Below are 57,004 nucleotides of genomic sequence, written 5' to 3'. Positions count from 1 at the left end.
ACACGTGTTCGATACTAAGCCCATTCGTCCCCCTCTGTCACCCCCCGAATCGAGGCGATTTGGTCGCCGACATACCGTTGGTGTAACTTCATTCAAGCGCGGCCGGGAAGCCGGAGCGCAACCAACCAGGGGCTATGGCGCAGCTGGTAGCGCACCACACTGGCAGTGTGGGGGTCAGGGGTTCGAGTCCCCTTAGCTCCACAGAAATAGCAGGTCAGGCTCGGTTTTATACCGGGCCTGACCTTTTCTATTGAACCTGGCCCCCGTTTACCCCCCGGTTTGGCCCAGAAATCTTGGATGATGCCTCTGCCGTTGTGCTACCAGCGGAACGGTGGGACCTGATCCGGGTGCATGGCCGGGACCGGGAGTCATTGTGGCAGGTCGGACTGAGCTGTGGTCGTGATTCGGGCGCGCACTTTTGGGTCCATCGCGCTACATCGCAGTGGTTGCAATTGCTGCTCGTGTTCAATTGGGCCGGCGTAACTGGGAACTCGACTCGAAACGGGCGAAACCGCGCCCGTACGCGCTTTCATCAGCCGGGATTTCTGACGGCAGCCGCGCCGCCACCTCACAGATGTTGGTCACTCCGGCCGTGCGCTCGCCCCGTGCGAGAATCGCCCGATGGATGACTACACCACTCACAAGCAGCGCGCCGAGGCACTGCTCAGTGGCCTCACCGCCGGGGAGGCGGTCAGCGGAGCGGAGCGGCGGAACGTGATCGCTCAGGCGCAGGCACATGCTGCCCTCGCGCAGGCGGAAGCCCAGCGGGAGACCGCGGAGGCCATACGTGCACTTGGGGCGTTGCCGGCACGAAGCGCAGTCTGAACGAAGCAGACCAGCTCGCGACGGGATCGCGACTCCAGCAGATCTCGCGGACCGCATGCTGACCTCGCGGGACGAGTGCTCACTCCGGTCCTCATGTGCCCGCCGGATAGGCCGTCGATTTCGTTCGGCTGCGGGGATCAGGTTGTCGGCCAGGCGACTTCGTCGATCGCTAGCCACGGTGCCCTCGCGACGACGGTGGGGGTCATATCGGTAATCGCCTTGGTTCGACGGTGAAGATGGGATTGGTCGGCGTAGCCGGCCTCGACGGCGGTATCCGCAGGCGAGCGTCCTGTCGCCAGGAGGTGTGCGGCATGGTCGAAGCGGACGAGTTCGGATGCATACTTGGGCGAGACCCCGATATGGGTCCGGAAGCGAGACCAGAGTCGCTGGCGGGTCCAGCCGGTCTCTGCGGCAAGGGTCTCGATGCGGAGCAGGCCTCTGGTGCGGACGGTCTGGTCCCAGGCGTACGAGATCTCGGGTGCTACTCCGAATCCGCGAGGTACCCGGCTTCGGAGGAACGCGGCTGCGATTGCGAACCGGTCGTCCCACGACGGCGTCGAACGGAGTCGCTCGGTCAAGATGGCAGCGCAGCTGCCCCACAGCTCCGGCAGCGGTGTCACGGCGCCGCCGATGATGTCGGTGTCTCGGAGAATCGCTGCGGCGATGACGGGGGACACGCGGATCTGCAGGACGTCGCCGGCCCCTGCGCTGGTGATGCGTAAGGCGCCGGCATGGAGGCCGACGATCGCGTTCCCCGTGGCCGGGCGCCCGAGAACGTCGTAGACGACTCCGTGCTCGCTGAGATCGAGCAGGAGCGTGACCATGGGATGCGGGATCATCGTGATGTCAACGGGGGCAACGTCCTGGTACCGGAAACCCGCCATCTGGACTCCCGGAGTCGGTAGTCCGACCGGGACGGCGACGTCGACCCGACTCCAGTCCAATCCGCCCGTTGCGGTCATGCATCCCAGGCTAGCCGAGCGGGGTGACGTGACATTCGTCCAATACGGCGTGACGAGCCGCGACGAAGCTGTCGGTATGAGCGAATCGAGTCCCACCCAGACACGCGATGACACGACAGTCCGCGGATTACACGTCGTCATCGACGGGAACCCGGCGGCACCGCCCTTGTTACTCATCCACGGCTCGGGCGCAACCGGTTCGATGTGGGCGCCAGTGGTGCCGTCGCTCGCCACGAAGTACCGGGTGATCACGATCGACCTTCCGGGATGCGGCCGGTCCACGCCGGCGTCGACGTACGCCGTTCCGCAGCAGGCGGATCGGACTGCGACGGTGTTGGACGAGCTCGGCGTCCGAAATCTGAAGGTGGTCGGCCACTCCAGCGGAGGGTACGTCGCTACCGCCCTCGTGGAGCGTCGTCCAGACCTGGTCGGCGAGCTGGTCCTGGTCAGCACGGGGCCGAGTCACGCAGCGCTTCTCCCCGAGCCGGCGATCATCCGGGTACTCGCCTCGCCGCCCTTCGGTCCGCTCCTGTGGGCGATCCGTACCGACTCGATGATCCGCCGCGGACTGGCAGCGACAGCGGCGGCTCCGATCACCGTGCCCGACGGGGCTTTGGCCGACTTGCGAAGGACGTCCTATCGAGCTTTCCGCGCGATTCTCGCCGCCAACGGCGACTATATCGCCGAGCGGGCCGTGCCCCAGCGCCTCATCGACGCCGGAAAGCCCCTCCTCGTGATCTTCGGGGATTCCGACCCTCGTTGGGACCCTGCATCGGCGCATCAGTATGAGGTGGTGCCGGGCGCCAAGCTGGAATACCTTCGCGGAGTAGGGCATATCGCGATGCTCGAGGACCGCGACGCCCTCGCCCGCTTGATTCTCGACCGCGCACTCTAGGTCCTCCCGAACGTCCTGGCCAGCGGGGTATCCCCGCTCGGCGATCTAGCGAGTGAATCGGGCGCCGGGCGGCTTCGGCCGGGTGCCATTGCGCACGCTCGAGTGTCGTCATCACGGCGTCCTCCCGCTGACCATCCGGTGCACACCGGTAACCCCGCGCTTTCGTCGTCGAGGTGGCATCGGTGTCAGTCGCCGCGCCAGGCCGATCGTTGGTGTTGGGCTTGGCATACCTGTCAGCGCTCTTCGAAAATCGGATCTGGCACGCTTTCCGTGATTTCGCTGCTCTGGATGGTTCAGTCGCTGAGCAGGATGCGCTTGCGGAGCAGGTCGAGGTTGGCGCGACCAAACATCTGGCGTTTGATCATTTTGATGCGGTTGACGTGGCCTTCGACCGCGCCGCTGTTCCATTCCATGGTCAGCCCTGCAGTCGCGGCGTCTTGGTCGCGGCGTAGACCGCGAACGAGTGCAGGGCGGGGTGATCATCGGCGTCGACGGCTTTCATCCAGGCTTCCAGCTCGCTGCCGCGTCGGTGACGCATCATGTCGGCGAAGCCGCGGACATGGTCGGCCAGTGTCGCCAATTCAGGGCTGGCGGTGAGGATCGCGTCGAGTTGCCGCTGCTGGTCGGGTGTGAGGCCAGCGGGATCGGTCATGAGCCAGGACGTGACTCTCGCACTGTGGGCGGTTTGGGCGGTGTCCGCGCGACCTGGTCGCCGGTGCGGAACTGGTGCAGGTATTTCCGCAGGATCTTGTCGCTGCCGCGGTAGCCACGAGCCTTGATCTCGACGAACAGTTGAGTGGCGTTGGTGCAGCCCTCGTTCCACCGTTGGTGCAGATAGCGGTCGAGAGCGTAGGGGCAATAGAGACCGGGACCGGCTGAATATGTTGTTTTGCAACAAGTTCAGTGAAGCGGGGCGTCATTGATCGAAGGGGGATGACGGCTCGTGTCTCGGTCGGCTGGGTTGTTCGGCGCGGGCGGTCGCATTGCTCGGTGTGTGCTGCTCGAACGAGACAGCCCCCGATTTCCTGACAGCATTCATCAGTGACATGGATCAGTCTGGGTGGTTCGCCAGCGCTTGCCGACGGTGCGTTTAGTGCTACCTCCCGCGAGCGGATCGAGTCCCGCTCAACACCATGTGCCGAATCATGCGAACGGAACCACGGCCGGAGTGATCTGCCTCACAGACTGTCAGGAATCCGGTCGGTCCGGTGTCTTGTATTCGACCCGCTCGGAACGAAGGAGACACCATGGACAAGAACATCGATGTGGTCGTGATCGGCGGCGGATACGCCGGGGTGATGGCGGCCAATCGCTTGACGCAGCGCGACGGTGTGACGGTGACGGTGATCAATCCGCGGTCTGTCTTCGTCCCGCGGTTGCGTCTGCACCAACTGGTGGGCGGCACTCACGACGCGGTCGTCGACTACACCGAAATCCTGGCCGACGGTGTCCGGCTGGTCGTCGACAGCGTGACGCGGATCGACGCGACCGAGCGCAGCGTGACACTGGCCGAGGGCGGCACGATCGGCTACGACTACCTGATCTACGCGGTCGGCAGCGGCAATGCCGAGCCGCGAGTGCCGGGTGCGGCCGAGTTCGCGTACCCCATCGCGACTCTGGAGGCGGCGCAGCGGCTGCGGTCGGTGCTCTTCGATACGCCCATGACGGCGGCGGTGACGGTGATCGGGGGCGGACCGACCGGGATCGAGACCGCTGCGGAGCTGGCCGAGCAGGGCCGCAGCGTCACCCTGGTCTGTGGCGGGGTGCTCGGTCCGTACCTGCATCCGAAGGCTCGCCGCACGGCCCGCAAGTACTTCGCCAAGCTGGGCGTGAACGTTGTCGAAGGCCCCGATGCGGCGGTCACCGCGGTGACACGGGAGGCCGTGGAACTCGGCGACGGCCGGACGCTGGCGAGTGAAGTCACGATCTGGACGGCTGGGTTCGGGGTGCCCGACCTGGCCAGCCGCAGCGGATTGCGCGCTGATGTCGCCGGGCGACTGCTCACTGACGAGACGCTGACCAGCGTCGACGATGAGCGCATTGTTGCGGCGGGCGACTCGTCGGCACCGTCTGCCTTGCCGTTCCGGATGAGCGCCTATACCGCGTACTGCCTGGGAGCGCACGCCGCCGACACAGTGCTGCACCGGATCGCGGGTGAACAGGCCTCGCCGATCGATCTGTCGTTCCCCGCCATGTGCCTGAGCTTCGGGCGCGATGCTGGGATCTACCAGCTCGGCCACAAGGACGACACCGCGATGCGGCTGTACTTCAGCGGCTTCGCAGGCAGGAAGCTCAAGGAGTTCGCCTGCTCGGCAGGCATCAAGCACCTGGCGACCGAAGCGTACAAGCCCGGCTCACACCGCTGGTTCAAGGACGGTAAGCACCGGCCGATGCTGCTGCAGGCCCAGCGCGACAACGCAGCGGCGCCGATCGCGTAGGGATACCGAAATCACCGATCGCCGTCCGGTTGCCGGGGCCCGACGACCGACCTGGGAGAACTCCATGAACATCAAATACGAACCAGAGGGACGGCGGACGGGCCGCATTGGCGACCACGCCACTGTCGAGGCGACCGAAGCGTTTCTCGCGCACCGCAAACTGCTGTTCACCGTCGCCTACGAAATGCTCGGTTCGGTGGCCGACACCGACGACGTCCTGCAGGAAACGTGGCTGCGCTGGGTCGGCATCGATGCGGCGCATGCCGATGATCTACGCGCCTACCTGGTTCGGATCACCACCAGGCAGGCTCTCGACCGGCTGCGCTCGATGAAGCGCCGCCGGGAGTCCTACGTGGGCTCGTGGCTGCCGGAACCGCTGCTCACTACGCCGGATGTGGCCGCCGATGTCGAACTCTCCGAAAGCGTCTCGATGACGCTGATGCTCGTCCTCGAGACGCTGACCCCGACCGAACGAGCGGTCTTCGTGCTGCGTGAAGCGTTCGGGATCGGCTACGACGAGATCGCGGCGGCGGTCGACAAGACCCCCTCCGCCGTGCGCCAGATCGCCCACCGCGCCCGCCGCCACGTAGAGGCGCGCCGCCCGCGTCGCACTGTGTCCGCGCGACAGGCCGAAGTGACTCTCACGGCCTTCCAGCAGGCTCTCGAAAACCGGGATCTGCAGGGTCTAATCGACGTGCTCGCCTCCGACGTGGTGGCGATCAGCGATGGCGGCGGCATCAAACAGGCCACGCCCGGCCCGTTGTCGGCACCGACAAGGTGGCCCGATTCATCGTCGGCGGCCTCACTGAACGGGGCGTCACGCTCACTGTCGAGCCGACCGCGGTCAACGGTGGCCCGGCCCTGGCTCTGCACGTCGACGGGGAACTCGACGGCGTCATCGCACTGCGCGTCGAGTACGCCTTCATCACCGGCCTCTACTACGTCCGCAACCCGCAGAAGCTGACCCACATCGACACCGAGACCCCGCTCACGCTGCGATGAGCACCGGTCGCGGCCCCATCTTTCGAGGAGTAGACATGAACACCCCGGCGCCCTCCGCCACCGCCGTACCTGCGTCCCGATGGGCACTGGTGGCGGGAACCGTCGTCGTCCTCACCGCGATCGTCGGCGTCCTGCTCGTCGCCTTCGCCTGGCCATCGGCGCGCTCGTCGGTTCACGATGTCCCGATCGCCGTCGCCGGGCCGCCCACCGCCGTCGCGCAGATCCGCACCGCACTGGAACAACGGCTGCCGGGCGGTTTCGAGATCACCACGGTCCACGACACAGCGGCTGCTGAACGACTCATCAGAGACCGGCAGGTATACGGGGCGATCGACCTCAGTTCCGGCACGCCACAGGTCATCGTCGCTTCCGCCGCGAGCACCTCGGTCGCCCAAACGCTGCAGGCCATGGCGACCGGCCTCAGCCAGGCGGGCGGGACCAGCATCCCGATCGCTGTCCGCGATCTCGCCGCCCTGCCCGCCGACGATCCACGCGGCGCCGGGCTTGCAGCGGGTGCGCTGCCACTTGTCATGGGCGGTCTACTGGCCGCCGTGCTGCTGACCAGACTCGTGCACGGCACCATCCGGCGGGTCACTGGCGCACTGTCCTTCGCGGTCACCGGCGGCATGGCGGTGGCGGCGATTCTGCAGTACTGGCTCGGCTCACTGAGCGGGTCCTTTCCGGCCAATGCCGGTGCCATCGGCCTGGCCATCGCGGCCACCTCGCTGACCGTTCTCGGGCTCGAATCACTACTCGGATACGCCGGAATCGGGATCGGCGCGGTGGTCATGATGCTCGTCGGCAACCCCCTCTCGGGGACGGCGACCGCACCCGAGATGCTGCCCGGATGGTCGGGTGCGTTCGGCCAATTGCTGCCGCCCGGCGCCGGTGGCCGGTTGCTGCGGTCGACCGCCTTCTTCGACGGCCGCGGCGCCACCCACGCCGTGATCGTGCTGGCGGCTTGGGTCGCTCTCGGTGCAGTGCTGTGCCTGGTCGGCACCCTGCGCTCTGCCGGTGGAGGTCACTACTCGAATGCCGGGGTTGATCGGCAACCGGTGATGAATCGCTGACGGATCATGGAGCGACGGCACATCGGGCGGTGGCGGTCGCTCCCTCGACGGGCGTGGGCTTTCCTCTGGCATGAGACTCCGGCGGCGAGGTGCGAAACCCTCAGTACGCCAACGGCACTGGGGGTACGGTGAGTTACTGCATTCGAACTCGCCGTCGTTCGCGCCCGCGTGGAAGGCGGTCCGCCGCCGCCCGAGTACACGCCGATCGTGCGCTCGGCGTTCTGCCGGTCCGGGTTTCCGGGTCTTGTGCTTGCTGGAGGTTCGTACCAGCACAACCGCTTGATTGTGCGTTTCGGTGGGCACAAATCGTAGGTGAACGGTGAAATGGTGCCTTCGAGGAATCGACCCTGCGACGCCAAAAAACCGCCCTGGCCTGCGGAGACGCGGTCGAAATTCGGTGCCCTCGGCAGGACACGCAAAACATGGGCAACCGGAAAACGCCTGTTCATCGCGGATTACTATTCGATCTAACGATGGTGGCCAGCTGGTTCTGGAGGCGGATTTCGCCCTAGGTTGAGGAGTGAGGCGGTGGTCATCCTCGGGGTTGCGGCCCGTAGTGCTGGTCCGGCCCGATAGGCATCGGGGCGGACCAGCAGGCGCCACGGCTGGGTATCGGCCTGGACAGGCTTGCGATACATCTCGCGGATTGCGAGTGCCCACAGTGTGTCGGCGGCCTGTAGCACCGGTCGCCACGCTAAGCCCCGGCGGTGTTCGAACCGGTCGGATCCGATATCGCCGATGTGCCTATCGTGTCCCTGCCGGCGGTGACCGGTCGGTGCCGCGCTCTGCGCCGAGCGGTGCCGATCTCGTACTCGGCTGCCCGTCGCCGGTCGAGGGAAGACCTGCGCGACATTCCGCTCGTTCTCGGTGAATCGGACGGTCGGCCCAGGCAGTTGGTCAGTCAGCACCGCTACGCCGCGGATGTGGACGCGGCGCTCGCCTTCGCCCGTGCGCGGCCCGAGATCGATGCCGCCCGAATAGCGTTGTGGGGGACATCATTCGGCGCCAGTCACGTTCTGGCCGCGGCAACTCGCCATGACGATCTCGCGGCCGCGGTCGTGCAATGCCCCGTATTCAGCGGACGCGCGGTCGTCTCGCGCGCTGGTCTGCGGCATCTGCTCCGGTTCACCGCGCCGACCGCCTCCGATCTGATGCGCGCGGCGCTGGGCCTGCCCCGGCGGTACCTACCGATCGTCGGACGGCCGGGCGAACGCGCCTTCGTCAACCAGCCCGGCGCGCTCGAGGGATGGGAGTCGGTGACCCCATCTGGTTATCAGTTCGACAACCGCATCACCGCCGCGTCCGGGCTCGGCATGTTGTTCTACAACGCTGCGGCCAAGGCTTATCGTGTCCGATGCCCGCTCCTGGTGTGTGCCTGCGACCAGGAAAACCTCATCGATCCCGCCATCGCTGAACAAGTAGCCCGTGCTGTGCCGCAGTCGGTGCTCGAGCACTATGACGCCGACCATTTCACGGTGTATCACCCACCGGCCGTCGACCAGATCGTTCCTGACCAGATCGACTTCCTCCGCACGCATCTGACCCCGGGAAGGTAGGGGCTGGACGTCATGGGCGGATACCCGACCTGCTCGACCACGTCGCGGTGACCAGCGCAGACCGTGTTGGCAAGCAGGCGATCGCGAGTTCAGAGGTGGAGAGGTGCTTTCTCCGAAGACTTGGGTATCCGCTCGATGTCCTGCGGGCTTCGCGCCGTGGTACCTGGATGGAGGAGCAATATGACCCACACCGGTCTTTCCGACACCGCCGGTCGGATCGCCCAGAATGACACGTTCGCGCGGTTCGCCCGCGCGGGCTACGTCATGTCGGGCCTTGTTCATCTGCTGATCGGCTACATCGCCATCAGGCTCGCGCTCGGGGGCGGGGGGAGTGCCGATCAGTCGGGGGCGATGGCCGAACTGGCCGATAAACCGGGTGGGGTGGTCACGCTGTGGATCGGCGTGGTCGCGTTCGGGCTGATGGCGCTGTGGCGGCAGGCGGAGGCGGTGTTCGGGAAAGCGTCCGAGCCGGGCTCCGGCAGTTTGAAGTCCGAGGCGTTCGACCGGGTCAAGGCGCTCTCGCTGTCGGTGGTCTACCTCGCGTTCGCGATCACCGCTTTCCGCTTCGCGCGGGGCAGCGGACAGTCCAGCAGCAGTCAGAGCGTCGGGCTCACCGCGCGTCTGATGCAGCACACGGCGGGCGCGGTCGCTCTGGTCGTGGGCGGGCTGATCATCATCGGCGTGGGCGGCTACCACGTGTACAAGGGAGCGAGCCGGAACTTCCTCGATGACCTCCGAGGGACCCAGGGCGCCTTCGTGCGGCGGCTCGGCACCGTGGGATACATCGCGAAGGGACTCGCCGTCGCTGCGGTCGGGTTGCTGGTCATCCTCGCCGCGACGAAAGACGATCCGAACAAGTCCGCCGGGCTGGACGGAGCCTTGAAGACGCTCGGCGCGCAACCCTTCGGCGTGGCCCTGCTCCTCATCGCCGGATTGGGCATCATCACCTACGGGCTCTACAGCTTCGTCATGGCCCGCAGCGCCAAGATGTAGGGCCGGTCAACGCACCGCGGTCAGCAGCCGGGGCTGCCGCCACAGGTCGTCGAGTTCCTCGGGGAGGTCCGGGACCGATCGCCCGTAGGACGCGGCCAGCTCGCTCGGACTGAAGCAGCGCACCGACCAGCCGTGGCCGGACAACCATTGCGCGGGATCGGCCCGTTCGTCGTCGTAGAACAGTTCGGCCGGGTCGATGTCCCCGAACGGGTTGTAGCGGTCGAAGTACTTCGTCTCGATGCTCGCGAAGCGTTTGACGTCGACACCCGTCACGAAGCTCTCCACGGCGAGGTGGCTGCCGGGTGCGGAGAGCTGATCAATGTGCTCGAACAATCTGTCCTGCGCCGCGCCGGGCAAATAGGGCAGCAGCCCCTCGGCCGACCATGCGGTGGGCTCATCGGGGTGGAAGCCCGCGTCGCGCAGGGCGGCCGGCCAGTCCTCGCGCAGGTCCACCGGCACCGTGCGTCGGCGGGCCTTCGGTCGTGCGCCGTTCTCGGTGAGAACCTTCTCCTTGAACTCCAGGACTTTGGGCTGATCGATCTCGAACACCGTGGTCGCCGGGGGCCAGTCGAGACGATGCGCTCGCGCGTCCAATCCCGCCGCGACGATCACGGCTTGCCGAACGCCGTCCGCGACGGCCGACAGGAAGAACTCGTCGAAGAACTTGGTGCGCAAGCCCATGAACCCGGGAACCAGCGGCGTGTCCGCGAGCGGGGAGGGATCGGCCAGCAGACCGGTGAAATGCGGATGACCCGCGGCCGCCACGAACAGCGGCGCGTAATCGTCCTGGATCAAGGGATCGGGAGAGGCCGCCTCCAGCGCACGGAACGTCGCCACCCCCAGCGCGGTGAGCCCGACGCTACTGACGATGTCCCAGACGTCTCCATCGGTTCGCATACCGCACCCACTTCCCGTCAGCCCACTACGGCGGTCTCGTGTTCCAAGACTTCGCTGGCCGCGCGTTCGCCGGAGCGGATGGCCCCGTCGATCCAGCCGCACATCACCGCGGAACTCTCCGTGCCCGCCCAGTGGATGCGCCCGCACGGCTCGCGCAGCGCATGGCCGAATTGCGTGAGCACGCCGGTCGGCGCGTGGCTGAGCATCCCGCCGCCGGAGTACCGCTCGACGCTCCAGTTCTGCTCGATGTAGTCGACGGGTGCGCCCGCCTTGCGGCCGAACCGCTCGACGAGTGCGCCGAGTACCGCGCTTCTTCGTTCGGTTTCGTCGAGTCGGCCCACCTGTCGTGCGATGGGCCCCTCGATGATCACGCACAGCACCCCGGGGCGTCCGGTGTCCGTGCACGCGTCGATGGTGACCGTGGCGGGCGAGCCCGGGGCGACCGACTGTCCCGACAGGCCGTCGTCGCGCCAGAACGGTTCGTCGTACACCGCGGAGACCTTGATGATCGAGCCGCTCGGCATGCGCTGATGCAGGAACGATCGGTCTACCGGCAACATCGGCCGGTAGGAGATCTGGCCCGCGATCGCGAGGGGGACGGCCACGATCGCCCGGCGCGCGCGCACCGTCAGATCGGTCGCGCGGACCATGACTCCCTCGTCGTCCTGATGGATGCAGCGCACCGGCTGCGACAGGTGGATCGAATCGCCGAGTTCGGCCGTCATCGGCCGGTAGATCGCGCCCATGCCACCGACCGGCCGCGCGTCCTGCGCCGCGTCTTTGACGCCGAGGACGAAGCTCGGCCCGCCGCCCGACGCCATCTGGTACAGCACGAAAAGCAACGACACCTCCGAGGCCGCCGACGTGTAGCAGCCGGCTATGGCCGTCTCGAGCAGGTCGTGCGCGGGCTTGGACAGCACATTGCCTTCCAGCCAGTGCGCCAAGCTGACCTGATCCCACTTGTCGGCCTTCTTCGCCGACCACGGCGCTTCCAGGGGAACCGACTTGCACATATGCCCCAGTTCGAGGAATACCGCGCCGAGGTTCATCGCCGCCCACGGGCTCATGGTCCACGGGATGGTGCCGGTGTACCGGTGCTGCTTGCCGTCGACGACCATCATGGCCTCGCCGTCGGTGTACTGCTTGTAGCTCGGTACCCCGTACTCGGTCATCAGCGCCCGGACGCGGTCTTGGCCCGGCCCGATCCAGGCGCCGCCGAGATCGATCCACGACCCGTCGTCGCGCACTCGGGTGAACGCGCGCCCCCCGAGCCGGTCGCGCGCTTCCAGCAGCGCTACCGATCGTCCCGTTTGTTTCAGCCGCAGCGCGGCCGTCAGTCCCGCGAATCCCCCGCCGATTACGCAAAAGTCGACGTCTGTCATGGCGTGCCGTCCTCGTGTCGCAGTAGCGCGCACGGCCGCCGTGTCATCTGCGCTCGACCGGAGCACTCAGCACAGCGGGTGCATTCGCCTTCGATCAGGTCTACGCGTCGAATCTTGGGCAATTCTATAGCAAATTGCACCGGCCGGTCATCTCTCGCCATTTGCCGTACGGACGCTCGGCAAGCTGCCTACGCTTCGGATCTTGTTGTCCGACCGCCTGGAGCTCTTTCGATGACGATGTCCCCGTCCTCCGCGCACAGCCACGCGCCGCATGGTTCGCCGATCGATACCGACGGCCCGCGGATCCCTTTGTACTCCGCCGAATTCGCCGCGGACCCACACGCTGCCTATCGCGAGATGCGGGCGCGGTACGGCTCGCTGGCGCCGGTGGAACTGGCGCCGGATGTACCGGCGACCTTGGTGATCGGCTATCACGCCGCCGTGCGGATCGTGAACGACCCGGAGCACTTTCCGGCCGACCCCCGCGCGTGGCAGCAGGACATCGCCGCCGACTGCCCGGTGCTGCCGATGATGCAGTGGCGGCCCAACGCGTTGCGGAATGCCGGGGCCGAGCACGCCCGCTACCGGCAGGCCAACGTCGCGGGGCTGGAGAAGATCGACATGTACGGCTTGCGCGACACGGTCGCGCAGCTGGCGACGCCGCTGATCAACTCGTTCTGCGCGGACGGGTCCGCGGATGTGGTGCGCCAGTACGCGTTTCCGCTTTCCTTCGCGGTGCTGAACGCCATGCTGGGTTGCCCAGACGAGATCGCCCAGCGCGCCGCCACCGGCCTGGCCGCGATCTTCGAGGGTGTCGAGGCCGAGCGCGGGAACAAGATGCTCATCGATTCGCTGGGGGAGCTGACCGTGCTGAAACGGGCCGAACCCGGGGACGACATCGCCACGCGCATGCTCCGGCACCCGGCCGGGCTGAGCGACACCGAAATGGTGCACCAGCTGGGCACGCTGTACGGCGCAGGCATCGAGCCCCAGCAGAATCTGATCGTCAACACGCTGCTGCTGATCCTCACCGACGAGCGGTTCGGCGGCAGCGTGCTCGGCGGCAGCCTGTCCACCCGGGACGCTCTGGACGAGGTGCTGTTCAACGATCCGCCGATGGCGAACTTCTGCTTCAGCTTCCCGAAGCAGCCGATCCTCATCGACGACGTCTGGTTGCCCGCTCATCAACCGGTCGTGATCAGCATCGCCGCCTGCAACACCGATCCCGCGATCCGCGCCGGACAGTTCGCGGGCAATCGTGCCCATCTCGCGTTCGGCGGGGGTCCGCACGCGTGTCCGGCGAATTCGCTGGCCTATCTGATCGCCCAGGACGCGATCGATCAATTGCTCGACGCCTTGCCGGAGATCCGCCTCGCGGTAGAGCCCGGTGAACTGACCTGGCGGCCGGGCCCGTTCCATCGAGCGCTGACCGCTCTGCCGATCGTCTTCCCGGAGTCTTCGCCGTTGCCGCTGCTGTGAGCCGTGGGCAACCACTGGACGACGAGCGCGAGGGGTTTCATCAGCTCGAACTTGTAAGTTCGGCTTGCCGAACTTATTATCTCTGTGCATGAAGGTTCGGCTCCGCCGCGTGCTCGCTCGGTCTCCGCGTCGATGGGTGGCGGCAATGGCGGTGGGCGCCATGGCATGCGCCCTCACCGCCTGTGCTGCCACGGAGGCGGGCGCCGGCGACCGGCCGGTGGTGCTCACCACGTTCACGGTGCTCGCGGACATCGCCCGGAACGTGGCGGGCGAGCATTTGACGGTGGAGTCGATCACCAAGGCGGGTGCCGAGATCCACGGCTACGAGCCGACACCGGGCGACATCAAGAAGGCGTCCAAAGCGGATCTCATCTTGGACAACGGACTGAATCTGGAGGCGTGGTTCGCCCAGTTCGTCTCCGACCTGCGGGTGAAGCACGTCGTGGTGAGCGAGGGCGTCGCCGCGCTGCCGATCCGCGAGGACGCCTACCAGGGCAAACCGAACCCGCACGCGTGGATGTCGCCGCACAACGCCCAGATCTACGTCGACAACATGGTGCGCGCGTTCGGTGAACTCGCACCTGCCCATGCGGCCGATTTCCGCGCCAACGCGGAGCGGTACAAGTCCGAGCTGCGCAAGGTGCACGACGAATTGACCGGCACCTTGAACGCCCTAGCGCCGAACGAGCGCGCTCTGGTCACGTGCGAGGGCGCCTTCTCCTACCTGGCCCGCGACGCCGGACTCACCGAGAAGTACATCTGGGCGGTCAATGCCGAGCAGCAGGCCACGCCCCAGCAGATCGCGTCGGCCATCGACTTCGTCCGAGGTCAGCGGGTGCCTGCGGTGTTCTGTGAGTCCACGGTGTCGGACGCGCCGATGCGCCGGGTGGTCGAAGCCACCGGCGCGGCGTTCGGTGGCGTGCTGTACGTCGATTCGCTGTCGGAGGCAGACGGGCCCGTACCGACCTACCTGGCGCTGCTCAGGCACGACGCGCAAACGATCGGTTCCGCGCTGACGGGTCACCGCCCATGAGCACGCCCGCGATCGAGGTGCGCGGCGTCACCGTCCGCTACGGCGAGGTCCCCGCGCTCGAGAATGTCGACCTGACCGTCGACGCGGGGCGGGTGTGCGGTCTCATCGGGATGAACGGTTCCGGCAAATCCACCTTGTTCAAGACGATCATGGGTCTGGCCCGGCCCGACCGCGGGACGGTGCGGATCGACGGCGGCGCCCCCGTGACGGCGCGCCGGGCGGGGATTCTCGGTTACGTCCCGCAGAGCGAGGACGTCGACTGGACTTTCCCGCTTTCGGTGCGGGATGTGGTGATGACCGGGCGGTACGGGCGGCTCGGTATCACCCGTCGGGCGCGCAAGGCAGATCGGGAAGCCGTCGCGCAGGCGCTGGAGCGGGTGGAACTGACCGATCTCGCCGACCGGCAGATCGGCCGGTTGTCCGGCGGGCAGCGCAAGCGCGCCTTCGTCGCGCGCGGGCTGGCGCAGGGCGCGACCGTTCTGCTGCTCGACGAGCCGTTCGCGGGGGTCGACAAGCGTTCGGAGGCCACGATCACCGCGCTGCTGCGCGAGCTCGCCGCCGACGGCGCCACCATCCTGGTGTCGACGCACGATCTGCACGCCCTGCCCGGCCTCGCCGACGAGGCGGTGCTGCTGATGCGGACGGTGCTCGCCCAGGGCAGCCCCGATGCGGTGCTGCGCCCGGAGAACCTGGCCAGGGCGTTCGGCCTGGATGTGATGAACCGGGTGTGAGCCCGGCCGAGTGTGGGACGGACGCATGAGCTGGACCGAAATATTCACCGACCCCTTGCGTTACGAGTTCATGGTGCGCGCGCTGGCCACCACCGTGACCGCTGCGCTGGTGTGCGCGGTGCTGTCCTGCTGGCTGGTGCTGATCGGGTGGTCGCTGATGGGGGATGCCGTCTCGCACGCCGTGCTTCCCGGCGTGGTGCTGGCCTACATCCTCGGGCTGCCGTTCGCGGTGGGCGCGATCGTGTTCGGGTTCCTGGCGGTGGCGTTGATCGGCGTGGTGCGCGACACCAGCCGGATCAAGGAGGACGCCGCCATCGGCATCGTCTTCACGACGCTGTTCGCGTTCGGCCTGGTGCTCGTCTCGGTGACGCCGAGCCAGACCGACCTGAACCACATCGTGTTCGGCAATCTGCTGGGTGTGAGCCGCGCCGAGTTGATCCAGGTGGTGATCCTGGCCGCGATCACCCTCGCCGCGCTCGTCCTCAAACGTCGTGACTTCACCCTGTACGCCTTCGACCCCACGCACGCGCACGCCATCGGCCTCAGCCCCCGGTTGCTCGGCACGGCGCTGCTCGGCCTGCTCGCCCTCACCGCCGTGGTCGCCCTGCAAGCGGTCGGCGTCGTCCTCGTGGTCGCCATGCTCATCATCCCGGGTGCGACGGCCTACCTGCTCACCGACCGCTTCGGCCGGATGCTGATCATCGCCCCCACCGTCTCGGTGACCTGTGCGGTGGCGGGTCTGTACCTGAGCTACCACCTGGATACGGCTCCCGGCGGCATGGTCGTGGTGGTCCAGGGACTGTTCTTCACGGCCGTGTACCTGTTCGCACCCAGGCAAGGCGTGCTCGGACGGCGGATCTTCGCGGCACGTCGCGCGGATTCGATGAGCGCTCCAGAATAAAGCCGTGCCGCTGCTACCCGCTCGGAGCCGGGATCGACTCTCCAGCCCGTCCGCGCCTTTGCCCGGCGCCGATCCGGCACCGGACTGATATGGGGTCCGCACCGTGGTGGTGGACCGTGCTCCGCATGGGCGAAGATGATGTCTCGTGGTGGATTACACGACGATCTTCGATCGGGTCCGCGGTTCTCTGCTGGGCGGAGCGGTGGGGGACGCGCTGGGGTGGCCCATCGAATTCCTGCGGCTGGAGCAGATTCGGCAGCGCTACGGCGACGACGGAGTGACGGGCTTCCTGCCGCAGCACGCTGTGGACGCACCGCAGCAGATCACCGACGACACCCAGATGACGCTGTTCACCGCGGAGGGATTGCTGCGGTCGCAGCCGGGCGCCGATCCGGTGCCCGCGCTGCGCCGAGCGTATCTGCGCTGGTTGCAGACTCAGCGTCAAGAGGAGCCCGCGCCGCACGTCGACGGGTGGCTGGCGAGTCTGCCCTTCCTGTACGCGACGCGCGCACCGGGGAACGCGTGTATGTCCGGCCTGAACCAGCAAGCGCGGGGATACCTCGCGCCGGCGCCGCTGGGCGAACCCGGTCCGGTGAACGCGCATTCGAAAGGCTGCGGCACGGTGATGCGGTCCGCGCCGTTCGGGCTGGCCGGTGTGGGGCCGGACCAGGCGTTCACCACAGCGGCACGGGCCGCGCAGCTGACCCACGGACATCCCACCGGATATCTGGCCGCGGGCGCGTTCGCCGCACTGATAGATCGCGTGGTGACCGGTATCGAGCTGCCGATCGCGGTGCGCGAGACGGTCGACCAGCTTCGGGCCCATCCCGCGAGCGTGGAAACCGTGGAAGCGCTGACCCGCGCGGTCGAGTTGTCCGAGGGGGTGGTCTCCGCCGAACAGGTGGAGCAGGTCGGCGAGGGGTGGGTCGCGGAGGAGTGCCTGGCCATCGCGGTGTATTGCGCTCTGCACGCGGCCAGGACCGGCGATGTGCGCGCGGCGCTGCTGCTGTCGGTGAACCACTCCGGCGACTCCGATTCCACCGGTGCCGTGGCGGGCAATCTGATCGGCGCGGTGCACGGCGTCTCGGGACTGCCGATGGAGTGGGCGGCCGCGGTCGAGGGGCGCGATGTACTGGTCCGGGTCGCCGACGATCTCGTCATGAACTTCGGTCTCGGCGACCGGGCCGCGCTCGCCCCGCGATACCCCCGCGACGAAGGTCTGTGACGTCGATCAGGACGAGGATTCCTCGCGCACCGCTCCCGTGCCGTCCGGTCAGCGGCACACCTCGAGCACACGGCCGCGCAGCCAGCGGTGCGCCGCGTCCGCCTCGAACCGGACGTGCCACAGCAACGACACCGTCACCTCGGGAGCGCGAAAGGGCAGGGCGAACGAGTGCATCCCGCGCCGCAGCACCGTGGTGTGGCGTTCCGGAACCGTCGCGACCAGATCCGAGGATCTCGCCAGCGCCAAGGCGGCGCCGAAACCGTCCACGACCGTCACGACCTCCCGCCGGTGCCCGGTGGGGTGCAGAGCCTCGTCGACCAAGCCCTCGTCCAGGCCGCGCCGTGAGACGTGCACGTGCCGCGCGGAGGCATAGCGGGCCGTCGTGATCATCCCGGTGCGCAGCGGATGCTCGCTGCGCACCACACCGACGAACCGGTCGGCGAACAGGGACGTGCTCGCGATATCCGGGGGCAGCGCGCGCTCGATCACTCCGACCTCCAGGTCGACGTTGCCATCGCGCAAGGGACCGGTGTCCTTCTTCGTCTTCTGCACGAAGCGCAGCCGAACGCCCGGGGCGGCGCGGCCGATCTCGGCCACCAATTCGGGGCCGAACCGCTCCACGAAGCCGTCGCTGCTCCGCACCGTGAAGGTCCTGGCCAGCCCGGCCAGGACCAGCGCGCCGGCCGGTCGCAGCACCTCTTCGGCCTCCCGGACCAGGTCGCGCACGCGGTCGCGCAGTTCCACCGCGCGCGGTGTGGGCGTGAGCCCGCGGCCCGACCGCACGAGCAGCGTCTGGTGACGAGCGCCTTGGTCTCGACCGTCGTCATGACCACCCTTGTCGTCGGCCCCTTCCATCTCGCCCGTGCCCTGCATCTCGCTCCCGCCGTTGTCGGGTTGGTGATGTCGGCCGGTCCGGCGGTGTCCGCCCTCACCGGTGTGCCCGCCGGGCGCGCCGCCGATCGCTTCGGCGCCGGACCGATGGTGGTGCTCGGGCTCGGCGCCGTGATCGGCGGCACGGCCTCGCTCGCGATGCTGCCCACCACCGCCGGGGTCATCGGATACGTCCTGCCGCTGATGATCACCACCTGCGGCTACGCGCTGTTCCAGGCGGCCAACAACACGATGGTCATGAACGACGTCGCACCGCACCAGCGCGGCCTGGTGTCGGGCATGCTCAACCTTTCCCGCAACCTGGGCCTCATCACCGGAGCCTCGGTCATGGGAGCGGTCTTCGCCTTCGCGGTCGGCGCGAGCGACGTCACCGTCGCCGCGCCGGAGCAGGTGGCACGTGGTACGCGGTGGACCTTCGCCGTCGCAGCGCTGCTGGTCACCTGCGGTCTGGCGATGGTTCTTGCGGTCCGGATGCGCAGCCCTCGTCGGCCCTCGGACGCCGGAAAGCTCGACGGCGGGCATCGAGACCGCCGCGAATAACGCTGTCGAACAACGTTGCCCGGCCTCGGATCTGGGGCGTGACGGGGTTCGGCCTCGCGTGCTGTCCGGCAAGACGGGGGTCGTCGGGGCTCCGCCCTGTGAGTAGCAGGGGGAGCGCTCGACGGCTTGAAAGAACCCCTATGCGCCCAGGGCGGGGGCCAGGTGCGGCCAGGAGTCGTGCAGGTCGGTCTCGAATTGCCCCCAAGTGTGCGAGCCCTCCGAGCGGTTGACGTGAATCGCCGGTAGCCCGAGTTCCTCGAGACGATCGGCGAAGGCCGCCGTGCAGGAACTCGCGATCGCCTCGATCGGCGGGAAGGGCAGGCCGCGATCTATCACGCCCGGAGTGCCCGAAGCGGCGGACAAGAAGATGGTTTTCCCGGCCAGCGCACTCGCATTGGCGAAAGCGTCGTGTGCCCGCCAGAGCGCGTCGCCCGGCGATCCCCACATGTTGCCCGGGTTGCCCCCGCCACGGATGACCTGCGCGGTGACCATCGCCGCGCCCGCGGCGTCCGCGGCCCACGGGCACCCGCTGTAGGCCGCCACGGCGTCGTACACCGCGGGCGCCTGGATCGCGAGGTCGATCGCGGAGCCTGCGCTCATCGACACCCCGGCGATCGCGTTGCGTCCGGTCGTCCCGAGTTCGGCGTCGAGGGTCGGCGGAAGTTCCCGGGTCAGATAGGTCTGCCACCGGTTTCGTCCGACCGCCGGATCGTCGGCGCGCCAGTCGGTGTACATGCTGAACGCGCCACCGACCGGCATCACCACATTGACTCGCTTGTCGGCGAAGAACTCGCGCACATCCGTGTCGTCCCACCACGAGATCCCGTCCACCCCACCGCCGATTCCGGTGAGCAGATACAGCGTGGGAGCCGGACCGCCCCCCGCCGCACGGATCACCCGATTGGTGACCACCCGATCCATGGACGGCGAATAGACGTCGATCTGAGATACCGAGCCGCCGAGCGGAACCTGCCCGACCACGTGTGCGCGCGCCGCCTCGGCTGCGGCGGGGTGTACGGCGAAGGCGGACACTGCGACAGCGGTCGCCAGCGCGCTGACGAGCACGCCCAAATACTTAGAAGCACTCACTGTTCCGGTGTACCCATCCGCCGCCACGGCACTCCTTGCGCCGTAACGTCTCTCGGCGATCCGCGAGTCGAAATACTACGAAAGCAACACTTTTCGATGACCCGTCAATCTAAGGCGGATTCGGTATGGCGTTGTGCCGTCAGGCCACTGTGTTCTCCGGAGCGCTCTGCTGCAAGGCCGTGGTCGCGGTCATCTCGCCGGGTGGAGCGCAGGACACCGGCCGCCCACAGCGCCGCGCCGATGTACAGCGCCTGCTCCGGAATACGTGCCCACAGCGGTGTCGCGGGTGCGCCGTTGAACGGGATGTCGGAGACGGCTGCGTAGATGTTGGCGGGCAGCATCACGACGAACAGGGCGGTGAGCCCGAGCCCCGCGGCCCGGCGGGTGCGGGTGCGGAACAGGCCCGCCGCGCCGAGCAATTCCAGGACACCGGTCAGGTAGACCATCGCGCCGGGGAACGGGACGACCGGCGGCACCATCGGGAGCAGATCGCCGTGGGTGGGAACGGGGGAGTCGGCGAACGCCTCCGGCAGGAAATGCGTTGTGCCGGTCATGATCAGCATCACGCCGAGGGCGTAGGCGGCGCAGGTGGGCCAGGCGGCGAACCGGCGCGCGCCGAGGGCCCCCGCCGTGCGCAGCGCGAGCAGGGTGGTCAGCAGAACGATGAGGGTTTCCATCATGCCTCCGTGGGGACGGTCCGGCCGGGCGCCGGGGTCGTGGTGAATCGGATGAGCAGGTAGAGCAGGACGCCGAGCGGCGCGAAGAGGATGGTGAGCGCGAGCAGCGGGCTGATCAGCAGCGATGGCAGGCCGCGGGTGCGGCTGTCGGAGAAGATCCAGCGCCCGAGGAACAGGTCGAAGGCCACGAAGTGCGCCCATGCCGCCGCGGCCCCGGAACTTTCCCCGAGTACCGCCCGCAGACCGGACAGCTCCGGACGGATCAGCGCCGCGGCGAACGCGCCGAACTCGGGCACGACCAGGGCCGCGTAGATGATCAGGGGCGGGAGGCAGATGAGCGGCGAGGCGACGAGCGCGGCGGTCCTCCGCCATGTCGGCGCGAGGATCATCAGTGCCCAGAACGGCGCCGCGAACCAGAAGGTGAGGTCGAAGAGCAGTTCCGTCATCGGTTCGCACCTGCCGGGAAGCGCTGCGCCGCGATGTGTTTCGGTCGCAGCGCGGTGGCCGTGAACGCCGTCGCACCGAGAGCGGTCGCAGCGAAAGCCGCCAGGGTGGCCGCGTCGGGATGGACCACCGACTGCCCGCGCAGTGCCTGCCAGGTCAGCACCGTGAGCAGCGCCGCGTAGGTCGCCGCGGCGGTCACGACGAGCGTTCGCCTGGTCTGCGCCGAGCGTAAGGCCGGGATCCGCCGCGAACCGTACTCGAGGGCGAGTAGCACCAGCGGAATCACTTGCAGGGCGTGCATTCCGAGAAAATGGGGGACACGCAGATCACCGCCCGCCGTGCTCCAGCCGAGCAGGGGCAGTCCGGGGCCGCCGTCGGCAAGTCCGACGGTGTGGGCGCCGCTGATCGAACCGCCCGCCGCTCGCTGCTCGGGCGTTGCCCGCACCATCAGCATCCCCAGTGCGGCGCCCGCGAGCGAGAGGGCGGCGCCGTACCGGATCGCCGCGTTGCGGGCCGGGTCGGCCGCCGGGTCGGCGAACAACGCCGCCGACGCGATGAGGGTGGCGATCCAGACCGCCACGATGGACGAACCCATGACGTTCCACAGCGCCGCGTTCAACGGCGTCGTGAAATTGAAGTGGCTGGTCGTCCCCCGCACGATCTGGGTGGTGATGACGATCAGTTCCACCGCCAGGCCGAGCGCCGCCACCGTCCCCGCCCACCAGGCGATGCGCCGCCATCGAGTGAGCTGGGCGAGCAACCACGCCCAGGTCACGGCGTAGATCAGCACCGAAAGAGCGAACTTGGCGGATTTGGCCCAGATCGGCAGCCCGGTCAGGGTGCGGTCGTCGACGATCATCCCCCCGATCGACCAGACGACCAGCAGCGCCATCGCCACGGCGAGCAGCATCAGCGGCCGATGCCAGGAGAGTGCGGGGAAACGCTGGAAAAGGGCGGTCACGACACGTAGACCTTTCAGGAACTCAAACTATCGATAGTTTTACTATCAGTAGCGATTATGGATAGCTGTACTATCTGCTGTCAAGAAGCCGACCCAGCCCGAGGAGTCCGATGCGGATCGCCGAGCTCAGCCGCGCCAGCGGCGTCCCCGCCGCGACGATCAAGTACTACGTGCGCGAGGGGCTGTTGCCCTCCGGTGTGCGAACCCATCGCAATCAGGCCGAATACAGCGACGCCCACGTCAGCAGGCTGCGGTTGATCCGGGCGCTGGTGGACATCGGCGGTGTGTCCATCGAAGCGGCGAAGGAACTGCTCGCGGCGCTCGACAGCGGCAGCCTGTCGGCGCGGGAGTCGCTCGGCCATGTGCAGTACGCGCTGGGCGGGCGGAGGTCGCAGGTCGGTGACGAGCAGCGGGAGGCCGCCGCGCAGGACGTCGCGGCACTGCTGGACCGGCGCGGCTGGCGGATCCACGACGACAGCCCGGCGCGCGGCACCCTCGTGGACGTCTGCGCCGCCCTGCGCATGCTCGGCCACGACGACGTGGTCGCCGCGATGGACGACTACGCGGGCGCGGGCGAAGCCATCGCCGCCACCGACATCGCCCTGGTCCGCAACCAACCCGGCCTGGAACGGATGACCGAAACCGCCATCGTCGGAACGATTCTGGGCGACACCCTGCTCGCCGCGCTGCGCAGGCTGGCCCAAGAGCATCTCTCCAGCACGCTGTTGCCGCCGGAAGACGCCGCTGACCGCGCCGCCGGCGAGGTTTAGCCCGGCCTTCGCGCGGCATGCCGGAAAAGAGGACCAATCCGAGGCGAAAGGAGAGTCGCTCATGACCGATCAATTGGATGGAACGCGCGTGCTGATCATCACCTCGAACACGGGGGTGGAGCGGGACGAGCTGCTGGTGCCGCGCGACGAACTGCGCAAGCGCGGCGCGCGGGTCACCCATGCCGCGCCGAAGCGGGAAGAGGTGCAGACGTATGAGCACGACACGGAGAAAGACGTCGTCGTGCAGCCGGATGCCTCGTTGCACGAAGTGTCGGTGGACGATTTCGACGTGCTCGTCGTGCCCGGCGGCACGGTGAACGCGGATAAGTTGCGGGTCACCGACCGGGCGATCGAATTGGCCAAGGAGTTCGCGGGCGCGGGCAAGCCCATCGCCGCGATCTGTCACGGCCCATGGCTGCTGGTGAACGCCGAGTTGGTGCCGGGTAAGACACTGACCTCGTACTTCTCGCTTCGTGCCGACATCGTCAACGCGGGCGGCGACTGGGTCGACGAAGCGGCGGTGCGCTCCCCCGAGGGCGGGTGGACGCTGCTCACCTCGCGCAACCCGGGTGATCTCCCCGATTTCGTGCACGCCATCACGCGCGAGGTGGTCCCCGCCGCACGGTGACCAGGCGATCTCGCGCGAGGTGCCGGTTCAGTCGCCCGGCAGTGGTTTTCGCGGGTCGATCGCGATGCCGAGATCGCGCAGGCGGTTGTCGATGAGCAACCAGCACTCGGTGGTCAGGCGGTCGACGAGGGCGGTCTCGGTGGTGTCGTGGTGCTCCAGCCACCAGCGCACCGAGGCGTCGACCAAGCCGAGCAGTGCGACCACCACCCGGTCCGCGGCCAGTGGGTCGGCCCCGAAATCCGGCAGGTAGCGTGCCGCCGCCGCGGAGATCTCGGCGGCGAAAGCGCTTCCGCCGACGCGCGGCTCGTTGCGGCCGCGCCGGTAGTCGCGTCCGACCAGGAACCGATAGAGATTGGGATGCTCGGCGGCCCACCGCACGTGCTGGGCCAAAGGCGCGCGGATGATGTCCAGCGGTGTGCCGTCCACGGCCAGTTGCGCGCGAATGCGTTCGGTGAGATCCCGGTGCGCGTGCCGGGCGACCGCCAGGTCGAGTTCCTCTTTGCTGGCGAAGTGCCGGTAGACGTGCGTGCGGGCCAATCCGGCCCGATCGGCGATCCGGCCGGTGAGCGCGTGCGGACCGTCCTCCTCGATCGCCGCGATCGCGGCTTGCACGATGGCGCGGCGACGCTCGTCCCGGCCTGGCCGGTGGCTGGTGGACCGTCGCGCGTCGGCGGTGTCCACCCAGGGTTGTCGTGCCACGCGGCTCAGCGTATCCGTCGTCCGATCGAGTGGTACACCTTGTACCCGGCAGTCGATTGGTACACACTGTACCCGTAACTGTCGGTATCAGACTTTCGCAAGGACACACCCGATGACGACCTACCGGTCCGCCTGGCTCGACGACGACCTGGACGCCCTGCGCGAGCTCGCCCGCTCGTTCTTCGCGAAGGAGTTGACGCCGAACATCGACAAGTTCATCGAGCAGCACCACGTCGACCGTGACTTCTGGACCAAGGCGGGCGCGCTCGGCCTGCTGTGCGCGTCGATCCCGGAGGAGTACGGCGGGGGTGGCGGCACCTTCGCGCACGAGGCCGTGCTCATCGAAGAGCAGGCCAAGGCGTTCGACACCTCGTGGGGCGCCACGCTGCACAGCGGCATCGTCGCGCACTACCTGCTGCACTACGGCACCGAAGAGCAGAAGCGCCAGTGGCTGCCGAAGATGGCCAGCGGTGAGGTCGTCGGCGCGATCGCCATGACCGAGCCCGGCACGGGGTCGGACCTGCAGAACGTGAAGACCAAGGCGATCCGCGATGGCGACGAGTACGTGGTGAACGGCTCCAAGACCTTCATCACCAACGGCAGCCAGGCCGACCTCATCATCGTGGTCGCCAAGACCGACACCAGCGAGGGCGCGAGCGGCATCTCGCTGGTTCTGGTCGAGGCCGACCGGCCGGGCTTCCGGCGCGGCCGGGTGCTGGACAAGGTCGGTCAGAAGGGGCAGGACACCTCCGAGCTGTTCTTCGAGGACGTCCGGGTTCCGGTGTCGAACCTGCTCGGCACGCAGGAAGGCCAGGGCTTCGTCCAGCTGATGCAGCAGCTCCCGCAGGAGCGGCTGATCATCGCCGTCGGGTCGGTGGCCGGGATGGAGGCCGCACTGGAGGTGACGCTGCGCTACACGAAGGAGCGGCACGCCTTCGGCAAGCCGCTGTTCGCGTTCCAGAACACCAAGTTCACCCTCGCCGAGGCGGCCACCGAGACCCGGGTGGCCCGCGTCTTCCTGGACGACTGCATCGCACGGCATCTGCGCGGGGAACTGGACATCCCGACCGTCGCGATGGCCAAGTGGTGGACTACCGACCGCGCCATGTCGGTGGCCGACGACTGCCTCCAGCTGCACGGCGGCTACGGCTACATGACCGAATATCCGATCTCCCGGATGTGGACCGACAGCCGGGTGCAGAAGATCTACGGCGGCACCAACGAGATCATGAAGGAGATCATCGCCCGCAGCCTCTGATCGGGTGACCGACGGTGTTGGCGCGGCGCCAACACCTTGTCGGTGCGCGGACCCCGGGGGCCTACGCTTCGGTGAGGTCCACCCAGGTGGCCGTGGCAGAGACAACGAGGTGCTGGCCACCTCCGGCGTGAAGGGACGATTGCGATGAGCGACGTCGAAACTCCTCCGTTCAAGGACATCGTCAACGGGGCATTGGAATTCACCATCCCGATCGCGCACAAGATGGGTGTGCAAGCGGTGGAGGTGCGCCGCGGTTTCGCGGCGACCTCGGTGCCCGCCGAGGGCAACGGCAACCACTTCGGCGTGATGTACGCCGGTGTGCTGTTCACCGTCGCCGAGATCCTCGGCGGCGCGATCGCGGTCGCGACCTTCGACAACTCGGCGTTCTATCCGCTGGTGAAGGATCTGCGCATCTTCTTCCGCAAGCCGGCCAAGACCGACGTGCGCGCGGAGGCGACGCTGTCGGAGGAGGAGATCGCGCGCATCGGCGAAGAGGCGGCCGCGAACGGCAAAGCCGACTTCACGTTACGTGCGGTGGTGACCGACGCCGACGGTGTGGTCGTCGCGGAGACCGAGGGGCTCTACCAGTTGCGGGCGCACGGGAAGTAGTCCGAGTCGTTATCTACGGCAATGGTTCCGGCCGCCGTCGTGCCGGGGTGGCGAACCGTTGGTGTGTCCCTGGGCGGGGGCCGTGGAGACGAAGACGCTCTCGTCTCCACGGTCCACGGCTATAACGCCTGGTCCGCGCCGTTTTCGCGAGGTCGGCGTGAGCACGTCCGCGATCGTGCGATGCACGCGCGGAGACCCCGTATCCAGGTCACGGATCGCTTCCGCGCCGCGCCGTCGTCGCATCGGACACGGCGCGGAAAGTGGTGGATATGGAAGGTAACGACTCGGTCGCTGAAGCCGCCCGCGCGGCAAGCGCGACGGTTGTCTGCCTACTACCGCAAGTCGTGGACCTGGGAAAATGCGACTCGTTTCACGATCTAATCGTGATCTCGAACACATAACGGAAGCATTACGCACGTTCGATATGGCGGATTTTCCGCCGATCGACCTGCGGGAATGACAGGGAGTCTCGACCAGGGGTCAAACGTAGCGGCACGTTATTCGAACGTGATCTGCCGCGACATCTCCGCTAACGTCGGTGACGGCTCGGGGCAACACCGAGATCGAGCTCGAATCGCAGAACGCCGGAAACCCTGTCCCGCGGTTCGAGTGTCCACAACCTTCCTGGGGACAGGGGCGCGGCGATATACGTACGCCGAGCCGGTGGGCGCAGGCAGGAAATCTCATGTCGCATAACCGTAAATTCACCACTCGTGTTCTCGGCTTCACCGCGGCCATCGGCGCTTTCGTCGCCGTGCCGTTCGGTCTCTCGACCGCCACCGCGTCGGCCCACAACTGGGACGCTGTCGCGCAGTGCGAGAGCAGTGGCAACTGGTCCACCAACACCGGTAACGGCTTCGCCGGCGGCCTGCAGTTCACCCAGAGCACCTGGGAGGCCAACGGCGGCTCCGGCAGCCCCTCGGGCGCCAGCCGCGAAGAGCAGATCCGCGTCGCCGAGAACGTGCTCGCGACCCAGGGTCCGGGCGCCTGGCCTGTGTGCGGCGCCTACCTCTGATGCGCCACCGGCGCCTACCGCTGGGTTTCGGTAGGCGCCGGGCTAATTCTCGGCGGTAAATGCCGGGCGGCGATTACGCGTAATCGCCACAATCGCGTCGGACAATTCAGCGTCGAATTGTCCGACCCGAATAGCAATTCACCGAACGCGGATTCGCGCGCTACTTCCGACGACGGACCCGCACTTCGGTCGCTGTCCGGTAACGGTGCTCAAGCGCGCCACAGCTGGTCACCGGCACGGGACAGCACGATGTTCGGCACCACCGCGTTGCGGGACAACCGGGTGATCGCCAGCACCATTTCGGCGATGTCACCGGTGGTGAGCATGGCGGATCGGTCGAGCACCTCCCGCTTCCACGCGGTCATATCGGTGTCGACGTAACCGGGAGACACCGCCGTCGCACTGACGCCGTTCCCGGACTCCTCCAGCGAAACCGTCTCGCACAGCGAAATGAGCGCCGCCTTTGTCGCGCCGTACGCGGCGAGGCCCGCTTCCCCGGCGACGCCGGTGATCGATGCGAGCGCGACGATCTTCGCGCCGCGCTCACGGTCGGTGCTCGCGCTCTTGCGTAGCAGTGGGAGCGCCGCCTGGATCAGGGTCAACGGCGCGCGGAAGTTCACGTCGAGCATGCGCTCGTACGCCTTCGCGGGCAGGTCGGCCACGGCGCCGGCCGTGCCGGTGCCCGCGCTCAGGACCAGCACGTTCATCCCACCGAAGCGTTCCTCGTGTGCCTGCGCCAGAGCGCGCACCTGATCGAGGTCGGTCATCTGCGCGACCACGGTGTGCACGGCGGCGCCCGTCTCCTCGCGCAGGCGGGCCGCGGTCTGCTCGAGGGTTTCGGGCGTGCGCGCGGCCAGCGTCAGGTGATAGCCCTCGCCCGCCAAGCGGCGCGCCACCTCCGCGCCGATTCCGCGCGACCCGCCGGTGATCAGTGCCGTGCGGGCGCTCATCCGAGGCGTTCGATGATCGTCGCGTTGGCCAGACCACCCGCCTCGCACATCGTCTGCAGGCCGAAGCGGCCGCCGGTCTGCTCCAAGTGGTTGACCAGCGTCGACAGGATGCGGGTGCCGGAGGCGCCCAGCGGGTGGCCGAGGGCGATCGCGCCGCCACGGGGGTTCAGCTTGTCCGGATCGGCGTTCACCTCCTGCTGCCAGACCAGCGGCACGGGCGCGAACGCTTCGTTCACCTCGTAGGCGTCGATGTCATCGATGCTCAGTCCGGCGCGATCCAGCACCTTGCGCGTGGCCGGGATGACGGCCGTGAGCATGAGCAGCGGATCGTCGCCCAGCACGGCGAACGAGTGGAAGCGGGCGCGCGGGCGCAGCCCGAGCTTCGCCGCGGCCTCCTCGCTCATGATCAGCGCGGCGGAGGCGCCGTCGGTCAGCGGCGAGGAGTTGCCCGGGGTGATCGACCACTCGATCTCGGGGAAGCGCGCTGTGTACTGATCGTCGACGAAGGCGGGCCGCAGCTTCGCGAGGCTTTCGCCGGTGGTGGCGGGCCTGATGGTCTCGTCGGCCGTCAGCGTGCCCGCGGCGACCAATTCGTTGTCGAAACCGCCCGCCGCCGCGGTCTCGGCCGCGAGCCGATGCGAGCGGGCCGCGAACTCGTCGAGCGCGGCGCGATCGAACTTCCACCGGGCGCTGATCACCTCGGCCGCGATGCCCTGCTGGATCAAGCCCTCCGGGTACCGGTGCGCGAGCGGGCCGCGGTTGGCGTCCTTGCCCTGGCCGTTGGAGAACATCGGCGCGCGGCTCATCGACTCCACCCCGCAGGCGATCGCGATGTCGTAGGCGCCCGCGATGACACCCTGCGCCGCGAAGTGCGCCGCCTGCTGGCTGGACCCGCACTGCCGGTCCACCGTGGTGGCGGGCACCGACTCCGGGAACCCGGCGGCCAGCGCTGCGGTCCTGCTGATGTTGAACGCCTGCTCCCCGCTCTGCGTGACGCATCCGCCGACCACGTCGTCCACCAGCGCGGGATCGAGGTCGTTGCGGGCGACGAGTTCGGCGAGCACGCCGGCAAGCAGGGTGGCCGGATGCACTTCCGACAGGCCGCCGCCTGCCTTGCCCTTACCGGACGGTGTACGGACGACATCGACGATGACGGCGGACCTCATAGCCCTCTCCGATCAGTTAAGTTAACTGCCATTCGCAGTGAAGTTAACACAGGTTCGCTCGCTCGGGCCAGGTCGGGTGGTGCTCACGTGGGATCGCGAACGCGGCGACGACGCGGCCCCGCGTGATGAGCCCGGCGGGGGCGAGGACCGTGACGGCGGTGTCGCGGTCAACGCCCGCGAGCGCGTGGCGACCCTGGTGTGCTCGGACCCTGTCAGGCCGCGGTCAATCGCAGCATCGAGCGCGCCCCGGGCTGGAACTCGAAGTCCACTTCGGCGATATCCGTTCGAATTCCTCCGGCGTGCAACGCCTTCCGGAGGCGAGCGAGCAGGTCGTCCAGCGGCCCGCCCGCGTGGTCGGCGAGTGGGAACACCCGGACCTCGCCACGGCTCAATCGCGCCAGTTCCCGCAGCGTCGCCAAGTGGAAGTCGAAATCGAGGCGGTCGGCGTAGGTGAACAGTAGATGTGAACTCAGCACCAGGTCGAAGGCGCGATCGGGGAAATCGAGCGCGGGCAGGAGGCCGAAGCGGTAGCGCCACGGGTTGGCGCGCAGATCCTCGGCGAACCGGGCTGCGGCGGCTTCCCGCACAAGCCGATGACCGTCCGGATCGCCGTAGAAATCCCAGACGTAGCGGGCGGCGGCGGCTGTCGTGTGGGACGTGCTGTGCTCGAGTTCCTCGGCCGCCAGAGCGGTCAGCTCCGCGGCGGGCAGCCGATAGACCGGATCCACAGCGACCACCCGCGCACCGAGCCCGGCCGCCTCCACCGCGAAGCTCGCGGCGCCTCCGGGGCAGTCGAGGATCTCGCCACGCAGGTCGTCGCCGGTGAGCGCGAACATGGCCCGGTATTCGCTCAGCGATCGACCGGTCAGCAGATAGCCGCCCCCCTCGATCGACTCGCGCTCGTCTCCCATCCGTCGGACGGTAGCCACGACCGGCGCGCGGCGCGAGCGAGTTTCCGGCTAGGACCTGCCCTCACCGGCCGCCCGGACGGGATACAGGCGCTGAATCGTCAGCGCGGCCGCCAGTAACCGCGAATCGTGTGGATCGGTGGGATCGACGCCGGTGAGTTCGGCGACGCGGCGCAAGCGATAGCTGAAGGTGTTGGGGTGCACGTGGATCTCGGCCGCCGCGGCTTTGCGGTCGGAGCCGTGGCGCAGGTGCGCGTCGAGCGCCTCGAGCAGGTGCGGACTGTCCAGAATGGGGGAGATGCGCTCGGCCAGCCGTGCGCGCGCGGTACCCGGTCTGGTGAGCTGGTATTCCAGCAGCAGGTCGTCGAGCCGGTAGACGCCCGCGGGCTTGCCGAGCAGCCGCGCGAGTTCGGCGAGGTCGGTGGCTTCCTTCGCGGTCCCGGCGATGGCGTCCCGTGGCACGGACGCGTATTCGGCGAGGAACACCGGCGCCCCGAAGTGTTCGGTCAGTTCCTCGGCCAGCCGGTGGTAGCGGGTGTCGTCGAGTTCGGCGTCGGAAGCGCTGGGCAGCAACGCGATTCCGGTCCAGCCGTCGAAAGTGGCCAGTGTGGTGGTGCCCGCGAGAGCGTCCAAGGCGCGGTGCAGCAGCCGGATGCGTCGCCGCCCGACGAGCGTGGCGACCGTGCTCGGCTGGTCGTGGTGGCGGATGTGGATCGCGAGCACCGTGTATTGCTCGGCGAGTGCGGTGTCCGCCCGCGCCGCCAGCTCGGCGGCGGGCAGCCCGTGCAGCAGCGCCGAGCACAGGGCGCGACGCGCCTCCCGTTCGGCGTTGTAGATGGACTGCTCGACCTCGGTGTAGGCCTCGACGACGGTGATGTTGATCCGCATGAGCAGCTCGAGCAGCCTGCTGACGACCAGGACGAGTTCGTCGAGTTCTTCGCGGGAGGCCAGCGCGGCCGCCTCATGGAGCACCGACTGCGCGGAACCGTGCATGGCCTCGATCAGCACGGGCAACGGGAGCCGGTCCTCGGCGTGCCGCTCGGCCACCGGAGCGACGAACGTCGCGACCTCGGTCTGGGTGAAGCTGCGCTGTTCGCCGATCGCCTGGAGCACCGCGCGGCCGCAGGCGTAGATCGCCGGAAGCACCTCGGCCGTGAAGTGACCCTCCGGCAGGTCGGCGGCCGGAGGGGTGGTGCCGAGACCTGCGGCGAGCATGCGCTCGGCGATCTGGGGCCAGCGAGCCAGCAACCGGGCGACGAGCGGGGCGTCTCCGGCCACCGGGGACAACACGACGGACATGGGCCGATTGTTTCCGACCACACAAACGGCGGCAAGGCTACGGGCGCGGTCGCCCGAATTTTGGCTCCCGCGCCAATATTCCGGATGAAATGTTCTCCTCGCGGTGCAGTGACACCGGCCCGGAGAGCGCCCTACATTCGAAAAGCGGCTCATAGATATGGCCCCGATCACATCTCCCTCCGAATGTGGCGCGGGATACATTCGGAGGCGGTGCTCGACGCACCGCCGAGTCGCGTTCGTTCGGTGCGAATGGAAGTGAACTCGATGTTGGCAATGATGCACAACGCTCGGCAGGCGATTTTCGGGGCCGCGGTGATCGCAGGGGTGACAATGGCAACCGCGCTCGGCGGCGGGATCGCGCACGCACAAGAGGAGATCGAACCGACCCAGCAGGCCCTCGCCGATTACATCAGCGCGGGCCTGAACCCCGCCCCGGACGGCAGGCAGCCGCGCGCGATCGTGGACGCGGGCAGTTCGTCGGGATGGGCGACCAGCGTCGCGTCCGACGCATTCGGCGAAGGCCCGGAGCTGTCGGCGTATCTGGCCGCGTTCGGCTACGGGCTGACCCATCCCGACGCGGCTCCGCCCGGCGCCAACCGCTGGAACTGCGCGCCGTCCGCCGAACACCCGCGGCCGGTGGTGTTGCTGCACGGCACCTGGCTGAACGCCTACGACACCTTCGCCTCCCTGTCGCCGCGGCTGGCGCGCGCCGGATTCTGCGTGTTCGCCTTCAACTTCGGGCGATCCGGCCTGATGCAGGGCGGCGGCCTCGGACCGGTCCTGCCCGGGCGCTTCGGTGTGGGGCGGATGGAGGATTCGGCGGCGCAGTTGCGGGACTTCATCGATCGTGTGCTCGGCGCGACCGGCGCGCAGGCCGTCGACATCGTCGGGCATTCCCAGGGCGGCACGGTCGCCAACCATTATCTGAAATTCGAAGGCGGTCAGGGCAAAGTGGGCAAGCTGGTGAGCTTGGGCGCCACCCACCACGGCACCTCGCTCATGGGCATGGCGACGCTGGGCCGGATCATCAACAACCTGGGCGTCGATATCCTCGGGTTCTACGAGCCGCTGGTCGGCATCGCCAATATCCAGCAGGCGGTGGGCTCGTCGTTCTACGCCGGCCTGAACGCGCAGGGCGACACCGTGCCCGGCGTCGCGTACACGGCGATCGGCTCACGGCACGACGAGGTCACCAATCCTTATCAATGGACATTCCTGCAGGCCGGTCCGGACGCGACGGTGGACAACGTCACCCTGCAAGACGGGTGCGAGCAGGATATGTCCGACCACCTGACGATGATGTATTCCCCGCGGGCGGCCTCGATCGTGCTGCACGCGCTGGATCCGGTGGCGCACCTGTCGCTGGAATGCACCTTCAATCCGTGGATGATCGGCGGCAACGGCAGCTTGTGAGCCACGCTGTCACTGCATCGGCGCGAGAATTCGTGAGCCCTTGATTGGCGTACGAGCCAATTCTTTTCCGGCCGCCGCATTGGTTGGGTGGAATACGGGCCACCCCGCCGTCGTCGGCACGGCGGCGCCCGCGATCACGGCCGTGCCGTCGGAAAGGAAAACCGGATGAGTGTGGAGCTCGAATGGGACGGCGGCCCGGTGCCGCCGGAGTCCGCGGCGTTCTCGCATCGGCCGATGTTGCCCGAAGACGATCCGTTCTACGTCCCACCGCCTGCGGTCGGGCGCTTGCGCCCCGGTGCGATCGTCCGTACGCGCGCTGTAGAGATCGGATTCTTCGGTCTTGTGCCGCAGCGTATCTCGGCTTGGCAGTTGCTCTATCGCACCTGTGATCTGCGTGGTGTGCCGGAGGCCGCGGTGACGACGGTGCTGCTGCCGTGGGGCGCGGATCCGGCCGAGCCGCGCCCGCTGGTCTCCTTCCAGTGCGCGATCGATGCGGTCGCCTCGAAATGCCTGCCCTCGTATTCGCTTCGGCGCGGAGCGCGGGCGGCCGGTTCGATTCCGCAGCTCGAGCTGCCGCTGATCGTCAGCGCCCTGGCGCGCGGCTGGGCGGTGTCGGTTCCGGATCACGGCGGAACGGCCGGCCGGTTCGGGGTGGCCAGGGAGCCGGGATATCGCGCGCTGGACGCGAGCCGCGCCGCACTCGCCTTCCTGCCGTTGGGTCTGGATCCGGCTACACCCATTGCGCTGTGGGGATATTCGGGCGGGGGTTTGGCCACCGCCTGGGCCGCGGAGGCGGCCGCCGAGTACGCGCCCGAGTTGAATGTCGTCGGCGCGGTGGCCGGGTCGCCGGTGGGTGATCCGGCGGCCGCGTTCGTCCGGCTCAACGGCACGCTCTTCGCGGGATTCGCGGCCGTGTTCACCGCCGGACTGCGCCGCGGGTACCCCGAATTGGACCGTATGCTGCGCGCCCACCTGGACGCGCGGTATCTGGGCTGGCTGGCCGAGACCGAGACCACCGCGACGTTCCCGCTGCTGTATCGCTTCGCCCGGCGCGACATCGACAAACACAGTGGCGCGGGGCTCGCCGCCATGATCGCGCAGGACGGGGTGCGGCGGATCCTCGACGACATCCACCCCGGTCGCCGCGCGCCCGCCATGCCCATGCTCGTGCTGCAAGGCGTGCACGACGAGGTGATCGCGGCCGCCGACGTCGACGGCCACGTCGCGCGCTACGTCGAAGCGGGCGTCCACGTGCGCTACCTGCGCGATCGGCTCAGCACGCATCTGTTGTTGCAGTTCCTGGCACTGCCGGTGATGGTCGACTGGCTCGCCGGTCGCTTCACCGGCCGCGAGCTGCCCGCCGCCGGTACGTGGACCCGGTGGTCGCTCGCCTTCGCCGGTCCGGCGCTGAGCGGTCACCTGAGTTTCGCGGCCTTGCTCGCCCGCATGTGGCTGGGACGGCCGATCCGTGGAGCGCGCCCGCCGGTGATGGCGCGCCCCCGACCGCGCCGCCCGTCCGCCCTCTCCGCCGCCCTCCGCAATCCGTTGTCCTGACCGCGACTCGCGCCACCGAGTGCCGCTGAGCTGGCCTGATCCCGCACCGGCACGCCGTGCGGACGAGATTCGGGTGTCGCCTCACAAAGGTGTCCGTTTTGCTCTAGCGTGAGCACGGTTGGTGGCGAGAGGGGTCGTGGATGCGTAGCGGGATGCTGAGTGTGGCGCAATTGCGGGACCGGGTCGACACCGGCGAGATCGACACGGTGCTGGTCGCCATGACCGATATGCAGGGGCGCCTGCAAGGAAAGCGCTGCGCGGCACGTTATTTCCTGGACGAGGTGGTCGAGCACGCCACCGAGGCCTGCGGGTACCTGCTCGCGGTGGACGTCGACATGACGACCGTCGACGGTTACGCGCTGTCGTCCTGGGAGACGGGGTACGGGGACGTCGTGCTGCGACCGGATCTGCGGACGCTGCGGACGACGCCGTGGTGGCCGGGCACGGCGCTGGTGCTGTGCGACGTCGAGCACGTGGTGCCGCAGGGACGGCCCGTGCCCGCCTCGCCGCGGCAGGTGCTGCGCAAGCAGCTGGACCGGCTGGCCGAGCGCGGCCTGCACGCGTTCGTCGGGACCGAACTCGAGTTCCTGGTGTTCGACGACAGCTACGAGGCGGCCTGGAACGCCGGGTATCGCGGGCTGACGCCGGCCAACCAGTACAACGTGGATTACTCGATGCTGGGCACCGGGCGGATCGAACCGTTGCTGCGCCGCATCCGCAAGGAGATGGACGGCGCCGGAATGTATGTCGAGTCGGCCAAGGGCGAATGCAACCCCGGCCAGCACGAGATCGCCTTCCGGTTCGACGAAGCCCTGGTCACCTGCGACAACCACAGCGTCTACAAGACCGGCGCGAAGGAGATCGCGGCCCAGGAGCGGCGCAGCTTGACGTTCATGGCGAAATACAACGAGCGCGAGGGCAATTCCTGTCACATCCACCTCAGTCTGCGCGACGACGCGGGCAAGCCCGTGTTCGCGGGCGACGGGGCGGACGGCATGTCGCCGCTGATGCGGCATTTCATCGCGGGCCAGCTGGACTGCCTGCGCGAGTTCACTTACCTGCTGGCGCCGAACATCAACTCCTACAAGCGATTCGCCGCCGGTAGCTTCGCGCCCACCGCGATCGCGTGGGGGCGGGACAACCGCACCTGTGCCATCCGCGTGGTGGGCGAGGACCATTCGCTGCGGTTCGAGAACCGGGTGCCCGGCGGCGACGTGAACCCGTACCTGGCCGTGGCCGCCCTGATCGCGGCGGGACTGCACGGCATCGATCGCCAGCTGCCGCTGGAGCCGGAGTTCCGCGGCAACGCCTACCACTCCGAACGCCCCCGGGTGCCGCGGACGCTGCGCGAAGCGGCCCAGCTGTTCTCCGGCAGCACGGTGGCCCGCGCGGCCTTCGGTGATGATGTAGTGGAGCACTACCGCAACGCGGCGCGGGTCGAACTGGACGCCTACGACGCCGCGGTCACCGACTGGGAGCGTATCCGTGGTTTCGAACGACTCTGAGGTCGCGGGAGCCCGTCCCGTGATCGGCCTGCCCACCTATGTGGAGCGGACCCGGTTCAACGCGTGGGATCTGCCGAGCGCGGTCCTGCCGCACGCCTACGTCGAGATGGTGGCGGCCGCGGGCGGCATCCCGGTGTTGCTGCCGCCCGCGGGCGGCGCGCGTCCCGAGCTGGTGCGGCGGCTCGACGGATTGTTGCTCACCGGCGGCGCGGACGTGGATCCCGCTCGCTACGGTGTCGCTCCGGCGGGGATACCCGGCTACACCAGGCCCGACCGCGACGAGTCGGAGTTCGGCCTGTTCGAGCTGGCCAGGGCCGCGGGCCTGCCGATTCTCGCGGTGTGCCGCGGCCTGCAACTGGCGAATGTCGCGCTCGGCGGCACGTTGATCCCGCATCTGCCCGATGTCGTCGGTCACGAGGAGCACTCCGGGGTCGAGGGCGGGTTCACCGCCACCCGGGTGCTGACGATCGCGGGCAGCCGCGTCGCCCGCCTGGCCGGTCCGGAGCTGAAGGTGCACTGCCACCATCACCAGGCCGTCGACCGGCTGGCCGAGGGCCTGACCGCCACCGCGTACGCCGCCGACGGCACGATCGAGGCCGTGGAATCCACCGACGGGTCGTTTCTGGTCGGTGTGCAGTGGCACCCGGAGGCCGACGCCACCGACCGCCGGTTGGTCCGGGCGCTGGTGGTAGCGGCGGAGACGTATGGAAGGGAGCGCGACCGGTGACGACAGCGCAGGTGGTCAACCCGGCGACCGAGCAGGTGGTCACCACCGTGGAACTCGCCGGGGAAGCGGAGACCGACGCCGCCATCGCCCGCGCCCAGCACGCCGCGACCGCGTGGCGGGAGGTGGCGCCGGGTGACCGGGCGCGATTGCTGCGCCGGTTCGCCGAGGTGGTCGAGTCGGATCTGGAGCACCTCGCCGGGCTCGAGGTGGTCAATTCCGGGCACACCATCGGCAACGCACGATGGGAGGCGGGCAACGTCCGCGATGTCCTGCACTACGCGGCCGGGATGCCGGAACGCCTGCTGGGAAACCAGATTCCGGTGGCGGGCGGGGTCGACATCACCTTCCACGAACCGCTCGGCGTCGTCGGGGTGATCGTGCCGTGGAACTTCCCGATGCCGATCGCGGCGTGGGGCTTCGCGCCCGCGCTCGCCGCGGGCAACACCGTCGTGCTGAAACCCGCCGAGGTCACGCCGCTGACCGCCCTGCGGCTCGGCGAACTCGCGCTGGAGGCGGGCCTGCCCGAGGGCGTGTTCCAGGTGCTGCCCGGCAAGGGATCGGTGGTGGGGCAGCGCTTCGTCACCCACCCGGCCGTCCGCAAGGTGGTGTTCACCGGCTCCACCGAGGTCGGCACGCAGATCATGGCGGGCTGCGCGCGGCAGGTGAAGCGGGTGACGCTGGAATTGGGCGGCAAGAGCGCGAACATCGTCTTCGCCGACGCCGATCTGGAGCAGGCGGCGGCCACCGCGCCCTACGGCGTCTTCGACAACGCCGGGCAGGACTGTTGTGCCCGATCGCGCATTCTGGTGCAGCGGCGCGTGTTCGACCGCTTCCTCGAACTGCTGGAACCCGCGGTGCGCGGTGTGCGGGTCGGTGACCCGTCCGACGAGTCCACCGAGATGGGCCCGCTCATCTCGGCCGCGCATCGCGAGCGCGTCGCCGCGTTCGTGCAGCCGTCCACCGAAGTCGCGTTCACCGGCAGCGCGCCCGACGGACCGGGATTCTGGTATCCGCCGACCGTGGTGCTGCCCGGGGCTCCGAACGATCGGGTGCTCACCGAGGAGGTGTTCGGCCCGGTGGTCGCGGTGCTCCCGTTCGAGGACGAGGCCGACGCGCTGCGCATCGCCAACGACACGAATTACGGCTTGTCCGGCTCGATCTGGACCCGGGACGTCGGCCGGGCGCTGCGCGTGGCCCGCGGTGTGGAGGCGGGCAACCTGTCGGTGAATTCGCATTCGTCCGTGCGGTATTGGACGCCGTTCGGCGGTTTCAAGCAGTCCGGGCTCGGGCGCGAACTCGGCCCGGACGCGGCGCTGGCCTTCACCGAGACCAAGAACGTCTTCCTCGCCACGCAGTGACACCCGCCCATCCGACAGGAGATACGTTGCAGCGCTTACAGGATCGAGTCGCCGTCGTCACCGGCGGCGGGAGCGGTATCGGTCTGGCCACGGTCCGTCGCTTCGCGGCGGAGGGGGCGAAGGTCGTGGTCGCGGATATCGACGCCGGCAGCGGCGAAGCGGCCGCCGCGGAGGTCGGCGGGCGGTACGTCCAGGTGGACGTCACCGAGGAAGCGCAGGTCGAAGCGCTGTTCCAGACCGCGGTCGACGCCTACGGCGGGTTGGACATCGCGTTCAACAACGCGGGCATCTCCCCGCCGGAGGACGACTCGATCCTGACCACCGGCATCGACGCGTGGCGGCGCGTTCAGGAGGTCAACCTGACCTCCGTGTATCTGTGCAGCAAGTACGCCATCGGGCACATGCTCGAGCGCGGCAAGGGCTCGGTGATCAACACCGCCTCCTTCGTCGCGGTGCTGGGCGCGGCGACCTCGCAGATCTCCTACACCGCCTCCAAGGGCGGCGTGCTGGCGATGAGCCGGGAACTGGGAGTGCAGTTCGCCCGCAACGGCATCCGGGTGAACGCGCTGTGCCCGGGGCCGGTGAACACGCCTCTTCTCCAGGAGCTGTTCGCCAAGGACCCCGAGCGCGCCGCACGGCGTCTGGTACACGTTCCGCTCGGCCGGTTCGCCGAACCCGAGGAGATCGCCGCCGCCGTCGCCTTCCTCGCCAGCGACGATTCCTCCTTCATCACCGCGTCGCAGTTCCTGGTCGACGGCGGCATCGCGGGCGCGTACGTGACGCCGCTGTAGAACCGGGACCTATTTCGGCGCTCCCAAGCGCGCGCCGCCGTCGACGCGCAGCACGATTCCGGTGGTGAACGAATTCCCCACCAGGAATTCGATCGCCTGTGCCACGTCGTCGGCGGTGCCGACGCGCCCGACCGGTGTGGCCGCGGCGATCGAGTCGAAGACCTCGGCGCGTGCCCCGTCGGGCAGGAAGCTCCACCATTCGGTGTCGATCACGCCGGGGGAGACCGCGTTCACACGCAGGGGCGCCAGTTCGACGGCCAGCACCGGAACCATCGCTTCCACCGCCGAATTCACCGCGGCCAGCGCCGCTGTGGTCGGCATCGAGCCGCCCGCCGATGCCGCCGACACCAGCGTGATCGAACCGCGCTGCGCCAGATGGGGCAGCGCCGCCTGCACCACGGCGGTGTGCGCGAGGAGTTTGCCCTCGACGTGCTCCCGCAGATGGTCGAGCGCGAGTTCGCGGAACGGCGTCGTGCCCGACGGTCCGGTCACGGTGACCACCACATGGTCGATCGGCCCGAGTTCGGTGAAGAACCGGGCCAGCTCGGCCTCGTCACGCGCGTCGACGGTCCGGCCGGTGACGTTCTCGCCGAACTCGGCCAGCGCGGCCTCGAGCCTGCCCGCGTCGCGACCCGCGATGACCACGTCGTCCCCTCCGGACGCGAGCCTGCGCGCCGCGGCCAGGCCGATGCCCGACGTTCCGCCGACGATGACGATTCGGTTGCGCACAACATCCTCCCGATTTTCGAAGCTCTGTGTCTCGAAATATAATCGAGGCACGGTGTCTTGTAAAGTGGCGGCATGAACGGAACCCGTGGCCGTCCGCGCAGCGAGGACACCAGGCACGCGATCCTGCGTGCCGCCCTGGAACTGTGCGAACGCGACGGCTATCAGGACCTCACGATCAAGGCGATCGCCGACGCGGCGGGCGCGGGCAGGCAGACGGTGTATCGCTGGTGGCCGGACAAGGCCTCGGTGCTCATGGAGGCGCTCGTCGGGCTCGCCGAGGAGAACCTGGCGTTGCTGGGGCGCGCCGAGTCCGCCGACGTGCTCGCGGAGGTCGAAAGTCTGCTCACCGCGACCTACGAACTCGCCCGCAAATTGACGGGGCAGGCGCTGGTCGGTCTGATGGCCGATGCGCAGCGTGATCCCGTGCTCTCGAAGCGATTGCAGGAGACCGTGATCGGGCCACGGCGCGCCACGCTGCGTACGCTGCTGCGAAGGGGTGTGGACAACGGGGAGTTCACCGAGGTGGTGCCGTTGGATCTCGTGGTGGATTTCGCGTTCGGAGCCATGTGGTATCGGCTGTTGAGTCGGCACGCTCCGGTCGACGGTGCGCTGGCGCGTGAAGTCACGGTCGGTATCGCCGCCATGCTCGGCCGGGAGTGATCGCGCGCTGATCGGCGGGCGGCCGGAGTGTCGGCCACGAAGCCGGGCCGATAGCCGCGGTCGCTGCGAGCCGTTGTGACTGGCATCACAATTGACGGCTCAGTCGCAGGTCAGCGCGACCGCTTCCGTGGGTTTCCCGGGTTCTGGACTGTTTGCCGGGGGTTGATCCTGGGTAACGGTCTGTTTCATGCCACACCTTCGGTTCTCGTAGCCCGAGGTGGAACGAACCGAGGTCCGTGGACGGACTGGAGAGGACGTGCACGTGACCGACCGGACATCGGAGAGTTTCCCGCTGCGGCGTTCCGTGGCGGCCTCCGCCATGGGCAACGCGACGGAATGGTTCGACTACGGCGTCTACGCCGCCACCGCGACCTACCTGACCGACGCCTTCTTCCCTGGGGAATTGGGCACGCTCGGTACCATGCTCGGCTTCGCCATCTCGTTCGTCCTGCGGCCGCTCGGCGGCATGGTGTGGGGACCGCTCGGTGACCGAATCGGCCGCAAAGCCGTGCTGGCCACCACGATCCTGCTCATGGCCGCCGCCACCGGAGCCATCGGCGTGCTGCCCACCCACGCGTCCGTGGGTGTGCTGGCCCCGGTTCTGCTCATCCTGCTGCGCGTGGTGCAGGGCTTCTCGACCGGTGGCGAATACGGCGGCGCCGCCACGTATCTCGCCGAATGCGCGACCGACCGCAAACGCGGTTTCCTCGGCAGCTTCCTGGAGTTCGGCACGCTCGCGGGCTTCGTCGGAGGTTCCGCGACCGTGTTGGCCTTCCAGCTCGCGCTCGGTTCGGACACCATGCACGAATGGGGCTGGCGCATCCCGTTCCTGATCGCCATCCCGCTCGGCCTGACCGGCTGGTACCTGCGTGCCAAGCTGGCGGAGAGCCCGGTGTTCACCGAAGTCGCCGAGCACAAGCGCCCGGCCGGTGGCCTGCGCGAAGTGCTGACCACCTATCGGCGCGAGACGCTCACGCTGGCCGGGCTGGTGGTCGCGCTGAACGTGGTGAACTACACGCTGCTCACCTACCAGCCCACCTATCTGCAGAACACCATCGGTATGGGGGAGTCGGCCACCACCGCGATGATGTTGCTCGGGCAGCTGGTGATGATGGTGGTGCTGCCGTTCTTCGGCAGGCTGTCCGACAGTGTCGGCCGCCGCCCGATGTGGTTGTTCTCCCTGATGGGTCTCGCCGTGCTCGCGGTGCCGATGTACTGGCTGATGGGGCAGGGCACCGCGTGGGCCATCATCGGCTTCATCGTGCTCGGACTGCTGTACGTGCCGCAGCTGTCCACCATCAGCTCCACCTTCCCCGCGATCTTCCCGACTCATGTCCGGTACGCGGGTTTCGCGCTGGCCTACAACGTCTCCACCGCGGTCTTCGGCGGCACCGCCCCACTGATCAACGAGGCCGTCATCGAGGCGACCGGCTGGACGCTGTTTCCCGCCCTCTACATGGTCGGCGCCTCCCTGATCGGCCTGGTCGCCTGGAACTACCTGCGCGAGACCGCGGGCACCTCGCTACGCGGCACCGAGGTCCCCGACGCGGGCGAACCAACCCCGGACCCGGACCTCCCCGCCCAGCCCGCGTTCTGAACCACGCCGGCCGCGCCACCGCGCGGCCAGCTACACGCTGCCGAGATCGGTGCGGCACCCGGCGGTGAATTCCAGCGGACCTCGCCGGAAGTCATCCGTGGTCGGGACCATTCGGTCAGGCGGAGGGCGACTCGTCGTCCGCGGGCCAGCCGTCCTCGATGACCAGGCGACCGTCGCGCAGCGCGGTCGCGTACTGGTCGGCCACCAGGTCGGCCGGGTAGGTCGGCCAGTAGGAGACCGCGCCGGTGGGCTTGTCGATGACGCAGACCGAACCGCCGACGATCACCGGCGGACTGGCCGGATCCGCCTGCGGCGGGCGGGGGAAGGTGGCGACGGCGACGAAGCAGGTGTCGAATTCGGTCAGGTGGTAGCTGATTCCGCGATCGGCGTAGTCGCCGTTGGCCAAGTGGTGGTCGGCGATCCGGTGTGCTTCGGTCAGGTCCACCGGTGTGGTCGCCTCGGTCGGGTAGGCGTGGATGTCCATGTGTCGATGGCAGCTGGGAGTGGCCGCCCGCTCCTTCCGGGTCTCTGGATAGCACGGTGGCGGCTCGGCGCAAGCCGGTTTCCGGTCAGTCGAACCGGATAGTGGACAACATCTTGCGGGCCAGGGCCTCCGGATCGGAATCGGCGGCCAGTGATGAATTATGCAGTGCCCCTTCGCGCCACAGCGAAGCGAAGCCGTGTACCAGCGACCATGCGGCGAGTTGGGTCGCCTGCTGCCGGTCGTGACGGTAGCCCGGTTGGAGGTCGGAGACGCCGGAGCGCAACGCCAGCGCGGACCGTTCGCGCGCGGCGCGCAACGCCGCGTCCTCCGCGTGCAAGAGGCTGTGCCGGAACATCACGTCGAAGTGTCCGGGGTGCTCGCGCGCGAAGCGGATGTATGCCACCGCGACCTCGCGGAAGTCCTCGCCTGCTCGCGCGAGCTGTTCGGCCAGCAACTCGAAACCCTCGGTGGCCAACGCGGTGAGCAGACCGGCTCGATCGCCGAAGTGGTGGGCGGGCGCGGCGTGTGAGACGCCCGCGTGCCGGGCCAGGTTGCGCAGCGAGAGCGCGTCCACGCCGTCGGCGGCGATCCGCTCGGCGGCCGCGGTCAGCAGCGCCGCGCGGAGATCTCCGTGGTGGTAGCCGTCCTTCGCCATCCCTCGATGGTGACCGATCATCTAGACATTGACAAGTTTGCGGCGGCGCGCCTAATCTTTCCACTGTCAAGATTTGCTCTCGATGCACAGGAGATCCGATGGCCCCGCTGGTTGTCCTCGTCGCCGTCACCGCACTCGCCCGGCTCATCGGCAGGCTGACCGGCAACGGCTGGCTCGATTCGTGGGCGCACGCGACCGCACTCGGCCTGGCCGCGATGCTCGTCCTCACGGCGAGCGCGCACTTCCTCCAGCCGCGCCGCGACGCCCTGATCGCCATGGTGCCGCCGCGGTTGCCGAACGCGCCCGCGCTGGTGACGCTGACCGGCGCCCTGGAGTTGGCGGGCGCGGTCGGCGTGCTGATCCCGGCCACCGCCGACCTGGCCGCGGCCTGCCTGATCGCCTTGCTGCTGGCCCTGTTCCCCGCGAACATCCGCGCAGCTCGCGCGGAACTGGGCATCAAGACCATGCCGCTGCCGCTGCGGGGTCTGGTTCAGGTGCTCTTCATCGCGGCCTGCCTGGTCGTCATCATCGGGTGAACATGGCGAAAGACCCGCTCACACATCCGAATTCGTCGTGCGAGCGGGTCTTTGCGTGATCGGAGTTCAGTTGCCGCGCAGCGCCTTGGCGATGGTGCGGCGCATGAACGGCCGCGCCAGATCCTCGGGAAGGTTCGCCCAGGCCAGGAAGAACCGCGTCAAAGGGTCGAGGGCGATGTGGTGATGCCCGCGTTCCATTCCCCGCACCGCGGCCTCGGCGACCCGTTGGGCCGACATCGGCTCGATCGACCCGGTGATCGCTTTGGTCTCCACCGGCTTTCGCTGGTTCTCCCTCGCCAGCCCCGGCGTGTCGGTGTCGGCCGGATAGATCACCGTGACGTCCACGCCCTTCGGCTCGACCTCGTAGCGCAGGCACAACGCCAGCTGCCGGATACTCGCCTTGGTGGGTCCATAACCGGTGTAGCCGGTGATCCCGAGAAACGCCGAAGTCGAGCTGACCAGCAGGATCTTCCCGCCGCCCCGCCGCACCATCCCCGGCAGCACCCGGCGCACCGCGTGCACAGCCCCGAGATAGTTCGCCGACATCTGTACCTCGAACTCGCCGGCGTCGACGTCGAGGAACCGTCCGGGCAGTGTGAGTCCCGCGCAGCAGGCGATGATGTCGCACGACCCGTTGCGCTGCTCCAATTCCTCGATGGCCGAATCGAGTTGGCCCGGACGGGTCACGTCCGCGGCGGCCCAGTCCGCACCCAACCGTTTCGCGGTGTCGCGCAGCGGAAGCTTCCGGCGCGCGATGATCGAGACCTGCGCGCCACGCCGCGCGAAGGCCTCCGCCACCGCGGCGCCGATCCCTTCCGATCCGCCGGTGACGATGACGTGCTTGCCGACCCAGTCCCTGACCCGTGCCATCCCGTGACCCTCAGGCTCGGCTCGCGGTGACGATATCGGCGATCCGATCCCGCCACAGCAGATAGGTGCCGGAGGTGCCGTCGTCGGGGAGGTCGTCGAGCGAACTCTCGATCAGCGCGTCGGTCTTCGCGACGCTGGTGCCGCAGAAGACCTGCGCCGCCGCCTCGCTGTGCTCGTTGACGCTGTTGGTCTGCTGCCGGATGCGCGCGACCATGGCCGAGCCCAGCGACAGCTGCGGCCGGAACTCACCGGCCACATCCCAGAGTTCCTCCATGGCAGCCGGTTCCACACCGCCCGCGAACGTGACGGCGATGCCGACGCCGCTCCACAGATCGGCGTGCCGCTTCGGGTCGAACTCGCCGATCAGGCGCACGACACCGGCCGGATTGCCGCCGCCGATGAACCACAGCGCGCGGCCCATGCCCTGATCGGCGATGCGCTTCAAGTTGTCCCGGTCACCGAGCCAGCCGGGGTAGCGGGTCTCGACGTGCTTGTCCCGCACATAGCGCTGCATCCGAAAGAACGCCTTGTAGAAGCCGTACCCGTCGATGGCCAGCCAGCGGAACAGCGGGTGCTGCGGAAACAGCTTCTTCCAGCGGAGTTTCGGGATCTTCGCCATCGCGAGGCCGACACCCACGTACATGGTGAGGGCGTAGTCACCGGCCGGGCCGTCGATCAGATCGGCCGCGCGCCGGCCGGGCGACAGCGAGTCGATCGCGGTCAGGCCGACCGCCGCGCCTTCGTAGGCGAACCCGCGGTACTTCGGCGGCACCTGGAGCAGCGCGGCGATCAGTTCGTCGTTGTCCGAGCTGCGGACCGCGGAGTCGATGCCGCCGACCAGGTGCATGGTCACCTGCTCGAGTTCCAGCGCGGTGTGCTGGTCGGGCTGCTCGAATCCGCTGAGCACCGTGCGGACACTGGCCGGACTGGGGACGAAGAGGGCCGCGCGCAGCGGACCCAACGGCGAGGGCATGGGGGTTCTCCGATCGTCGGGGAGGAGTCTTGGGCCCGGTCCGGGAGCGCCGTGTGGGCGACGCGCGCCAGGATCGGCGGGGGATTCGGCGAGACGGACGTGAACGCGTCGGCGGTCATGCCGTGCGGCCGTGGTGACCACGGTGACACCGATGGTGAAAGCGCCGAGCACGCGGCGCGGCTCGGCGCTGCCGGTCAGGAGCGGGCCGCCTCCTTCGCGGGCTCGGGTTCGCGTGTGATGTCGGCATCCAGGTCGTCGGCCACCACGGGCTGCTCCACGGCCGGCGTCGCGTCGCGCCCGCCCCACCACTCGGCGAAGCCGCGCACCCACCAGTAGACGCCGCGAGCGCCGCAGACGACGACCAGCGCGATGAACAGGCCGTAGGAGATGTGCAGCGCCGTGACCACGCCGTACATGATGCCGACCGAGGCGCCGAACACGATCTGCTGCTTCTTGCCCGACGGCGTGGTACCCGGGTCGGTGACCATGTAATTGGTGAACAGCACGAACGCCAGGCCGGTCATCACGCTCAGACCGCCCAGGATCGAGATGTTCGGTTCGATGAGCCCGCGCACGACGGCCTGCAACGCGAACGCGCCCACCCACGCCATGATCAGCGGCATCTTCAGCGTCAGCTTGGCGTTGAGCATGGTGCCGGTCATCAGCAGGCCGAGCACGATGAGCGCGTCCGCCGGGCCGGTGATGTATTCGGTGAAGTGGTACGGCGGCGCCACCGCGATCATCGGGAACACCAGGAAGCACACCACGACACCGAAGTTCGACGGGTTCATGAAGTGGCGCATCTTGCCGTTGATCTTGGCGCGCAACACCCACTTGGTACCGACCGCGACGACGATGCCGAAGACCACCGGCCACAGCTTGTCGTGCGCGAAGGTCAGGAAGTTGAACGCCAGACCGGTGATGTGCGCGGGCAGCAGGAACTCGAACAGCCCACGCGGCCCACGGCCCCGGAAGGCGGGCGGCCGCTTGTACGCCCATGCCGCGAGGACTTCCAGCCCGATCTCGGTGGAGTACGCGGTGGCCAGCGCGACGAACGGCCAGAGGAACGGTTGCTCGAAGCCGAGCAGCGGGAATCCGATCAGGTTGAAGATCGTGATCGAGATGGCGAAGTTGCGCAGTGCCAGGTAGCGGGGGTCTTTGGTCGCCGCGGGCTTCTCCACCCATTCCTTGGCGAACTCGGTGCCCGAGCGCTGCACGGCCGAGATGCGCTCGGCTGCCGTGACGCTGGTCCCGTTGCCGTGACCCGCCGCGGCGGCCGGATTGTTCTCCGTGGCCACGCCGTTGCCCTCGGGACCGCCGTGGGCGGCGCTGCCGTTGCCGTCGGCCGCCGGGGTTTCGTGATGACCGTTCGACGCGGCTTTCGCCTCGCCCGGATCCTTCTTGTCGTTGTCGCTCATCGCTGCTTGACCTCCTGCGCGTCCGAGGCGAGGTTCACGGTGTGCCAGCCCGGCGCGAGCTGGAGGGTTTGGTCGTGCGGGGTGCCGTTGGTCTCCCGCCAGCGGAGCACGACGTTCAGCGGGGCGGCGGGGTCGACGTCGCCGAGGCCGATGTGCACCTCGGTGGCCCGCTTGCCGGTGTGCCCGCTGCCGCCGTCGAGGTGGCTGGTGAGCAACCGGCCGTCCGCCGTGCGGACCTCGACCTGGGCGTCCACCGCGGGAACGCCCTGCGTGGGAAGACCGGCGATGGTGTTCGTGGTCGCGGTGGCGTCCCAGGCCTGCTTGAACAGCTTCAGGCCGAGGAACCGGCCGTTGGCCGCCTTGTTGTTGTGGTAGAACGTCGGATCACCCCATTGGCGCGCGACGGCGAAGCTCAGTGCGCCGTTGCCCGAGGTGTCGCCCACGGCGATGCCGCGGGAGGGGACGGGGGTGTCCATGCCGAGGGCATGGGTCAGGTTGGCGAATTTGCCGTCGTCGCCGCGGCTGAAGAAGCCGACCGGATTGCTGCCCGCCAGATCGGCGTCCGCGCCGATGATCGGCCAGGACCACGGGTACTTGGTCAGGTTGTCGTTCATGGTGCCGAGTTCCTGGATCTGCGGCCACCGGTTGGTGTCGCCCTTGATCATGCCGGTGGCCTGGACCACCTCGTTGCGACCGTCGTTGTCGAAGTCGTCGATCTTGGCGTCCCAGCCCCAGGTCTCCCAGGCCAGTCCGACGTCGGTGGCGCGATTCTTGAACGGGGCGACGCCCTCGGCGAGCTGACGCGCCGCGTCGGCGGTGTCCTTTGCGGTGTTGTAGAAGGCGAAGTGGCCCTCCATCAGCGCGAAGCGCACGGCGATGTTGCTGACGAACAGGTCCGGCATGCCGTCGCCGTTCAGGTCGCCGAAGTCCGCGGCCATGCCCTTGTCCGAATCATGACCCATCACATACGACTTCGGCTCGGTGATGCCGCGCTCGCCCTCGGCGAAACCGAAGCGGATCCGGCCCGGTGTCGACTGGTTGACGAACAGGCGGTCGCGCCCGAAGTCGTTGGCCACGTACAGCTCCGGCAGCTGATCGCCGTTCAGGTCGGAGGCGGCGGCGGCCAGCGCCCATCCGGTGTCCATGCCGATCGGGAACGGGTTGGCCACCTCGCGGTAGTCGGCGGTCGGTTCGTTGCCCGACGCGGCGGAGGTCAGCGTGAAGATTCGATCCTTGCCGCCGTTGCGCGCGTTGGACAGCGAGTCGGTCATCCACAGCGCGAGCTGGCCCTCCTTGGAGAGCACGTCCATGTCGTTGAAGTACTGGCCCAGGTAGATGTCCGGCTTGCCGTCACCGTCGAAGTCGGAGACCGACACCGCCGCGGTGATCCAGCGCTCGCCCTCGTAGTGCCCGTCCGGGGTGTTCGGGGATGCGACGATGTCGATCGGGCGGAATGCCTTGGCGTCCAGCCGGGTCGCGTTGGCGCGTTGCAGGTACAGGATCGGCGTGCGGCCGTAGTACGACACCAGCGCGTCCATCCGGCCGTCACCGTTGAAGTCGCCCGGGATACAGCCCGACGGGACGGTGGAGGAGTCGGCGGGCAGCGGTGCGGGGTCGAGGACGAACGGTTCGTACCGGCCGGTGTTGCTGTCCGGCGTCGGGGTGAGGAAGGCCGTGTCCGAACGGGGATCGACCACGCACAGGTCGTCGGCCAGCCGGTTGCCGTCGAAGTCGTTCATCGCGATCGCCGCGCCGACCGAGGAGATCCAGGCCGACAGGTGCTTGTACGGCTCCCGCAGCTCGCGGATCTTGCGGTCGGTCGGCAGGCCCTTGGGCAGCGCGATCGGCATGGCGGTGAAGTCGAACTTGCTCGCGATCGGGCCGCCCGCCTCGTCGTAGGTGGGCAGCAGCGCCGACCGCGCGGGAATGAACAGCGAGCCCATGAGCAGCAGGGCCACCCCGGGGACCACCGCTTTTCGGAGGAGGGATCGGTTGATGGGAATTTTCACGAGTGCTGCTCCTCATGGGCGAGAGTGAATTGCTGTCCCGCGGTGTCCGCGAGTCCGTCGAGCACCTCGCGCAGCGTGGCCAGCGCTTGGTCCATGTGCTGCTCGGTGTGCCTGCAGTTGACGAAGAACCGCAGCCTTGCCTCCCCGGCCGGGACGACCGGGTGGGTGATGGCGTTCACGCTGAAGCCGCGTTGCAGCATGGCGAGTGCCGCCAGCACGGCCGGTTCGTCGGCGCCGGTCATCACGGGGATGATCGGGGAATCCTCCGACATGCCGATGTCGAACCCGTATTCCTTTGCGCGGCGGTGGAAGTACTCGCTGTTGTGCCGCAGCCGCGCCACCCGTTCCGGCTCGTCGCGCAGTACCTCGAGCCCGGCCAGCGCGGCGCCGATGGCCGAGGGGGCGGGCGCGGCGGTGTACATGCTCAATCCACCCGCGACGTACTTGAATCCGTCGACCAGTTCCCGGTTGCCCGCGAGGTAACCGCCGACGCTGCCGAGCGCCTTGGACAGGGTGCCCATCCAGACGTCCACGGCGTCGCCGGGCAGGTCGAACAACTCGCGCACGCCGTGCCCGGTGGCGCCGAGCGTGCCGAACGAGTGCGCTTCGTCGATCATGATCGAGCAGTCGTAGCGCCGGGCCACCTCGATGATCTCGGGCAGCCGGACCACGTCGCCGTCCATGCTGTAGAGACCCTCGATGATCACCATGGCCCGGTCGAAGCTGCGCCGGGACATCTTGAGGATCGTCTCGAGCGACTCGGGATCGTTGTGCCGGAACGAAACCCGCTTGCAGCGCGACCACTCCGTGCCGGAGACCACGCTGTGGTGGATCAGCGCGTCGCAGACCGCGAGATCGCGCTTGCCGAGCAGGAATCCGACCGCGGCGGCATTGGTGAGGTAGCCGCTGGCGGTCACCAGGGCTGCCTCGGTGTCGTAGACACGGGCGATCTCGGCTTCCAGCGAACGATAGATCGGCAGCTCGCCCGCCACGATCCGGACCGCGGCGGCGGAGGTGCCGTACTGATCGATCGCGTCCTTGGCGGCCTGCCGCACCCCCGGGTCGGCGGCCAGGTCCAGGTAGCCGAAGCTGCTGAAGTTCACCACATCCCGGTCGGCCATCCTGGTCACCGCACCGCTGACGCCCTCGTGCGGCAAGTAGTACGGGTTGACCAGACCGACCTGTTCGACCCAGGCGTCGAACCGCCCGAACCGCTGCCCGGCCTCGAGCACACCGGGGTGGTCACGGAAGGACGTGTGGGCGACCCCGCGCGGTGCGCTGTGGCCGTTGGCGGTGGTCGCGGTGGCGGATCCGTTCGTGGTCCGCGCGCCGTCGGCCGCGGCGGCGCCGGTCTCGCCGCTCGCGTGCCTGGCCAGCAATGCCCGGGCCAGCTCCCTCGGGTTGTTGTCGGTCATTCGTCCTCGCTCCTCGCCGCGCGCTCTTCTTCTTGGGCAATCTGCTCGGCAATCCGCGCGCCGAGCCCGCGCAACGTCAGTCCGATCACGGCGAGCACCGACAGCTGGGTGCCGAGCACCTGCACCACGCGGGCACCGAACTCCATGCCCATCAGCGAGTCCATGCCGAGTTCGGGCAGCGGGGTATTGAGGTCCACCGTGTCGGCGTCGACGCCCAGCACCGCGGCGAGCTGTTCGGCGAGCAGGTAGGCCACCACCTCGCCGCGCTGCTCCAGACCCAGCTGGAGGATTTCCGCCCGCAGCGCACCCGCCCCCGACGCGCCGCCGCCCGCGGCCGCGACCTGGTCGGCGAAACGCGGCGTGCGGGTGGACGGGCGATGGGCCAGTGCCCACTGGCTCCAGTCCACGTCGAACAGCACGATCTGCGGCAGGTCCAGCCGCAGGCACTCGCCGAGCAGATCGGTGGCCACGTCCATGTCCACCGAGCGGTAGCCGGTCATCTCCGCATACCGGCTGACCGCCTCGTAGTCGGCCATGCCGCCGCCACCGCTCATGAAGCCCCAGTTCACCGCCAGCGCGGCGGCGCCACGGGCGCGGCGGGCGGCGGCGATCATGTCGAGCACGGAATTGGCCGCCGCGTAACCGAATTGGGGCGAGATGCCGACGATGCTGCTCGCCGAGGAGAACAGCACGAACATGTCGAGTTCGATGTCGGCGGCGGTGACGGCGGTGTCCAGGTTGACCGCGCCCGCGACCTTGGGCCCGAAGATCTCCGCCAGCGACTCTGCGGTGATCTGCGGGACCTCGAGGTTGTTCACCACACCGGCCGCGTGGAACACCCCGCGCAGCGGACGCCCGCTCGCCTGGATGCGCTCGACCAGCGCCGCGACGGCGTCGTAGTCGGACATGTCGAGGCGTTCCTCGACGACTTCCGCACCGGCGGCGCCGAATTCGGCGATCGCGGCGCGGGCCGCGTCCGTGGTGGCACCGCTGCGCCCGGCCAGCACCAGACGGCGCGCGCCGTTGCGGACCAGCCAGCGCGCGGTGGCAAGGCCGAACGCGCCGAAACCGCCGGTGACCAGGTAGCTGGCCTGCGCGTCGATCGGCAGACTCGGTCGTTTGGCCAGCACGGTCGGTTCCGGTTCGCGCAGATCGAGCACGACCCGGCCGATCTGCTTGGACCGCACCACGGTTTCGAACGCCTCGGCGGTCGACGCGAGCGGGAACGCGGTGTAGGGCAGGTAGTCGTAGGTGCCGTCGTTCAGGGCGTCCATCGCCCGGCGTGCCGCGCGGCGGACCAACTCGGGCCGCACGGCCAGGGCGCGGTCCATGTCCACGGCGAAGAACGACAGGTTCCGGTCGAACGGGCGCAGGTCGATCGCGCCGCCGCCGTAGATGTCGGCCTTGCCGATCTCGACGACCCGGCCGAACTCGGCGGCCACCCGCAGGTTCTGCTGGAGGATCTCACCGGGGGAGGAGTTGTAGACCACGTCGACGCCGCGTCCGCCGGTCAGCGCGAGCACGTCGTCGACGAAGCTGATCGACCGCGAGTTGACCACCTCGTGCGCACCCGCCGCCGTGGCCACCGCGCGGCGCTCGTCCGAGCCCGCCGTCGCGATCACCCGCGCGCCGAGGCGCACCGCCACCTGGACCGCGGCCATGCCCATGCCGCCCGCCGCGCCGTGGACCAGCACCGTCTCACCCGGTCGCAGGTGCGCGAGGTCGCCGAAGGCGAATTCGGCGGTGAGGAAGGGCAGCACCGAGCTGGAGTGGCACGGGTCGAGCACCGTGTCCGGGTAGTCGAGGGGCATCGTGGCGCCCTCGTCCGGCCGGAGGGTGACGTGCCGCCGGACCAGGTCCCTCGCGCACACCGACATCTGGTCACCGACGGCGACCTCGGTCACCCCCGGGCCGACCCGCTCGACCACGCCGAACCCGTCCATGCCCAGTTCGGTGCCGAAGTAGGTTCCGGCCAGCTCCTTTTCGGTGAGCACCCCGAGCGCCTTGAGCGCGTCCTTGTAGTTGAGACCCACCGCGTCCATCCGGATCTCGACCTCGCCGGGGCCCGGCGCCACCCGGTCGACCGCGCGCCACGCCAGATCCGACAGCAGCCGCGAGCGCGAAATCTCCAAGCGGAACGAGCTTTCCGGGTCGGTCAGCGGCGCGGCCTCGTCCCAGACCGCCAAGTGCTCGCGCAGGGATTTGCGCAGGTGCAGCGCCCAGCACGCGCCGGCGCGCAACGCGACCTCGTCGGCGCGTCCGTCGCCGAGCACCTGCTCGACGATGTCCGCGGCGCGCGTGGCCGGTTCGGTGTCGACCAACCGCCAGTGCACCGCGGGTTGCTCGTTGCGCAGTGTGCGCCGGGCGCCGGTGAGCGCGGCCTGCGCGGGATGCGCGAATGTGTCGATCGGCAGGCAGAACGCTTGTTCGGTGACCACCACCGCGCGCACGTCGGCCGCCGTGGCGTCGTCCTCCTCGCCGACCACCAGTTCGCCGACCGCCTTCGCGACGAGGGCGAGCCCGTAGGCGTTGGGCACCGCGTCCAGCTCGGCGCCGGACACCACGACGAGCCTGCCGCGCGTCACGCCGGGCCGCTCGTGAGCGGCGCGCAGGGCGGCCAGGACGCGATCCGAGGCGCCGGCCTCCTCCGGTTCCAGCGTGAGGATCTCCGAAGAGGACCGGGCGCTGGCGATTTCCTTCGCGCGCTGGGAGACGGTGCTGCCGAGACTGACCACGAGCAGGAACTCCTCGCCGCCCGCGGATTCGTCGGCGGTCGCGGTGTCGTCGACGATGGACCACACCGGCTCGTAGAACAGGCCGTCGAGCTGCTCGTGCAGATCCGGCTCGGCCGCGAGGCTGGCGAACCGCACCCCGGAAAGCGCCAGGGCGACAGCGCCTTCCGGTGCGGCGACGGTGATATCGGCGCACAGCGGGTCACCGTCCACCCGGCGGACCAGCACCACGGCCTGCTCGGGCAGCGGCCCGGTCCAGCGGACGCCGGCGACCGAGGACGGCACCACCACGCTCGCGCCGCGCGCGGTCTGGGCGTACAGGGCGGCGAAGCACTGCAGCGCGGCGTCGACCGCGGCGGGATGGGCCAGGTGCGGCAGGCTCGGCGCGCTACCGGCCAGCGGCGTGAGATCGAGCCGGGCCAGCACGGAGTCGGCGCCGACGCGGGCGTCGGTGATCAGCCGGAAGCTCGGCCCGTAGGCCAGGCCGTGCGCGGCGAGGCCGTCGTAGAGCGTCGCCGCGCTCACCTCCACCGCGTCCGCCGCCGGCGTGAGATCGATGCCGCGCGCGTCGACGTCCGCTTCGATCAGCCTGCCGTGCGCGTTGACCGTCCAGGTGGTCGCGGTGGCGGCGCGCGAGCGCAGGGTGAACCGGTGGGTGGTCTCCTCGACGGTGAGACGCAATACCGGCACGTCGTGCTGCCCGATCACCAAGGGCGCGACGAACTGGACCGACTCCAGCCCGAAGGATGCGCGACCGGTCCGCACCGCGACGGCGCTGAGCGCGGCGTCCAGATAGGCCGCGCCGGGCAGCACGACCGAGCCGTCCACGACGTGATCGGGCAGCCACGGCAACGCGGCCACCGACAGCTCGGCCTCCCACTCCGGAGCGGACGCCGCGGTGCGCCGGCCGAGCATGACGTAGCCGTCGACGGCGCCGAGGCGGTCCGCCTCGATCGCCGGGTCCTCGGTCCACAGCGTGCGGCGCTGCCACGGATAGCGGGGCAGGCCCACGTGCGCGGCGGGCGCTACCGCCGCACCGGGCGCGTGCGTGGTGTCCAGCCCGCCCACCTGGTACAGCTCGCCCACCGCGCGCAGCAGGTTGTCGTGGTCGTCGGCGTCGCGCGAGAGGGTGCTGATCGCCGCGCCGTCGAGACCGCGGCGCACGAACGTCTCCTTGATATTGCCGCTGAGCACCGGATGCGGCCCCACCTCCAGGAAGACCCGGTGGCCCGCGTCGAGCAGGCTGTCCACGGCCGCGCCGAACCGCACGGGCTCGCGCACGTTGCGGCACCAGTACTCGGCGTCCCACTCGGGCCCGGACAGTTCACCGCCGGTGACCGTGGACCAGATCGGCACCTGTGCGGGTCGCGGCGCGAGGCCCGCCAGCACGGTGGTGAGGTCGCCGAGAATGGGGTCCATCAGATGGCTGTGGTAGGGCACCTCGACGCGCAGCGCCTTGGCGAAGACGCCCTCTTCGGTGAGTTCGGCTCGGATACGGTCCAATTCGGCCGGGTCACCGGACAGCGTCACCGCGGAGTGGCTGTTGATCGCCGCGACGCAGACGCCCGGCACGCCCGCGAGGCGCTCGTGCAGTTGCTCGTCGGACAGGCCGACGGCCAGCATGCCGCCGGTGCCCGCGGTGGTGGCCTGCAACCGGGCGCGGTGATAGCTCACCAGCAGCGCGTCGCGCAGCGAAAGCGAGCCGGACGCGTAGGCCGAGGCGACTTCGCCGACGCTGTGGCCGACCACCGCGGCGGGGTGGATGCCGAGTTCGGCGAGTTCGGCCACCAGCGCGGCCTGGACCAGGAAGTTCGCCGGTTGCGCGTACGCGGTCCCGGTGATCCGCGACTCCGCTTCCGGGCGCAGGAGTTCTTCGACGATCGACCATCCCGCGATCTCGCGGAAGATCTCGTCGATCGCCCGCGCCGCGGCGGCGAAATGCCCGTCGGCCTCGAGCAGGCCACGGGCCATACCCCACCACTGCGGGCCCATGCCGCTGAACACGAACACCGGCTGAGTGGATCCGTCGGTCAGCGCGCGGGCGGGGGGCTTGCCCGCGCCCACGGCGAAATCGGCCAGCTGGGAACGCAGATCGTCGGTGTCGCGGTAGGCGAACGCGGCGCGCAGCGGGTGGTGCGCGCGCTGCACCCACGCCGCCTCGGTCACCGCGTCGACGGGGGCGGTCTCGGTCAGCTCGTGCAGCTGGGTGGCCATCGTGCGCAGCGCGGTCTCGTTGCGGGCCGACAGCGGCAGCACGGTGATCGGCCCGCGCGCGGACCGCTCGGCGGGCGCGGGCGCTTGGGGCGCGCGGGTGAGGATCGCATGGGCGTTGGTGCCGCCGTAGCCGAAGCTGTTGACCGCCACCGCGGCCCGGCCGTCGTCGTTCGGCAGCGGCTCGGTCTCCAGCGGAATGCGTACCCGCAGTTCGTCGAACGCGATCTCGGGGTTCGGGTTGTCCAGCCGCAGTTGCGGAGCGATGACGCCGTGATGCAGCGTCAGCGCGGCCTTGATGACGCCCGCGACGCCCGCGGCGGCCTCGGTGTGCCCGATGTTGTTCTTCACCGAACCGACCGGCAACGGTTCGTCGCGGCCGTCGACCGCGCCGTACACCGCGCCCAAGGCGGCCAATTCGAGCGGGTCGCCGACCGGTGTGCCGGTGCCGTGCGCCTCCACATAGCGGATGTCGTGGGCGTCGACGCCCGCCAGCCGGCGCACCCGCCGGGCCAAGGCCTCCTGCGCGGCCGGGTTGGGCACCGGGATCGCCAGTGTGCGGCCGTCCTGGTTGACGCCGCTGCCGCGCACCACCGCGTAGATCCGGTCGCGATCGCGCACCGCCGCCTCCAGCGGCTTCAGCACCACGGCGCCTGCGCCCTCGCCGCGGCCGTAGCCATCGGCCGCCGCGTCGAAGGACTTACAGCGGCCGTCGACCGCGAGGAACCGGCCTTTGCACATGGAGATGAACGCCTCGGGCCGCAGCATCGCGTTGGCGCCGCCGACGATCGCCGTCTCGCATTCACCCGACTCCAGCGCCAGCATCGCCTGGTGCAGTGCGACCAAGGAGGAGGAGCAGGCGGTGTCGATGGTCATGGTCGGTCCGAGCAGATCCAGCAGGAACGCGATGCGGGCCGACAGCAGCGTGTGCGAGGAGCTGGTCGGGCTGTGGCTGTTGATCGAGGACCGCGCCACTGAACCGCTGCGCACCAGCGCGTTGTCGTTCATGAAGCCGCCGACGAAAACGCCGACCTCGCGACCGCCGACCCGGGCCGCCATCCCCGCGTCGTCGAGTGCCTCCCAGGCGACTTCGAGCAGGAGCCGCTGCTGCGGATCCATGATCGACGCCTCCCGCTGGGAGATGCCGAAGAACTCGGCGTCGAACTCCCACAGCGACTGGGTCAGGAATCCGCCGTGCCTGGTGTACATCCGGCCCGGCGCGTCCGGGTCCGGATCGTAGAATTTCGCGAGATTCCAGCGATCCGCCGGTACCTCCACGATCCCGTCGCCCTTGCGCACGACGAGATCCCAGAACGAGTCCGGCCCCTCGATGCCGCCCGGAAAACGGCAGCCGATACCGACAATTGCTACATTGGGCATGCAAAATCCCCTGGTGCTCAGGTATTCGAAATCGCAGGCGTTTTCACGTCGGCGTCGTCGAATCAGCGTGGAGACAACCGGAATCGCGACGCCGGTATGCCTGGTCGGCCGCGACGTCGTCCGGAGGTGAAGTGGTTCCGCGGTAGGAGGTCAGTGTCCACCCATGGTAGGAGGCCCGATTCGCGAAGGTCAATAACTAATCATGTGGGTGCAGATCGAAAAGCATTGCCCGGTAGGTAATGCCAGACCCGTCGTCAATGCAGTTCAGAGCGGGTATGACGATATTATTCTGCTGTTATTACACAGTTATGACCTGGCTGGACTCGCCGGATTACACCGTTATTCCGATGTTATTCCTCAAAATTCGGCGCCGGATCGCCGGAAGTGTTGAGCACGTGCTCCATTCGTGGCTACGATGGCTCGTCGAATACGCACCGGCGAAAGGCGATGGGCGTGGATCCGTACAATACCGGGCAGTTCCGTATCGAAGCGGAGGCCGAACCCATCGAGAGCCCGGCGTGGCTGCTCGAGTTCACCGAGCAATACATCGCCGGGTGGAACAGCGGGGACGGTGCGGCGGTCGCGAAGTGCGTCACCGAGGACACGATCTGGCACGATCCCTCGCTGGACGCGCCGGCGCACGGGCGGGCGGGTGTGGAGAAATTCGTCACCGACACGGTGCGCTCGTTCCCGG

General features: G+C 68.7%; 50 protein-coding genes, 1 tRNA gene and 1 pseudogene (1 of these 52 running past the window's edge). 29 read left to right on the top strand and 23 right to left on the bottom strand.

Features of this window, described 5'->3' with window-relative positions; translation table 11 throughout:
• Nucleotides 1–128 precede the first annotated feature (128 nt).
• A tRNA-Ala gene (locus ON29_RS21350) sits at nucleotides 129–201 on the top strand.
• 420 nt (nucleotides 202–621) lie between these two features.
• Entirely contained in the window at nucleotides 622–825 is a 204-nt protein-coding gene (locus ON29_RS21345) for a hypothetical protein (RefSeq protein WP_040868818.1), read from the top strand.
• A 137-nt stretch (nucleotides 826–962) separates the two neighbouring features.
• Here ON29_RS21345 and ON29_RS21340 read toward each other — a convergent pair whose 3' ends face one another.
• Entirely contained in the window at nucleotides 963–2,039 is a 1,077-nt protein-coding gene (locus ON29_RS21340) for a helix-turn-helix domain-containing protein (protein WP_245549049.1), read from the bottom strand.
• On the opposite strand from ON29_RS21340, the gene ON29_RS21335 reads away from it, so the two are divergent.
• Nucleotides 1,990–2,682, top strand: a complete 693-nt coding sequence (locus tag ON29_RS21335) for an alpha/beta fold hydrolase (RefSeq protein ID WP_245549048.1) — start codon at nucleotides 1,990–1,992, stop codon at nucleotides 2,680–2,682. The genes ON29_RS21340 and ON29_RS21335 overlap by 50 nt on opposite strands.
• A 415-nt stretch (nucleotides 2,683–3,097) precedes the next feature.
• On the opposite strand, the gene ON29_RS37955 is transcribed toward ON29_RS21335, so the two are convergent.
• Entirely contained in the window at nucleotides 3,098–3,505 is a 408-nt protein-coding gene (locus tag ON29_RS37955; RefSeq protein ID WP_444543622.1) for a DesA/ISL3 alpha bundle tail domain-containing protein, read from the bottom strand.
• 424 nt (nucleotides 3,506–3,929) lie between these two features.
• Here ON29_RS37955 and ON29_RS21320 point away from each other — a divergent pair, with 424 nt between their 5' ends.
• From ON29_RS21320 to ON29_RS21300, 5 genes and pseudogenes are all read left to right on the top strand, one after another.
• Nucleotides 3,930–5,120 (top strand): NAD(P)/FAD-dependent oxidoreductase, encoded by a 1,191-nt coding sequence (locus ON29_RS21320; RefSeq protein ID WP_040868810.1) that lies wholly within the window; start codon nucleotides 3,930–3,932, stop codon nucleotides 5,118–5,120.
• Between the two features lie 64 nt (nucleotides 5,121–5,184).
• A pseudogene (locus ON29_RS21315) lies at nucleotides 5,185–6,122 on the top strand (RNA polymerase sigma-70 factor).
• A 35-nt stretch (nucleotides 6,123–6,157) separates the two neighbouring features.
• Complete coding sequence (locus ON29_RS21310) at nucleotides 6,158–7,192, top strand: hypothetical protein (RefSeq protein WP_051175435.1); 1,035 nt, start codon at nucleotides 6,158–6,160, stop codon at nucleotides 7,190–7,192.
• A 707-nt stretch (nucleotides 7,193–7,899) separates the two neighbouring features.
• The gene (locus tag ON29_RS21305) at nucleotides 7,900–8,748 is read left to right on the top strand and encodes an alpha/beta hydrolase (RefSeq protein WP_083863950.1); all 849 of its coding nucleotides are present in this window, start codon (nucleotides 7,900–7,902) and stop codon (nucleotides 8,746–8,748) included.
• A gap of 180 nt (nucleotides 8,749–8,928) precedes the next feature.
• The gene (locus ON29_RS21300; RefSeq protein WP_040868807.1) at nucleotides 8,929–9,741 is read left to right on the top strand and encodes a DUF1206 domain-containing protein; all 813 of its coding nucleotides are present in this window, start codon (nucleotides 8,929–8,931) and stop codon (nucleotides 9,739–9,741) included.
• A 6-nt stretch (nucleotides 9,742–9,747) separates the two neighbouring features.
• Here the strand turns inward: ON29_RS21300 and ON29_RS21295 are convergent, their stop codons facing one another.
• Together ON29_RS21295 and ON29_RS21290 are read right to left on the bottom strand one after the other, a co-directional pair.
• A complete protein-coding gene (locus ON29_RS21295) occupies nucleotides 9,748–10,638 on the bottom strand; it encodes a class I SAM-dependent methyltransferase (RefSeq protein WP_040868805.1) in 891 nt (296 codons plus the stop codon).
• Between the two features lie 17 nt (nucleotides 10,639–10,655).
• Nucleotides 10,656–12,020, bottom strand: coding sequence for a flavin monoamine oxidase family protein (locus ON29_RS21290; RefSeq protein ID WP_040868803.1), 1,365 nt, complete (start codon nucleotides 12,018–12,020; stop codon nucleotides 10,656–10,658).
• Nucleotides 12,021–12,251: 231 nt separating this feature from the next.
• Between ON29_RS21290 and ON29_RS21285 the strand changes: the two genes are divergently transcribed.
• The 5 genes from ON29_RS21285 (at nucleotide 12,252) to ON29_RS21265 (ending at nucleotide 17,389) form a co-directional block, all read left to right on the top strand.
• Nucleotides 12,252–13,499: a cytochrome P450 gene (locus ON29_RS21285; RefSeq protein ID WP_040868802.1), complete on the top strand. Its 1,248-nt coding sequence runs from the start codon at nucleotides 12,252–12,254 to the stop codon at nucleotides 13,497–13,499.
• Nucleotides 13,500–13,659: 160 nt separating this feature from the next.
• Nucleotides 13,660–14,532: a metal ABC transporter substrate-binding protein gene (locus ON29_RS21280; protein ID WP_245549061.1), complete on the top strand. Its 873-nt coding sequence runs from the start codon at nucleotides 13,660–13,662 to the stop codon at nucleotides 14,530–14,532.
• A complete protein-coding gene (locus ON29_RS21275; RefSeq protein WP_040868799.1) occupies nucleotides 14,529–15,263 on the top strand; it encodes a metal ABC transporter ATP-binding protein in 735 nt (244 codons plus the stop codon). The genes ON29_RS21280 and ON29_RS21275 overlap by 4 nt, the downstream gene beginning before the upstream one ends.
• Before the next feature lie 25 nt (nucleotides 15,264–15,288).
• Nucleotides 15,289–16,164 (top strand): metal ABC transporter permease, encoded by an 876-nt coding sequence (locus ON29_RS21270; protein WP_040869032.1) that lies wholly within the window; start codon nucleotides 15,289–15,291, stop codon nucleotides 16,162–16,164.
• Nucleotides 16,165–16,312: 148 nt separating this feature from the next.
• On the top strand, nucleotides 16,313–17,389 hold the full coding sequence (locus tag ON29_RS21265) for an ADP-ribosylglycohydrolase family protein (RefSeq protein WP_245549046.1): 1,077 nt from the start codon (nucleotides 16,313–16,315) through the stop codon (nucleotides 17,387–17,389).
• A gap of 48 nt (nucleotides 17,390–17,437) precedes the next feature.
• Here the strand turns inward: ON29_RS21265 and ON29_RS21260 are convergent, their stop codons facing one another.
• Nucleotides 17,438–18,133: a LysR substrate-binding domain-containing protein gene (locus tag ON29_RS21260; RefSeq protein WP_217999252.1), complete on the bottom strand. Its 696-nt coding sequence runs from the start codon at nucleotides 18,131–18,133 to the stop codon at nucleotides 17,438–17,440.
• 51 nt (nucleotides 18,134–18,184) lie between these two features.
• On the opposite strand from ON29_RS21260, the gene ON29_RS21255 reads away from it, so the two are divergent.
• Nucleotides 18,185–18,820 carry an MFS transporter gene (locus ON29_RS21255; RefSeq protein ID WP_217999250.1) on the top strand — a complete coding sequence of 212 codons (636 nt, stop codon included), beginning with the start codon at nucleotides 18,185–18,187 and terminating at the stop codon, nucleotides 18,818–18,820.
• A gap of 138 nt (nucleotides 18,821–18,958) precedes the next feature.
• Here ON29_RS21255 and ON29_RS21250 read toward each other — a convergent pair whose 3' ends face one another.
• From ON29_RS21250 to ON29_RS21235, 4 genes are all read right to left on the bottom strand, one after another.
• Nucleotides 18,959–19,909, bottom strand: a complete 951-nt coding sequence (locus tag ON29_RS21250) for an alpha/beta hydrolase (protein WP_083863937.1) — start codon at nucleotides 19,907–19,909, stop codon at nucleotides 18,959–18,961.
• Between the two features lie 104 nt (nucleotides 19,910–20,013).
• The gene (locus ON29_RS21245) at nucleotides 20,014–20,586 is read right to left on the bottom strand and encodes a DoxX family protein (protein WP_063825356.1); all 573 of its coding nucleotides are present in this window, start codon (nucleotides 20,584–20,586) and stop codon (nucleotides 20,014–20,016) included.
• On the bottom strand, nucleotides 20,586–21,032 hold the full coding sequence (locus ON29_RS21240; protein WP_051175434.1) for an ABA4-like family protein: 447 nt from the start codon (nucleotides 21,030–21,032) through the stop codon (nucleotides 20,586–20,588). The genes ON29_RS21245 and ON29_RS21240 overlap by 1 nt, the downstream gene beginning before the upstream one ends.
• The gene (locus tag ON29_RS21235; RefSeq protein WP_217999248.1) at nucleotides 21,029–21,991 is read right to left on the bottom strand and encodes a hypothetical protein; all 963 of its coding nucleotides are present in this window, start codon (nucleotides 21,989–21,991) and stop codon (nucleotides 21,029–21,031) included. Before ON29_RS21235 ends, ON29_RS21240 begins: the two co-directional genes overlap by 4 nt.
• Before the next feature lie 110 nt (nucleotides 21,992–22,101).
• On the opposite strand from ON29_RS21235, the gene ON29_RS21230 reads away from it, so the two are divergent.
• On the top strand, nucleotides 22,102–22,761 hold the full coding sequence (locus tag ON29_RS21230; RefSeq protein ID WP_040868793.1) for a MerR family transcriptional regulator: 660 nt from the start codon (nucleotides 22,102–22,104) through the stop codon (nucleotides 22,759–22,761).
• A 61-nt stretch (nucleotides 22,762–22,822) separates the two neighbouring features.
• Nucleotides 22,823–23,389: a type 1 glutamine amidotransferase domain-containing protein gene (locus ON29_RS21225; protein WP_040868792.1), complete on the top strand. Its 567-nt coding sequence runs from the start codon at nucleotides 22,823–22,825 to the stop codon at nucleotides 23,387–23,389.
• Between the two features lie 27 nt (nucleotides 23,390–23,416).
• On the opposite strand, the gene ON29_RS21220 is transcribed toward ON29_RS21225, so the two are convergent.
• Complete coding sequence (locus tag ON29_RS21220; RefSeq protein ID WP_040868790.1) at nucleotides 23,417–24,088, bottom strand: TetR/AcrR family transcriptional regulator; 672 nt, start codon at nucleotides 24,086–24,088, stop codon at nucleotides 23,417–23,419.
• Between the two features lie 112 nt (nucleotides 24,089–24,200).
• Here ON29_RS21220 and ON29_RS21215 point away from each other — a divergent pair, with 112 nt between their 5' ends.
• From ON29_RS21215 to ON29_RS21205, 3 genes are all read left to right on the top strand, one after another.
• Complete coding sequence (locus ON29_RS21215; protein ID WP_040868788.1) at nucleotides 24,201–25,346, top strand: acyl-CoA dehydrogenase family protein; 1,146 nt, start codon at nucleotides 24,201–24,203, stop codon at nucleotides 25,344–25,346.
• 144 nt (nucleotides 25,347–25,490) lie between these two features.
• The gene (locus tag ON29_RS21210; protein ID WP_040868786.1) at nucleotides 25,491–25,955 is read left to right on the top strand and encodes a PaaI family thioesterase; all 465 of its coding nucleotides are present in this window, start codon (nucleotides 25,491–25,493) and stop codon (nucleotides 25,953–25,955) included.
• A 685-nt stretch (nucleotides 25,956–26,640) separates the two neighbouring features.
• On the top strand, nucleotides 26,641–26,970 hold the full coding sequence (locus ON29_RS21205) for a transglycosylase family protein (RefSeq protein ID WP_040868784.1): 330 nt from the start codon (nucleotides 26,641–26,643) through the stop codon (nucleotides 26,968–26,970).
• A 209-nt stretch (nucleotides 26,971–27,179) separates the two neighbouring features.
• On the opposite strand, the gene ON29_RS21200 is transcribed toward ON29_RS21205, so the two are convergent.
• The 4 genes from ON29_RS21200 to ON29_RS21185 all read right to left on the bottom strand — a co-directional run bounded on the left by ON29_RS21200 (nucleotide 27,180) and on the right by ON29_RS21185 (nucleotide 31,293).
• The gene (locus ON29_RS21200; protein ID WP_040868781.1) at nucleotides 27,180–27,920 is read right to left on the bottom strand and encodes an SDR family NAD(P)-dependent oxidoreductase; all 741 of its coding nucleotides are present in this window, start codon (nucleotides 27,918–27,920) and stop codon (nucleotides 27,180–27,182) included.
• Nucleotides 27,917–29,086, bottom strand: coding sequence for a thiolase family protein (locus tag ON29_RS21195; protein ID WP_040868779.1), 1,170 nt, complete (start codon nucleotides 29,084–29,086; stop codon nucleotides 27,917–27,919). Before ON29_RS21195 ends, ON29_RS21200 begins: the two co-directional genes overlap by 4 nt.
• A gap of 212 nt (nucleotides 29,087–29,298) precedes the next feature.
• Complete coding sequence (locus ON29_RS21190) at nucleotides 29,299–29,997, bottom strand: hypothetical protein (protein ID WP_063825355.1); 699 nt, start codon at nucleotides 29,995–29,997, stop codon at nucleotides 29,299–29,301.
• 48 nt (nucleotides 29,998–30,045) lie between these two features.
• The gene (locus ON29_RS21185; RefSeq protein ID WP_040868778.1) at nucleotides 30,046–31,293 is read right to left on the bottom strand and encodes a PucR family transcriptional regulator; all 1,248 of its coding nucleotides are present in this window, start codon (nucleotides 31,291–31,293) and stop codon (nucleotides 30,046–30,048) included.
• A 273-nt stretch (nucleotides 31,294–31,566) separates the two neighbouring features.
• Here ON29_RS21185 and ON29_RS21180 point away from each other — a divergent pair, with 273 nt between their 5' ends.
• From ON29_RS21180 to ON29_RS21155, 6 genes are all read left to right on the top strand, one after another.
• Nucleotides 31,567–32,706, top strand: coding sequence for a lipase family alpha/beta hydrolase (locus ON29_RS21180; RefSeq protein ID WP_040869022.1), 1,140 nt, complete (start codon nucleotides 31,567–31,569; stop codon nucleotides 32,704–32,706).
• A 165-nt stretch (nucleotides 32,707–32,871) separates the two neighbouring features.
• Entirely contained in the window at nucleotides 32,872–34,260 is a 1,389-nt protein-coding gene (locus ON29_RS21175; protein WP_051175433.1) for a lipase family protein, read from the top strand.
• 140 nt (nucleotides 34,261–34,400) lie between these two features.
• Nucleotides 34,401–35,765 (top strand): glutamine synthetase family protein, encoded by a 1,365-nt coding sequence (locus ON29_RS21170; protein WP_083863934.1) that lies wholly within the window; start codon nucleotides 34,401–34,403, stop codon nucleotides 35,763–35,765.
• Nucleotides 35,746–36,492: a gamma-glutamyl-gamma-aminobutyrate hydrolase family protein gene (locus ON29_RS21165; RefSeq protein ID WP_040868776.1), complete on the top strand. Its 747-nt coding sequence runs from the start codon at nucleotides 35,746–35,748 to the stop codon at nucleotides 36,490–36,492. The genes ON29_RS21170 and ON29_RS21165 overlap by 20 nt, the downstream gene beginning before the upstream one ends.
• Nucleotides 36,489–37,850, top strand: a complete 1,362-nt coding sequence (locus ON29_RS21160; RefSeq protein WP_040868774.1) for an aldehyde dehydrogenase family protein — start codon at nucleotides 36,489–36,491, stop codon at nucleotides 37,848–37,850. Before ON29_RS21165 ends, ON29_RS21160 begins: the two co-directional genes overlap by 4 nt.
• A 26-nt stretch (nucleotides 37,851–37,876) precedes the next feature.
• Nucleotides 37,877–38,641 (top strand): 3-oxoacyl-ACP reductase, encoded by a 765-nt coding sequence (locus ON29_RS21155; protein WP_040868772.1) that lies wholly within the window; start codon nucleotides 37,877–37,879, stop codon nucleotides 38,639–38,641.
• 9 nt (nucleotides 38,642–38,650) lie between these two features.
• On the opposite strand, the gene ON29_RS21150 is transcribed toward ON29_RS21155, so the two are convergent.
• Nucleotides 38,651–39,370 (bottom strand): SDR family oxidoreductase, encoded by a 720-nt coding sequence (locus ON29_RS21150; protein ID WP_040868770.1) that lies wholly within the window; start codon nucleotides 39,368–39,370, stop codon nucleotides 38,651–38,653.
• Nucleotides 39,371–39,442: 72 nt separating this feature from the next.
• Between ON29_RS21150 and ON29_RS21145 the strand changes: the two genes are divergently transcribed.
• Entirely contained in the window at nucleotides 39,443–40,030 is a 588-nt protein-coding gene (locus ON29_RS21145) for a TetR/AcrR family transcriptional regulator (protein ID WP_040868768.1), read from the top strand.
• 319 nt (nucleotides 40,031–40,349) lie between these two features.
• A complete protein-coding gene (locus tag ON29_RS21140; RefSeq protein WP_051175461.1) occupies nucleotides 40,350–41,627 on the top strand; it encodes an MFS transporter in 1,278 nt (425 codons plus the stop codon).
• Nucleotides 41,628–41,742: 115 nt separating this feature from the next.
• Here the strand turns inward: ON29_RS21140 and ON29_RS21135 are convergent, their stop codons facing one another.
• Complete coding sequence (locus ON29_RS21135) at nucleotides 41,743–42,111, bottom strand: SUKH-4 family immunity protein (RefSeq protein WP_040868767.1); 369 nt, start codon at nucleotides 42,109–42,111, stop codon at nucleotides 41,743–41,745.
• Between the two features lie 85 nt (nucleotides 42,112–42,196).
• The gene (locus ON29_RS21130) at nucleotides 42,197–42,766 is read right to left on the bottom strand and encodes a TetR/AcrR family transcriptional regulator (RefSeq protein ID WP_040868766.1); all 570 of its coding nucleotides are present in this window, start codon (nucleotides 42,764–42,766) and stop codon (nucleotides 42,197–42,199) included.
• Between the two features lie 98 nt (nucleotides 42,767–42,864).
• Here ON29_RS21130 and ON29_RS21125 point away from each other — a divergent pair, with 98 nt between their 5' ends.
• On the top strand, nucleotides 42,865–43,302 hold the full coding sequence (locus ON29_RS21125; RefSeq protein ID WP_040868765.1) for a DoxX-related protein: 438 nt from the start codon (nucleotides 42,865–42,867) through the stop codon (nucleotides 43,300–43,302).
• Nucleotides 43,303–43,368: 66 nt separating this feature from the next.
• Here the strand turns inward: ON29_RS21125 and ON29_RS21120 are convergent, their stop codons facing one another.
• The 6 genes from ON29_RS21120 to ON29_RS21095 form a co-directional block, all read right to left on the bottom strand.
• A complete protein-coding gene (locus ON29_RS21120) occupies nucleotides 43,369–44,172 on the bottom strand; it encodes an SDR family oxidoreductase (RefSeq protein WP_051175432.1) in 804 nt (267 codons plus the stop codon).
• Between the two features lie 10 nt (nucleotides 44,173–44,182).
• Nucleotides 44,183–45,145 carry a DUF1702 family protein gene (locus tag ON29_RS21115; protein WP_051175431.1) on the bottom strand — a complete coding sequence of 321 codons (963 nt, stop codon included), beginning with the start codon at nucleotides 45,143–45,145 and terminating at the stop codon, nucleotides 44,183–44,185.
• Nucleotides 45,146–45,339: 194 nt separating this feature from the next.
• Nucleotides 45,340–46,563 carry an RnfABCDGE type electron transport complex subunit D gene (locus tag ON29_RS21110; protein WP_174371849.1) on the bottom strand — a complete coding sequence of 408 codons (1,224 nt, stop codon included), beginning with the start codon at nucleotides 46,561–46,563 and terminating at the stop codon, nucleotides 45,340–45,342.
• Nucleotides 46,560–48,572 (bottom strand): CRTAC1 family protein, encoded by a 2,013-nt coding sequence (locus ON29_RS21105; protein WP_217999247.1) that lies wholly within the window; start codon nucleotides 48,570–48,572, stop codon nucleotides 46,560–46,562. Before ON29_RS21105 ends, ON29_RS21110 begins: the two co-directional genes overlap by 4 nt.
• Entirely contained in the window at nucleotides 48,569–49,987 is a 1,419-nt protein-coding gene (locus tag ON29_RS21100; RefSeq protein ID WP_040868764.1) for an aminotransferase class I/II-fold pyridoxal phosphate-dependent enzyme, read from the bottom strand. The genes ON29_RS21105 and ON29_RS21100 overlap by 4 nt, the downstream gene beginning before the upstream one ends.
• Nucleotides 49,984–56,310, bottom strand: a complete 6,327-nt coding sequence (locus tag ON29_RS21095; protein WP_040868762.1) for a type I polyketide synthase — start codon at nucleotides 56,308–56,310, stop codon at nucleotides 49,984–49,986. Before ON29_RS21095 ends, ON29_RS21100 begins: the two co-directional genes overlap by 4 nt.
• Before the next feature lie 453 nt (nucleotides 56,311–56,763).
• On the opposite strand from ON29_RS21095, the gene ON29_RS33955 reads away from it, so the two are divergent.
• On the top strand, nucleotides 56,764–57,004 hold the 5' portion of the coding sequence (locus tag ON29_RS33955; protein WP_157172847.1) for an ester cyclase. Its footprint extends 308 nt past the window's final position; only the first 241 of its 549 coding nucleotides appear in the window; its start codon is at nucleotides 56,764–56,766; the stop codon falls past the right edge of the window.

This window comes from Nocardia exalbida NBRC 100660, assembly GCF_000308575.1.
Classification (GTDB): Bacteria; Actinomycetota; Actinomycetes; order Mycobacteriales; family Mycobacteriaceae; genus Nocardia; species Nocardia exalbida.
This window is presented reverse-complemented; position numbering and strand designations above follow the sequence as displayed.

Coding starts and splice junctions, on each gene's coding strand:
- ON29_RS21140 (WP_051175461.1), top strand. CDS start 40,350: ATGGGCAACGCGACGGAATGGTTCGACTACGGCGTCTACGCCGCCACC.
- ON29_RS21095 (WP_040868762.1), bottom strand. CDS start 56,310: ATGCCCAATGTAGCAATTGTCGGTATCGGCTGCCGTTTTCCGGGCGGC.
- ON29_RS21135 (WP_040868767.1), bottom strand. CDS start 42,111: ATGGACATCCACGCCTACCCGACCGAGGCGACCACACCGGTGGACCTG.
- ON29_RS21245 (WP_063825356.1), bottom strand. CDS start 20,586: ATGGAAACCCTCATCGTTCTGCTGACCACCCTGCTCGCGCTGCGCACG.
- ON29_RS21180 (WP_040869022.1), top strand. CDS start 31,567: ATGATGCACAACGCTCGGCAGGCGATTTTCGGGGCCGCGGTGATCGCA.
- ON29_RS21190 (WP_063825355.1), bottom strand. CDS start 29,997: ATGGGAGACGAGCGCGAGTCGATCGAGGGGGGCGGCTATCTGCTGACC.
- ON29_RS21185 (WP_040868778.1), bottom strand. CDS start 31,293: ATGTCCGTCGTGTTGTCCCCGGTGGCCGGAGACGCCCCGCTCGTCGCC.
- ON29_RS21170 (WP_083863934.1), top strand. CDS start 34,401: ATGCGTAGCGGGATGCTGAGTGTGGCGCAATTGCGGGACCGGGTCGAC.
- ON29_RS21110 (WP_174371849.1), bottom strand. CDS start 46,563: ATGAGCGACAACGACAAGAAGGATCCGGGCGAGGCGAAAGCCGCGTCG.
- ON29_RS21145 (WP_040868768.1), top strand. CDS start 39,443: ATGAACGGAACCCGTGGCCGTCCGCGCAGCGAGGACACCAGGCACGCG.
- ON29_RS21290 (WP_040868803.1), bottom strand. CDS start 12,020: ATGACAGACGTCGACTTTTGCGTAATCGGCGGGGGATTCGCGGGACTG.
- ON29_RS21335 (WP_245549048.1), top strand. CDS start 1,990: ATGTGGGCGCCAGTGGTGCCGTCGCTCGCCACGAAGTACCGGGTGATC.
- ON29_RS21195 (WP_040868779.1), bottom strand. CDS start 29,086: ATGAGGTCCGCCGTCATCGTCGATGTCGTCCGTACACCGTCCGGTAAG.
- ON29_RS21130 (WP_040868766.1), bottom strand. CDS start 42,766: ATGGCGAAGGACGGCTACCACCACGGAGATCTCCGCGCGGCGCTGCTG.
- ON29_RS21100 (WP_040868764.1), bottom strand. CDS start 49,987: ATGACCGACAACAACCCGAGGGAGCTGGCCCGGGCATTGCTGGCCAGG.
- ON29_RS21115 (WP_051175431.1), bottom strand. CDS start 45,145: ATGCCCTCGCCGTTGGGTCCGCTGCGCGCGGCCCTCTTCGTCCCCAGT.
- ON29_RS21285 (WP_040868802.1), top strand. CDS start 12,252: ATGACGATGTCCCCGTCCTCCGCGCACAGCCACGCGCCGCATGGTTCG.
- ON29_RS21310 (WP_051175435.1), top strand. CDS start 6,158: ATGAACACCCCGGCGCCCTCCGCCACCGCCGTACCTGCGTCCCGATGG.
- ON29_RS21175 (WP_051175433.1), top strand. CDS start 32,872: ATGAGTGTGGAGCTCGAATGGGACGGCGGCCCGGTGCCGCCGGAGTCC.
- ON29_RS21345 (WP_040868818.1), top strand. CDS start 622: ATGGATGACTACACCACTCACAAGCAGCGCGCCGAGGCACTGCTCAGT.
- ON29_RS21215 (WP_040868788.1), top strand. CDS start 24,201: ATGACGACCTACCGGTCCGCCTGGCTCGACGACGACCTGGACGCCCTG.
- ON29_RS21270 (WP_040869032.1), top strand. CDS start 15,289: ATGAGCTGGACCGAAATATTCACCGACCCCTTGCGTTACGAGTTCATG.
- ON29_RS21280 (WP_245549061.1), top strand. CDS start 13,660: ATGGCATGCGCCCTCACCGCCTGTGCTGCCACGGAGGCGGGCGCCGGC.
- ON29_RS21275 (WP_040868799.1), top strand. CDS start 14,529: ATGAGCACGCCCGCGATCGAGGTGCGCGGCGTCACCGTCCGCTACGGC.
- ON29_RS21240 (WP_051175434.1), bottom strand. CDS start 21,032: ATGACGGAACTGCTCTTCGACCTCACCTTCTGGTTCGCGGCGCCGTTC.
- ON29_RS21295 (WP_040868805.1), bottom strand. CDS start 10,638: ATGCGAACCGATGGAGACGTCTGGGACATCGTCAGTAGCGTCGGGCTC.
- ON29_RS21200 (WP_040868781.1), bottom strand. CDS start 27,920: ATGAGCGCCCGCACGGCACTGATCACCGGCGGGTCGCGCGGAATCGGC.
- ON29_RS21225 (WP_040868792.1), top strand. CDS start 22,823: ATGACCGATCAATTGGATGGAACGCGCGTGCTGATCATCACCTCGAAC.
- ON29_RS21125 (WP_040868765.1), top strand. CDS start 42,865: ATGGCCCCGCTGGTTGTCCTCGTCGCCGTCACCGCACTCGCCCGGCTC.
- ON29_RS21230 (WP_040868793.1), top strand. CDS start 22,102: ATGCGGATCGCCGAGCTCAGCCGCGCCAGCGGCGTCCCCGCCGCGACG.
- ON29_RS21210 (WP_040868786.1), top strand. CDS start 25,491: ATGAGCGACGTCGAAACTCCTCCGTTCAAGGACATCGTCAACGGGGCA.
- ON29_RS21320 (WP_040868810.1), top strand. CDS start 3,930: ATGGACAAGAACATCGATGTGGTCGTGATCGGCGGCGGATACGCCGGG.
- ON29_RS21300 (WP_040868807.1), top strand. CDS start 8,929: ATGACCCACACCGGTCTTTCCGACACCGCCGGTCGGATCGCCCAGAAT.
- ON29_RS21205 (WP_040868784.1), top strand. CDS start 26,641: ATGTCGCATAACCGTAAATTCACCACTCGTGTTCTCGGCTTCACCGCG.
- ON29_RS21120 (WP_051175432.1), bottom strand. CDS start 44,172: ATGGCACGGGTCAGGGACTGGGTCGGCAAGCACGTCATCGTCACCGGC.